Source organism: Neisseria sp. HMSC070A01 (assembly GCF_001810165.1).
Lineage (GTDB): Bacteria > Pseudomonadota > Gammaproteobacteria > Burkholderiales > Neisseriaceae > Neisseria.
The window spans coordinates 49437-103555 of sequence record NZ_KV800126.1 but is presented as its reverse complement, the minus strand read 5'-3'; the positions used below and the strand labels follow the sequence as shown (position 1 = coordinate 103555).

General features: G+C 50.6%; 46 protein-coding genes. 25 read left to right on the top strand and 21 right to left on the bottom strand.

Annotation, left to right across the window (positions count from 1 at the left end; translation table 11 throughout):
* Positions 1 to 43: 43 nt before the first annotated feature.
* A complete protein-coding gene (gene serC / locus HMPREF2711_RS09010; protein ID WP_036493527.1) occupies positions 44 to 1150 on the bottom strand; it encodes a phosphoserine transaminase in 1107 nt (368 codons plus the stop codon).
* Positions 1151 to 1493: 343 nt separating this feature from the next.
* Here serC and rimP point away from each other — a divergent pair, with 343 nt between their 5' ends.
* The 5 genes from rimP to HMPREF2711_RS08985 all read left to right on the top strand — a co-directional run bounded on the left by rimP (position 1494) and on the right by HMPREF2711_RS08985 (position 10136).
* The gene (gene rimP / locus HMPREF2711_RS09005) at positions 1494 to 1925 is read left to right on the top strand and encodes a ribosome maturation factor RimP (protein ID WP_003745685.1); all 432 of its coding nucleotides are present in this window, start codon (positions 1494 to 1496) and stop codon (positions 1923 to 1925) included.
* Between the two features lie 27 nt (positions 1926 to 1952).
* Positions 1953 to 3458: a transcription termination factor NusA gene (nusA, locus tag HMPREF2711_RS09000; RefSeq protein WP_036493524.1), complete on the top strand. Its 1506-nt coding sequence runs from the start codon at positions 1953 to 1955 to the stop codon at positions 3456 to 3458.
* Between the two features lie 11 nt (positions 3459 to 3469).
* Positions 3470 to 6379 (top strand): translation initiation factor IF-2, encoded by a 2910-nt coding sequence (infB, locus tag HMPREF2711_RS08995; protein ID WP_070616010.1) that lies wholly within the window; start codon positions 3470 to 3472, stop codon positions 6377 to 6379.
* Positions 6380 to 6728: 349 nt separating this feature from the next.
* Positions 6729 to 9467, top strand: a complete 2739-nt coding sequence (locus HMPREF2711_RS08990; RefSeq protein ID WP_070616007.1) for a calcium-binding protein — start codon at positions 6729 to 6731, stop codon at positions 9465 to 9467.
* Between the two features lie 111 nt (positions 9468 to 9578).
* Positions 9579 to 10136, top strand: a complete 558-nt coding sequence (locus HMPREF2711_RS08985) for a nitroreductase family protein (RefSeq protein WP_003745677.1) — start codon at positions 9579 to 9581, stop codon at positions 10134 to 10136.
* A gap of 78 nt (positions 10137 to 10214) precedes the next feature.
* On the opposite strand, the gene HMPREF2711_RS08980 is transcribed toward HMPREF2711_RS08985, so the two are convergent.
* From HMPREF2711_RS08980 to yajC, 4 genes are all read right to left on the bottom strand, one after another.
* A complete protein-coding gene (locus HMPREF2711_RS08980; protein ID WP_003745675.1) occupies positions 10215 to 11096 on the bottom strand; it encodes a carbohydrate kinase family protein in 882 nt (293 codons plus the stop codon).
* A 323-nt stretch (positions 11097 to 11419) separates the two neighbouring features.
* Positions 11420 to 12355, bottom strand: a complete 936-nt coding sequence (gene secF, locus HMPREF2711_RS08975) for a protein translocase subunit SecF (protein ID WP_003686183.1) — start codon at positions 12353 to 12355, stop codon at positions 11420 to 11422.
* Positions 12356 to 12358: 3 nt separating this feature from the next.
* Positions 12359 to 14212 carry a protein translocase subunit SecD gene (gene secD / locus HMPREF2711_RS08970; RefSeq protein ID WP_003745673.1) on the bottom strand — a complete coding sequence of 618 codons (1854 nt, stop codon included), beginning with the start codon at positions 14210 to 14212 and terminating at the stop codon, positions 12359 to 12361.
* A 75-nt stretch (positions 14213 to 14287) separates the two neighbouring features.
* Positions 14288 to 14554, bottom strand: coding sequence for a preprotein translocase subunit YajC (gene yajC, locus HMPREF2711_RS08965; protein ID WP_003675720.1), 267 nt, complete (start codon positions 14552 to 14554; stop codon positions 14288 to 14290).
* Positions 14555 to 14731: 177 nt separating this feature from the next.
* On the opposite strand from yajC, the gene HMPREF2711_RS08960 reads away from it, so the two are divergent.
* The 4 genes from HMPREF2711_RS08960 to HMPREF2711_RS08945 all read left to right on the top strand — a co-directional run bounded on the left by HMPREF2711_RS08960 (position 14732) and on the right by HMPREF2711_RS08945 (position 20159).
* Positions 14732 to 15790: a histone deacetylase family protein gene (locus tag HMPREF2711_RS08960; RefSeq protein ID WP_003745671.1), complete on the top strand. Its 1059-nt coding sequence runs from the start codon at positions 14732 to 14734 to the stop codon at positions 15788 to 15790.
* Positions 15791 to 16024: 234 nt separating this feature from the next.
* Positions 16025 to 17089: a 2,3-butanediol dehydrogenase gene (locus HMPREF2711_RS08955; protein ID WP_003745670.1), complete on the top strand. Its 1065-nt coding sequence runs from the start codon at positions 16025 to 16027 to the stop codon at positions 17087 to 17089.
* 118 nt (positions 17090 to 17207) lie between these two features.
* Positions 17208 to 18350: an NADH-dependent flavin oxidoreductase gene (locus HMPREF2711_RS08950; protein WP_003745664.1), complete on the top strand. Its 1143-nt coding sequence runs from the start codon at positions 17208 to 17210 to the stop codon at positions 18348 to 18350.
* 213 nt (positions 18351 to 18563) lie between these two features.
* A complete protein-coding gene (locus HMPREF2711_RS08945) occupies positions 18564 to 20159 on the top strand; it encodes a peptide chain release factor 3 (RefSeq protein WP_003745662.1) in 1596 nt (531 codons plus the stop codon).
* A gap of 49 nt (positions 20160 to 20208) precedes the next feature.
* On the opposite strand, the gene HMPREF2711_RS08940 is transcribed toward HMPREF2711_RS08945, so the two are convergent.
* Positions 20209 to 20979 (bottom strand): sulfite exporter TauE/SafE family protein, encoded by a 771-nt coding sequence (locus HMPREF2711_RS08940; protein ID WP_003745661.1) that lies wholly within the window; start codon positions 20977 to 20979, stop codon positions 20209 to 20211.
* A gap of 197 nt (positions 20980 to 21176) precedes the next feature.
* Between HMPREF2711_RS08940 and HMPREF2711_RS08935 the strand changes: the two genes are divergently transcribed.
* A complete protein-coding gene (locus tag HMPREF2711_RS08935) occupies positions 21177 to 21722 on the top strand; it encodes a TIGR00645 family protein (protein ID WP_003745659.1) in 546 nt (181 codons plus the stop codon).
* Positions 21723 to 21794: 72 nt separating this feature from the next.
* Here the strand turns inward: HMPREF2711_RS08935 and HMPREF2711_RS08930 are convergent, their stop codons facing one another.
* On the bottom strand, positions 21795 to 22745 hold the full coding sequence (locus tag HMPREF2711_RS08930) for a bile acid:sodium symporter family protein (RefSeq protein ID WP_003745657.1): 951 nt from the start codon (positions 22743 to 22745) through the stop codon (positions 21795 to 21797).
* 277 nt (positions 22746 to 23022) lie between these two features.
* On the opposite strand from HMPREF2711_RS08930, the gene HMPREF2711_RS08925 reads away from it, so the two are divergent.
* Positions 23023 to 23460, top strand: a complete 438-nt coding sequence (locus tag HMPREF2711_RS08925) for a hypothetical protein (protein WP_003745654.1) — start codon at positions 23023 to 23025, stop codon at positions 23458 to 23460.
* Between the two features lie 191 nt (positions 23461 to 23651).
* Here HMPREF2711_RS08925 and HMPREF2711_RS08920 read toward each other — a convergent pair whose 3' ends face one another.
* Entirely contained in the window at positions 23652 to 24539 is an 888-nt protein-coding gene (locus HMPREF2711_RS08920) for a YicC/YloC family endoribonuclease (RefSeq protein ID WP_283118249.1), read from the bottom strand.
* Between the two features lie 137 nt (positions 24540 to 24676).
* Between HMPREF2711_RS08920 and rph the strand changes: the two genes are divergently transcribed.
* The 7 genes from rph to HMPREF2711_RS11060 all read left to right on the top strand — a co-directional run bounded on the left by rph (position 24677) and on the right by HMPREF2711_RS11060 (position 29680).
* Complete coding sequence (gene rph, locus HMPREF2711_RS08915) at positions 24677 to 25405, top strand: ribonuclease PH (RefSeq protein ID WP_003745651.1); 729 nt, start codon at positions 24677 to 24679, stop codon at positions 25403 to 25405.
* 171 nt (positions 25406 to 25576) lie between these two features.
* Entirely contained in the window at positions 25577 to 26797 is a 1221-nt protein-coding gene (locus HMPREF2711_RS08910) for an aspartate kinase (RefSeq protein ID WP_003745649.1), read from the top strand.
* Between the two features lie 328 nt (positions 26798 to 27125).
* On the top strand, positions 27126 to 27776 hold the full coding sequence (locus HMPREF2711_RS08905; RefSeq protein WP_003745647.1) for a hypothetical protein: 651 nt from the start codon (positions 27126 to 27128) through the stop codon (positions 27774 to 27776).
* Positions 27777 to 27855: 79 nt separating this feature from the next.
* The gene (locus tag HMPREF2711_RS08900) at positions 27856 to 28182 is read left to right on the top strand and encodes a purine permease (RefSeq protein ID WP_231288058.1); all 327 of its coding nucleotides are present in this window, start codon (positions 27856 to 27858) and stop codon (positions 28180 to 28182) included.
* A gap of 69 nt (positions 28183 to 28251) precedes the next feature.
* A complete protein-coding gene (locus HMPREF2711_RS08895; protein ID WP_003745643.1) occupies positions 28252 to 28575 on the top strand; it encodes a hypothetical protein in 324 nt (107 codons plus the stop codon).
* Positions 28576 to 28669: 94 nt separating this feature from the next.
* Positions 28670 to 29080: a hypothetical protein gene (locus HMPREF2711_RS08890; RefSeq protein WP_003745642.1), complete on the top strand. Its 411-nt coding sequence runs from the start codon at positions 28670 to 28672 to the stop codon at positions 29078 to 29080.
* Positions 29081 to 29245: 165 nt separating this feature from the next.
* Positions 29246 to 29680, top strand: coding sequence for a hypothetical protein (locus HMPREF2711_RS11060; protein ID WP_036493519.1), 435 nt, complete (start codon positions 29246 to 29248; stop codon positions 29678 to 29680).
* A 76-nt stretch (positions 29681 to 29756) separates the two neighbouring features.
* Here HMPREF2711_RS11060 and HMPREF2711_RS08885 read toward each other — a convergent pair whose 3' ends face one another.
* The gene (locus HMPREF2711_RS08885; RefSeq protein WP_003745639.1) at positions 29757 to 30197 is read right to left on the bottom strand and encodes a DNA polymerase III subunit chi; all 441 of its coding nucleotides are present in this window, start codon (positions 30195 to 30197) and stop codon (positions 29757 to 29759) included.
* Between the two features lie 37 nt (positions 30198 to 30234).
* Complete coding sequence (locus HMPREF2711_RS08880; protein ID WP_003745637.1) at positions 30235 to 32721, bottom strand: heavy metal translocating P-type ATPase; 2487 nt, start codon at positions 32719 to 32721, stop codon at positions 30235 to 30237.
* Between the two features lie 361 nt (positions 32722 to 33082).
* Between HMPREF2711_RS08880 and HMPREF2711_RS11330 the strand changes: the two genes are divergently transcribed.
* Positions 33083 to 33208: a hypothetical protein gene (locus HMPREF2711_RS11330; RefSeq protein WP_269208294.1), complete on the top strand. Its 126-nt coding sequence runs from the start codon at positions 33083 to 33085 to the stop codon at positions 33206 to 33208.
* Between the two features lie 66 nt (positions 33209 to 33274).
* Here HMPREF2711_RS11330 and hflX read toward each other — a convergent pair whose 3' ends face one another.
* The 4 genes from hflX to lptF form a co-directional block, all read right to left on the bottom strand.
* The gene (gene hflX / locus HMPREF2711_RS08875) at positions 33275 to 34435 is read right to left on the bottom strand and encodes a GTPase HflX (RefSeq protein ID WP_003745635.1); all 1161 of its coding nucleotides are present in this window, start codon (positions 34433 to 34435) and stop codon (positions 33275 to 33277) included.
* Positions 34436 to 34479: 44 nt separating this feature from the next.
* Positions 34480 to 35700 carry a glycosyltransferase gene (locus HMPREF2711_RS08870; protein ID WP_231288056.1) on the bottom strand — a complete coding sequence of 407 codons (1221 nt, stop codon included), beginning with the start codon at positions 35698 to 35700 and terminating at the stop codon, positions 34480 to 34482.
* 119 nt (positions 35701 to 35819) lie between these two features.
* On the bottom strand, positions 35820 to 36890 hold the full coding sequence (gene lptG / locus HMPREF2711_RS08865; RefSeq protein WP_003745632.1) for an LPS export ABC transporter permease LptG: 1071 nt from the start codon (positions 36888 to 36890) through the stop codon (positions 35820 to 35822).
* A complete protein-coding gene (gene lptF / locus HMPREF2711_RS08860) occupies positions 36887 to 38002 on the bottom strand; it encodes an LPS export ABC transporter permease LptF (protein WP_070616005.1) in 1116 nt (371 codons plus the stop codon). Before lptF ends, lptG begins: the two co-directional genes overlap by 4 nt.
* Before the next feature lie 158 nt (positions 38003 to 38160).
* Between lptF and HMPREF2711_RS08855 the strand changes: the two genes are divergently transcribed.
* The 3 genes from HMPREF2711_RS08855 (at position 38161) to znuD (ending at position 42660) form a co-directional block, all read left to right on the top strand.
* A complete protein-coding gene (locus HMPREF2711_RS08855) occupies positions 38161 to 39570 on the top strand; it encodes a leucyl aminopeptidase (RefSeq protein ID WP_003745630.1) in 1410 nt (469 codons plus the stop codon).
* Between the two features lie 100 nt (positions 39571 to 39670).
* On the top strand, positions 39671 to 40153 hold the full coding sequence (locus HMPREF2711_RS08850) for a cupin domain-containing protein (RefSeq protein WP_003745628.1): 483 nt from the start codon (positions 39671 to 39673) through the stop codon (positions 40151 to 40153).
* A 218-nt stretch (positions 40154 to 40371) separates the two neighbouring features.
* Positions 40372 to 42660 (top strand): TonB-dependent zinc receptor ZnuD, encoded by a 2289-nt coding sequence (gene znuD / locus HMPREF2711_RS08845; protein WP_003745626.1) that lies wholly within the window; start codon positions 40372 to 40374, stop codon positions 42658 to 42660.
* Positions 42661 to 42743: 83 nt separating this feature from the next.
* Here znuD and HMPREF2711_RS08840 read toward each other — a convergent pair whose 3' ends face one another.
* The 4 genes from HMPREF2711_RS08840 to HMPREF2711_RS08825 form a co-directional block, all read right to left on the bottom strand.
* Complete coding sequence (locus tag HMPREF2711_RS08840) at positions 42744 to 43538, bottom strand: phosphatidylserine decarboxylase (protein WP_003745623.1); 795 nt, start codon at positions 43536 to 43538, stop codon at positions 42744 to 42746.
* Between the two features lie 225 nt (positions 43539 to 43763).
* The gene (locus HMPREF2711_RS08835) at positions 43764 to 44030 is read right to left on the bottom strand and encodes a hypothetical protein (protein WP_003745621.1); all 267 of its coding nucleotides are present in this window, start codon (positions 44028 to 44030) and stop codon (positions 43764 to 43766) included.
* Positions 44011 to 44418, bottom strand: a complete 408-nt coding sequence (locus HMPREF2711_RS08830; protein WP_003745620.1) for a phage holin family protein — start codon at positions 44416 to 44418, stop codon at positions 44011 to 44013. Before HMPREF2711_RS08830 ends, HMPREF2711_RS08835 begins: the two co-directional genes overlap by 20 nt.
* A gap of 109 nt (positions 44419 to 44527) precedes the next feature.
* A complete protein-coding gene (locus HMPREF2711_RS08825; protein WP_003745618.1) occupies positions 44528 to 44962 on the bottom strand; it encodes an ElaB/YgaM/YqjD family protein in 435 nt (144 codons plus the stop codon).
* Between the two features lie 264 nt (positions 44963 to 45226).
* On the opposite strand from HMPREF2711_RS08825, the gene HMPREF2711_RS08820 reads away from it, so the two are divergent.
* Genes HMPREF2711_RS08820 through HMPREF2711_RS08810 form a run of 3 tightly spaced genes read left to right on the top strand, consistent with a single transcriptional unit; the run spans position 45227 to position 51412 of the window.
* Positions 45227 to 47986: a DNA methyltransferase gene (locus tag HMPREF2711_RS08820; protein WP_003745615.1), complete on the top strand. Its 2760-nt coding sequence runs from the start codon at positions 45227 to 45229 to the stop codon at positions 47984 to 47986.
* Between the two features lie 46 nt (positions 47987 to 48032).
* Positions 48033 to 50171, top strand: a complete 2139-nt coding sequence (locus HMPREF2711_RS08815; RefSeq protein WP_196794541.1) for a helicase-related protein — start codon at positions 48033 to 48035, stop codon at positions 50169 to 50171.
* Between the two features lie 2 nt (positions 50172 to 50173).
* Positions 50174 to 51412, top strand: coding sequence for a GIY-YIG nuclease family protein (locus tag HMPREF2711_RS08810; protein ID WP_003745610.1), 1239 nt, complete (start codon positions 50174 to 50176; stop codon positions 51410 to 51412).
* A 162-nt stretch (positions 51413 to 51574) separates the two neighbouring features.
* Here HMPREF2711_RS08810 and sucD read toward each other — a convergent pair whose 3' ends face one another.
* Genes sucD through HMPREF2711_RS08795 form a run of 3 tightly spaced genes read right to left on the bottom strand, consistent with a single transcriptional unit; the run spans position 51575 to position 54001 of the window.
* The gene (gene sucD, locus HMPREF2711_RS08805) at positions 51575 to 52465 is read right to left on the bottom strand and encodes a succinate--CoA ligase subunit alpha (RefSeq protein WP_003745608.1); all 891 of its coding nucleotides are present in this window, start codon (positions 52463 to 52465) and stop codon (positions 51575 to 51577) included.
* 10 nt (positions 52466 to 52475) lie between these two features.
* Positions 52476 to 53696, bottom strand: a complete 1221-nt coding sequence (gene sucC, locus HMPREF2711_RS08800) for an ADP-forming succinate--CoA ligase subunit beta (protein WP_346714617.1) — start codon at positions 53694 to 53696, stop codon at positions 52476 to 52478.
* A 17-nt stretch (positions 53697 to 53713) separates the two neighbouring features.
* Positions 53714 to 54001 (bottom strand): hypothetical protein, encoded by a 288-nt coding sequence (locus tag HMPREF2711_RS08795; RefSeq protein ID WP_002242554.1) that lies wholly within the window; start codon positions 53999 to 54001, stop codon positions 53714 to 53716.
* Between the last annotated feature and the right edge of the window lie 118 nt (positions 54002 to 54119).

Here is a 54119-nt window from a genome sequence, read left to right as displayed (position 1 = left end):
GCCGTCTGAAACCCAGTTTCAGACGGCCTTTTTATCTTAAGTCTTAACCGTAACGTCGTTGGAAATCTTTCATAAAGTCGGCCAACGCGTTCACACCTTCAAGCGGCATCGCATTATAAATGCTGGCGCGCATACCGCCGACGGTTTTGTAGCCCTTGAGCAGGCACAGGCCCTGCAACTCAGCTTCCAACACAAAGCGGCGATCCAAATCCTCACTTGCGGTTTTGAAGACCACGTTCATTTTGGAACGCGCATCAGGATGAATATCGTTGATGTAAAAACCGCCGCTGCCGTCTATCGCCTCATACAAGGTTTGTGCCTTCATTCGATTGACCGCTTCAATTTTTTTCACACCGCCCTGCGTTTGCAGCCAGCGGAACACCAAGCCCGACATATAAATCGCATAGGTGGAAGGCGTGTTGTACATACCGTCGCGGTTGATGTGCGAACGGTAGTTGAACACATCGGGAATATCGTTCGGACAACGCTCCAGCAAATCCTCGCGGATAATGACCACGGTCGCACCGGCGGGGCCGATATTTTTTTGTGCGCCGGCATAAATCAGGCCGTAATCGGATACATCAAACTCACGCGACAAAATCTCGCTCGACATATCGCACACCAGCGGCGGCAGGCCGTCTGAAAGTTTGGGGACGTTTTGATACTGCAAGCCGTTTACGGTTTCATTAATCGCAAAATGAACAAACGCGGAATTCGGGTTGACATCCCAATCCTCCACCGCAGGCAGGTTTTTATAGGCATATTGCTCGCCGCCATGCGCGGCCAAACGGATTTCGGCATTGCTCAAACGGCTCATCTGTTCATAGGCAATACGGCTCCAGTTGCCCGTTACCACCGCGTCGGCAGTCGCAAAACCGTGCGCCAAATTCATGGCCACCATATTGAATTGCGTGGTCGCACCGCCCTGTAAAAACAGGATTTTATAGTTGGACGGAATATTCAAAAGCTGGCGCAAGTCTTGTTCGGCATGATGAAGAATGCTCAAAAACATATCCGAACGGTGGCTCATCGCCATCACGGGGAAACCCGTACCGTTGTAGTCGAGCATTTCCTGTTGCGCGGTACGCAATACGGCTTCCGGCAATACGGCAGGACCTGCGGAAAAATTATAAATCGGGTGTGCGGACATAGCGGCCATCTTTCTTCTTCGGAGGGTATGAAGAAATTGTAGAACCGCCTTGCACATTGTGCAAGCACGAAAAATCAGGAAATCCAAGGCCGTCTGAAAACAAAGCACCACCAATTATTTGTTTTCCAAAAAAATTCCAGAAAAGCCACATCAAAACTTGTCAACAATTCCCTTTTCAGACGGCCTCATCCCCACCCCTTCCATTTAAGCAATTACTTCAAAAAATCCACGCCAAATCAACGCTTTTCTTTTATCTGGAAAACAGTTATAATAGGCCAATTTTTCAAATCACACGAAAAATGGCCGCGCGGCCATTTTTTTGTTTATGTACTTCTGGAGAAGCATGGATATTCAAAGCATTCTTGATAAAACCCTGCCCGGCTTGGGCTACGAGCTGGTCGATTTCGAACTGACCGCGCAAGGCGATTTGCGCATTTTCATCGATAAAGAAGGCGGCATCACCGTCGAAGACTGCGCCACTGTCAGCAACCATCTGAGCCGCGTGTTCATGGTTGAAGACATCGACTACAAACGCTTGGAAATCTCCAGCCCGGGCCTTGACCGACCGTTGAAAAAAGCCGCCGACTTCGTGCGCTTTGCCGGCCAGAACGCCAAAATCAAAACACGCCTGCCGATTGATGGTCAGAAAAACTTCATCGGCCGCATCGAATCTTGCGAAAACGACATTGTTACCGTCTCTTTCGACGGCAAAACCGCCCAAATCGAATTGAGCAACATCGACAAAGCCCGTTTGCGCCCCGAATTTAAATTTTAAAAACCGATTACTTGGAGATTCTAGAAAATGAGTCGCGAAATGTTACAGCTGGCCGAAGCGCTGGCAAGTGAAAAAAACGTTGAAACGGAAGTCGTATTCAAAGCCCTTGAATTCGCCCTCTCTACTGCCGCCAAGAAAAAAGCCGACCGCGAGCACATGGACGTGCGCGTCGAAATCGACCGCGATACCGGCGAATACCAAACCTTCCGCCGCTGGCTGATTGTTGCCGATGAAGACTACACCTACCCCGACGTAGAAAAAACCATCGAGGAAATCCAAGAAGAAATCCCCGGCACCACCATCCAAATCGGCGAATACTACGAAGAGCAGCTGCCAAACGAAGGCTTCGGCCGCCAAGCAGCGCAAACCGCCAAACAAATCATCCTGCAACGCATCCGTGATGCGGAGCGCGAGCAAAACCTGAACGAGTTCCTTGCTTCTAAAGAAGACATCGTTTCCGGCACCGTAAAACGCGTTGAGCGCCACGGCATCATCGTTGAAGTCGTCGCGGGCAAACTTGATGCACTGATTCCACGCGAAGAAATGATTCCGCGCGAAAACTTCCGCAGCGGCGACCGCATCCGCGCCCTCTTCCTGCGTGTGGACGAAATCGGCAATACCGGCCGCAAACAAGTTATTTTGAGCCGTACCAGCGGCGACTTCTTGGCCAAACTCTACGCCAACGAAGTGCCTGAAATTGCAGACGGCCTGTTGGAAATCCGCGAAGTAGCACGCGATCCAGGCCAACGCGCCAAAGTTGCCGTTAAAGCCAACGACCAACGCATCGATCCACAGGGTACTTGTATCGGCGTGCGCGGTTCCCGTGTCAACGCCGTGAGCAACGAATTGTCCGGCGAACGCATCGACATCGTTTTGTGGTCTCCCGAGCCTGCCCAATTCGTGATGAACGCGCTGTCTCCTGCCGAAGTGAGCCGCATCGTGATTGACGAAGACAAACACGCCGTTGACGTGATTGTTGATGAAAACCAACTGGCGCTGGCCATCGGCCGCGGCGGTCAAAACGTCCGCCTGGCTTCCATCCTGACCGGCTGGCAGCTGAACATCATGACCGTTGAAGAAGCCGACGAGCGCAATGCCGCCGAAGACGCCGTTATCCGCAACCTCTTCACTACCCACTTGAACATCGACGATGAAACCGCCGATATTTTGGTTGAAGAAGGTTTTGCCACATTGGAAGAAGTGGCTTACGTTCCGGCGGCAGAATTGCTCGCCATCGAAGGCTTTGACGAAGAAATCGTTGAAACCCTGCGCAACCGCGCACGCGACGCCATCCTGACCATGACCATCGCGGCAGAAGAAAAACTGGGCGAAGTGTCTGAAGACATGCGCAATCTGGACGGCGTAGATTCCGATATGTTGCGCAAGCTTGCCGAAGCAGGCGTGACCCAACGCGACGATCTGGCCGAATTGTCTGTTGACGAATTGGTCGAAATTACCGGTGTTGACGAAGAAGAAGCCAAAAAAGTGATTTTGGCTGCACGCGAACACTGGTTTACTGAAGAAAACAACTAAGGGGGTACTGAATGAGTAATACAACCGTAGCACAATTTGCCGCCGAACTAAACCGCCCCGTCGATGATTTGCTTAAACAATTGAAAGAAGCCGGCGTCAACAAAAACAGCGGTAATGACAGCCTGACCACTGACGACAAACAACTGCTGACCGCTTACCTGCAAAAGAAAAATGGCAGCAACAGCGGCACCATCAGCATCCGCCGCAAAAAAACCGAAGTCAGCACCGTTGACGGCGTAAAAGTGGAAACACGCCGCCGCAGCCGTGCCGTTACCATTCCTTCTTCCGAAGAATTGGCCGCGGAGGCCAAAGCCAAAGTAGCGGCTGAAAACCAAAAAGCCGAAGCAGAAAAAGCAGCCGCCAAAGCTGCCGAAGAAAAAGCCAAAGCTGCCGAAGAAAAAGCCAAAGCTGAAGCAGAAGCAGCCGCAAAAGCCGAAGCCCGCGCCAAAGCAGAGGCCGAAGCAGCCAGACTGAAAGCAGCCAAAGCCGCACCAAAAGCAGAAAGCAAGCCTGCCGAAGCCAAAAAAGAAGAAGCTAAACCGGTTGAAGCCGTAGAAGCTAAAGTAGAAGCCAAAGCAGACACCAAGCCGTCTGAAAAATCCGTTGAAGCTGAAAAACCGGCCGAAGCCAAAAAACCTGCTAAAGCCAAACAAGACAAAGGCGGTAAAGGCAAAGAAGCGAAAAAGGCAGCCAAACCTGCCGCGCCTGCCGTACCTCAACCTGTCGTCAGCGAGGAAGAACAGGCTCAACGCGATGAAGAAGCCCGTCGTGCCGCTGCCCTGCGTGCGCATCAAGAAGCCTTGTTGAAAGAAAAACAAGAGCGTCAAGCACGCCGCGAAGCCATGAAACAACAGGCCGAGCAAGAAGCAAAATCTGCCAAAGAAGCCAAATCCAAATCAGGCGAACGCAACAAATCTGCCGAGAAAACCAAATCCTCAGCCGGCGAAGGCAAATCCGAACACAACGCGCGCAATAAAAAAGACGACCGCCGCGATCGTGACGAAGAGAACCAAGGACGCAACGCCAAAGGCAAAGGCGGCAAAGGCGGCCGTGACCGCAACAATGCACGCAACGGCGACGACGAGCGCGTACGCAGCGGCAAAAAAGGCAAGAAACTCAAACTCGAGCCGAACCAACACGCCTTCCAAGCACCGACCGAACCTGTCGTACACGAAGTTTTGGTTCCCGAAACCATTACCGTTGCCGATTTGGCGCACAAAATGGCCGTTAAAGGCGTCGAAGTGGTCAAAGCCCTGATGAAAATGGGCATGATGGTCACCATCAACCAATCCATCGACCAAGACACTGCCCTGATTGTGGTGGAAGAACTCGGCCACATCGGCAAACCTGCTGCTGCCGACGATCCAGAGGCATTCTTGGATGAAGGCGTGGAAGCCGTGGAAGCCGAAGCATTGCCGCGTCCTCCGGTGGTTACCGTCATGGGTCACGTCGACCACGGTAAAACCTCCCTGCTGGACTACATCCGCCGCGCCAAAGTGGTACAAGGCGAAGCAGGCGGCATTACCCAACACATCGGTGCATACCACGTTGAAACCCCGCGCGGCGTGATTACCTTCTTGGATACTCCGGGTCACGAAGCGTTTACCGCCATGCGTGCGCGCGGTGCGAAAGCAACCGACATCGTGATTCTCGTGGTTGCAGCCGACGATGGCGTGATGCCGCAAACCATCGAGGCGATTGCCCATGCTAAAGCCGCAGGCGTGCCGATGGTGGTTGCCGTCAACAAAATCGATAAAGAAGCCGCCAATCCCGAGCGTATCCGCCAAGAGCTGACCGCGCACGAAGTCGTGCCGGACGAATGGGGCGGCGATGTACAATTTATCGACGTTTCCGCCAAAAAAGGCATCAATATCGACGCCTTGCTCGAAGCCGTCTTGCTCGAAGCCGAAGTTTTGGAACTGACCGCCCCTGTCGATGCACCAGCCAAAGGTATCATCGTTGAGGCACGTTTGGACAAAGGCCGCGGCGCGGTTGCTACCCTCTTGGTGCAAAGCGGTACGCTGAAAAAAGGCGATATGCTGCTGGCCGGTACTGCATTCGGTAAAATTCGTGCAATGGTTGACGAAAACGGCAAAGCCATCAATGAAGCCGGACCGTCTATCCCTGTCGAAATCCTCGGCTTGTCCGACGTACCGAACGCAGGCGAAGATGCAATGGTGTTGGCCGACGAGAAAAAAGCGCGCGAAATCGCCCTCTTCCGTCAAGGCAAATACCGCGACGTGCGCTTGGCCAAACAACAGGCCGCAAAACTGGAAAACATGTTCAACAACATGGGCGAAAACCAAGCCCAATCCTTGTCTGTCATCATCAAAGCAGACGTACAAGGTTCTTACGAAGCTTTGGCGGGCAGCCTGAAAAAACTGTCCACCGACGAAGTGAAAGTGAACGTGTTGCACAGCGGCGTGGGCGGCATTACCGAATCGGATGTCAACTTGGCCATCGCTTCCGGCGCGTTCATCATCGGCTTTAACGTCCGTGCAGATGCTTCCGCACGCAAACTGGCCGAAAATGAAAATGTGGAAATCCGTTACTACAACATCATTTACGATGCCATCGACGATGTGAAAGCCGCCATGAGCGGCATGCTCTCTCCGGAAGAGAAAGAACAAGTCACCGGTACGGTCGAAATCCGTCAGGTTATCTCCGTTTCCAAAGTTGGCAATATTGCAGGCTGTATGGTTACCGACGGCGTGGTCAAACGCGATTCCCATGTCCGCCTCATCCGCAACAACGTGGTCATCCATACCGGCGAACTGTCTTCTTTGAAACGCTACAAAGACGACGTCAAAGAAGTCCGCATGGGCTTCGAATGTGGTCTGATGATCAAAGGCTACAACGAGATTATGGAAGGCGACCAACTCGAATGTTTCGACATCGTCGAAGTTGCCCGTACGCTGTAATCAGACAGGCCGTCTGAAAAATCAGAAGCAGGTTTTGCAATGCGAAACCTGCTTCTTTTTTTCAGACGGCCTTTTTACACTCTTCATAGTTTGAAACTATAAAAATCAATGTGTGGTATAGAAGGCACAAAACAATCAAACAAGGCAAAACCATTTAGTAAAAGAAGGGACGGCAAACACGGCCCGACAAGGCTCTCTAATTATTGTCATATCTTAATGTTTTTGTTGTTTTTATCAAATTTCGGCACTAGTATATATAGCCTAAACACAATACAAATTAAGCAATACCGGCCATATGCCGGATACGTTTACTTCCTTGTTACTCTCATCAATATCTAAAGAAAATATCATGACAACCGAAAAAGCAACCCGCATCCGCAATGCGCAATTTGAATTACGACATGCAGAGCAATTACAACCTCCCCCCCTTGCCCAAACAACCACAGGCACGCCCGGGGATGACGTTTATTATGTCACCCGCAGCGACGATACAATCATTGAAGACCCAAACGGCGGCGATGATACGGTTTACAGCAGCGTCAGCTATACCCTCCCCAACTACGTTGAAAACCTTGTTTTGACCGGTACGGCCAACATCTTCGGCGCAGGCAACAACAGCAACAACATCCTCATCGGCAATGAAGGCCGCAACCGACTCAACAGCGGCCGCGGCGACGACATCGTTCACGGCGGCGGCGGCAACGATTTCATCAACGGCGGCGAAGGCAACGACCGTCTTTTCGGCGAAACAGGCAATGACACCCTCAACGGCGAAGCAGGCAACGATATGCTTGAAGGTGGCGAAGGCGACGACACCTACCTTTTCTCTGCCAAAAGCGAACAAGACACCATCATCGACGACCAAGGCCACAACAGCATCCGCTTCCATACCGACCTGAGCCTTAACGATTTAACCGTCGAAGTCCGAAACAACGAAACCGGCGGTCAAGACTGGCTGATTGCTGTGAAAAACAGCAATGCCGTTTTAACCATCAAAAACCAATACACGCAAAACGGCACAACGCCGGCAGTCTCCCAATTCATCATCGGCACACAAAAACTGGATGTAAACAGCTTTGCCAAATATTTCAATATTTCCCTGACTGAGCATACCGAAAGCGGCCGGACCATCGATGGCAGCGATGGTAATGACCACCTGATCGGCACATCCGGCGATGATATTATCGACGGCAAAGCCGGTGCCGACATTATGGAAGGCGGAGACGGCAATGACACTTACTATGTTGATAACGCAAAAGACGTAGTGATTGAACAAGCTGGCGGCGGCGAAGACACCGTATTCAGCAGCATTTCATATACTGCCGCCACCCACGTCGAAAATGTTACCTTGACCGGCACAGCCAATATTTTTGCCGCCGGCAACAACAGCAATAACATCCTGACCGGCAACGAAGGCCGCAACCGTCTCAATAGCGGACGCGGTGATGATACCATTTACGGCATGGGTGGCAACGACAACCTCAACGGCGGCGACGGCAACGATTATCTGGATGGCGGCGATGGCAACGATGCCATCAATGGCGATGCTGGCGACGATGTTTTAGTGGGCGGCAACGGCAAAGACATTCTGAAAGGCGGCGCCGGAAACGATACCTATATCTACGGCGACAACGATACCATTATCGACAACCAAGGCATCAATACCCTCAAGTTTTCAGACGGCCTGAACAATACCAAGCTCAACTTGAAGACCATTCATAATGACGACGGCAGCCAAAGCTGGGAAATTACTTCGGAGCAAGGTTCAGCCCTGATTCAAAACCAAATCGGCGCAGATGGCAGCATTTCCATCGACCGTTTCCAGTTCAGCGACCAAACCTACACTGCCGCGCAGTTCCAACAAGCCTTCCAAGCCCTGAAAGCCGAAACCATCAAATTTGTCGGTACAAACGGCGACGATACCTTGCATGGCGATGCAGGCAACAATGAAATCGACGGCGGCAATGACGGCCGCGACATCCTCTATGGCCACGACGGCGATGACATCTTGCGCGAACACAGCGAAACCTATTACGGCAACGAACCCGCTTCCGACGATAAACTCTACGGCGGCAACGGTAACGACAAACTCTATGCCCATGTAGGCGCAGACTTACTCGACGGCGGCGCAGGCAATGATTATCTGGAAGGCGGCGAACACAACGACACCTATATTTTCGGAAAAGGTTACGGACACGACACCATTTTCGACTACAACTTCGGTTTCGACAACGAGGCCGGCCTGCATACGCTCAACGCCAACACCGTGAAATTTAGCAGCGGCATTACCCTTGACGACCTTGAAATTACCGTTGAAAAAGGTTACGACAAAACCGGGATTGCCGACCTGCCCGACAGCAACCAATTTGTATCTCCCCCCCTGCTGGATGGCGACACTTGGCATATCCGTATCAAAGGCACAGACGATGTTTTGACCATCAAAAACCAAAGCGGTATTTATGGGGCGATTTCCGAGTTTCAGTTTGACGGCAATGCCTCATACAGCACGGGCGAACTGATCAACCACTTCAAACTGTCTATCCCGCACATGATCGGCAACAAAAACATCGTCCAATACACCGGCCAACCCGTTGAAGAACTCAACCGGGATGTGTACAACAACTTCAACCACACCATCCATGCCGATAGCGACAACAGCGATTTAGATTTGTCGCGTTACACTTCTGTTGTCGAATACAGGGGCAACCGCAGTGATGAAACCATTACTTTGGGCCGCGGCATCAACATCGTCGATACAGCCGGCGGCAACGACACCATTACCGATCCGGGTGCCGACAACACCATCATCATGTTTGGCAGAAACAGCGGCAACGACACCTTTAATCCGTATGGTGGCAGCGATACCCAAGTCCTTTTCAAAGAAGGGCTGACGCTGAAAGATTTACAGTTGAAAACCGGCGATGATTGGGTCTTAACCATCAAAGATACAGGCGACACCCTGACCATCCATGATATTGCCAACAATAATATCGACAGCTTTGTATTTGAAAGCGGTAAGAGTTACACCGCCGACGAAATCAGCAAAGCACTGATTACTGAAAATACGCAAAACAACGGTATCCTGTAAAACCCAAAGGCCGTCTGAAACCTGAATTCAGACGGCCTCAGTCTTTTGCTGATTTATTTATCTTTCCGCTATATAATTATTCTCATTCAAGTTCACAAGAAAGAATAAAACATGGATGCCTTAAATCTCCTGACCACACGTCGCTCTTCCAAAAAACTGGCTGCTCCGGCACCCAATGCCAAGCAACTGGAACAAATGCTGCAAGCGGCAACACAAGTGCCCGATCACGGCAATATGCGCCCCTACCGCTTTACCGTTATTCAAAGCGAGACCGGCTTGCAACGTTTCCGCGAGCTGTTGAGCAAGACCGTTACCGAACTCAACTTCGGTGATGATGCCATGAAAAAGGCCGAACGTGTCGGCAACATGGCGCCTATGATTATCGGCGTTACATTTGCGCCGAACCGTGAAGTGGCAAAACCCAAACCTGAATGGGAACAAATGCTGACTGCCGGCTGTGCCGCCTATGCTTTACAACTGGCTGCTTCTGCTCAAGGCTTCGACAATGTTTGGATTACGGGCATGTGGGTCAACAGCCCATTGTTGCGCGAAGCATTTGAGTGTACCGACAAAGACAAAATCATCGGCCTGATGATGATTGGCTCGCCGACCGAAGAAGGCGGCGGCCCGAAAAATACCAACCTGGAATGCTTTACCACTTATTGGTAAAGCCTGAAAATACTCAGGCCGTCTGAAAACCTGATTTAATGGTTTTCAGACGGCCTTTTTACGTCTCTTGTCAAAATATCAAGCAGGATTCATAAACGCTTCAACTTCTTCCAAAGAAATATCCGCCGTTGCACCATGACGCGAAGCAACCAACGCGCCCAACGCACAAGCAAAAGTAATGGCTTCTTGAGGAGGCGCATTATTGAGCAGCTTGTAAGTCAAACCACCAAGAAAGCTGTCGCCCGAGCCGACAGTATCCACCACTTTAACTCGGAAACCGCAATGACGGTACATCTCGCCGTCCTTATACAAAACCGCGCCATGGCTGCCCAAAGTCACACACAAGATTTTGACACCGGTCAGCTTAACAAGATAGCTGATATTTTGTTCGATACTGTGATAAGGAGAGCCGTAAGCCGCAGCCAACTCATACAGCTCATCATCATTGAGTTTGACCATATCGGACTGTTTCATGGTCTCCAACAAGCGGTCAATATCGTAATGCGGCTTGCGCAGATTAACGTCAAAAATTTTAAACTTGGCTTCTTTCAATAAAACATCCAGGCTTTTACGCGAAATCTCGTCACGGGTTGCCAAGCTGCCAAAAACAAAAGCATCGGATTCCGCCACTCGTTTGATTGCCGCATTATCATTCGAAATCCTGTCCCACGCGCAAGGATAAACAATCTCATAAGACGCACTGCCAGACTTGTCCAAGTGTACTTTTACCAAACTGGTCGCGCATTCTTGGCAAACCTGCAAATAATCAGTATTGACGTTTTTGCTTTGGACCTGGCGCAGCAATTCCTCGCCATCGGCATCATCGCCGCGACGGCTGATGATGGCAGCATCGATACCCAAAGACTGCAAACGGACAGCAACATTCAAAGGCGCGCCACCCAATACTTTTCCGTTTGGAAAATCGTCCCACAGCACTTCGCCGAAACTGGTTACTTTCATTCTTAACCTTCCTTATTTGAGGTTGATTGGCAGGGTCTGCACACCCGACAGATTTTTTTAAATCATGTACTTGTAGTAAAACTCCAGCATCGGGGGCAAAAGTATTATGTTTTAAAATATTGGGACTGACAAGCAATTAAGGGCATATCAGACAATAAACTTGATTCATCACAAAATTATATTATTCCTATTTTTTCTTTTTCTTTCACATTTATCCCCTCTGATTTCATCAAAATAAAATATTCTGAAATTTAAATACAAAAGGCCGTCTGAAAACTGATTCAATCAATTTTCAGACGGCCTTTATCGAAGTATTGCAACGATTAAACTACCACTTCTTCTTTTTTCTTCACTTCTTTGGCAATGTTCTCACGGCTCAAGCCAAACATCAGCAAGAGCGGGCTGGCAACCAATACGGAAGAGTAAATACCGAACACGATACCGATGGTCAGCGCCATAGAGAAGCCGTGCAAGGCCGCTCCGCCGAACACCAGCATAGAAACAACCATTGCCTCGGTCGAGCCGTGGGTAATGATAGTACGGCTCATGGTCGCGGTAATCGCGTTGTCGATGACTTCCGGCACAGTGTGGCCGCGCATATGCGGCTTACGGAAGTTTTCACGAATACGGTCAAACACAACCACAGATTCGTTCACGGAATAACCCAAAACTGCCAAAATACCTGCCAAGACAGTCAATGAGAATTCCCATTGGAAGAAGGCGAAACAGCCGAGAATAATCACGATATCGTGCATATTCGCAATAATCGCGGACACTGCAAAACGCCACTCAAAACGCATGGACAAGTAAATAATAATACCTGCCACCACGAAGCCTAATGCCATCAAACCATTGGTGACCAATTCTTCGCCGACTTGAGGGCCGATGAATTCGACTTGGCGTAAGGTAACGTCAGGATTGTCTTTTTTCAGCAAATCCATCACTTGGTTGGACAATTGGGCGGAGGTTACGCCTTCTTTGTTCGGCAGGCGGATCATGATGTGCTTGTTCGTACCCAAGGCCTGAACCTGTACATCACCCATTTTCAGCGTATCGAGGCGTTCGCGTGTTTTATTCACATCAACGCCCTGCTGATATTGGACTTCCATCACCGTACCGCCGGTAAATTCGACGGAGAAATTCAGGCCTTTGGTTACCAAAAAGAACACGGCGGCGATAAACGTAACCAACGAAATAAAAGTCGTCAGTTTGCCGTAGCTCATAAACGGAATATCGCGTTTGATTTTAAATAATTCCATGTTTTACTCCTTGCCTTCTGCCATTTCAGCTTTCGGCTTCCATACCGAACCGATGGAAATATTTTGCAATTTGCGACGGCGGCCGTACCACAAGTTGACCAAAGCACGGAACACGACCACGGATGAATACATCGAAGTCAGAATACCGATACAGTGTACAACCGCAAAACCGCGTACCGGGCCGGAACCGAATACCAACAAAGCGATACCGGCAATCAGAGAGGTCAAGTTGGAGTCGACAATGGTTGCCCAAGCGTGTTGGAAACCGAGGTTGATGGCCTGCTGCGGTGCGACACCGGCACGCAATTCCTCACGGATACGTTCATTAATCAACACGTTGGAGTCAATCGCCATACCCAAGGTCAAGGCCAAGGCGGCAATACCCGGCAAGGTCAGCGTTGCCTGCATGGCAGACAAAATACCCACCAAAAACAAGATATTGGTACTCAAGGCAATGGTAGAGAAGAAACCCATCAAGCGGTAGTAAATCACCATGAATGCAGCAACAGCGGCAAAGCCCCACAAGGTAGAGTGGAAACCTTTTTCAATGTTTTCTTTACCCAAAGACGGGCCGATGGTACGTTCTTCAACAATCTGCATCGGTGCGGCCAGCGAACCGGCACGCAGCAACAATGAAGTATCGTTGGCTTCGGCTGTCGTCATGCTGCCGGAAATCTCCACGCGGCCGCCGGTAATGGCGGCACGGATGACAGGTGCGGTAACGACTTCGGATTTACCTTGGTCGATCAACACCATAGCCATACGTTTACCCACATTGGCCGAAGTCAATTCGCCAAAAATGCTGCCGCCCGCACTATCCAGGCTCAGGCTCACGGCAGGCGCGCCCATTTGGTCAAAGCTAGGTTGCGCGTCGTTGATGTTGTCGCCGGTCAGTTCAACTTGTTTGTTGACCAAAATAGTTTCCGGATGATCGCCACCACTTGACAGCAATTCGTAACCGGTCGGCACATTGCCGTTCAAAGCTTCTTGCAGTTTGATCGGATCGTCTTCCACCATGCGCACTTCCAAAGTCGCGGTACGGCCGATAATGTCTTTGGCTTTGGCAGTATCTTGCACGCCCGGCAGCTGTACGACAATGCGGTCAAGGCCGGATTGTTGGATAACCGGTTCGGCTACGCCCAATTCGTTCACACGGTTGTGCAACGTATTGATGTTTTGTTTAACCGCATCAGAACGTACTTTATTGATTGCCTCTTCAGACAAAGTCAGCACGATATTGTTGCCGTCCGGCAGCAGCGTGGCTTCAGGGAACAATTTTTGCAACTGAGGCAAGGCTTTTTGTACATCGGCAGCATCTTGCAAAGGCACGGTCAGACCGTTTTCAGTCTGATGCACCGTGCCGGTACGGATTTTTTCGCGGCGCAATTCGCGGCGGATGTCGCCGGAATAACGTTCAAACGTTTTCTGCATCGCGGCTTTCATGTCCACCTGCATGGTGAAATGCACGCCGCCGCGCAAGTCCAGACCCAAGAACATCGGATTGGCTTTAATTTTCGCCATCCACTCAGGGCTGTCTGCCAACAGGTTGAGCGCGGTAATATAACCTTCGCCCAAAGTATTTTCGATGACGTCGCGCGCTTTCAATTGCGTTTCGGTATCTTTGAAACGCACTTTCAGCGAGTTGTCGACGATGAACATACCATCAGTCTGAATACCCGCCTGTTTCAGCGCGGCATCCACTTTAGACTGGGTTTGATCGTTGATCACGATGGCTTGTCGGTTGGTCGATACCTGTACGGCAGGCGTTTCACCGAAAAGGTTGGGCAGCGAGTAAACAGCCGCAACCACAATCGTGAACGCAATCAGCAGGTATTTCCATAAAGGATAACGGTTCATGGTAAACCTTTGCTTTATTTATAAAGGCAAACAGCCGCGCTCGGAAAATGAGGCGGCTTTTTGCAAAAAAACGGATTATTCGGCTTTCGCGGCAATCGCGTTGCGCTCAACTTCCACTTCGATTTTCGCACCTTGGCCGATGTCGACAGTGTAGAATTGCTCGCCGACTTTGGTCACGCGGCCTTTGAAACCTGCCGCCAAAACGACTTTATCGCCGACTTTCAAAGCGGCCAACATCGCTTGGTGCGCTTTGAATTTCTTTTGTTGAGGACGCATAATCAGGAAGTAAAACACCACCATGATCAGCACTAAAGGGGCAAATTGAGCCACTGCTTGATTCATAATATATCCGTTCTTTCAAGTTTTAGATTAAGTAAAAAACTGCACACTGCAATCAAACACATTGGTTGGACTGCAAAATTGAGCTATTCTAAAGGCCGTCTGAAAAATTTCCAAGTATTTCCGTATTTATTAACCATATTTAGCAGTCTTTACGACTTGTCCGACACATACTGTTCCATGTTCAAAAAAATCCTTTGGCGCATCAGCACCCGCCTGCGCCGTTTGTTTGGCAAAAACGCCCGCACCGTATGGATTTCGCATCCGATATTCCTACAGCACCAGCCGGGGCCCAACCATCCCGACAGGCCCGAACGCATCAGCGCCATTCAAACCGCCTTAAAACAAGAAGGCATTTGGCGTCGCCTGCAAACCGCCGAAGCACCGGAAATCAAAGATGCGCAACTGGCATTGGTCCACTCGCGCAACTATCTACACGAGTTGGAAGCCGCCCAGCCGCTCCCCGGTAAAATCCACCGTATCGACGACGATACCGTCATCTGCCACGACTCCCTTCAAGCCGCCCGTTTTGCGGCCGGTGCCGTCGTCAAGGCAGTCGATATGGTGATGAACAAAAAGGCCTGGCATGCTTTTTGCGCCATCCGCCCGCCAGGCCACCATGCCCACAGCAACAGCGCCGGCGGCTTTTGCCTGATCAACAACGTTGCCGCCGGCGTGATGCATGCCATTGCCCAATACCGCTTGCAACGCATCGCCGTCATCGATTTCGACGTTCACTTCGGCGACGGTACGGCGGAGATTCTCCAAGACGATCCGCGCGTGATGTTTTTCAACCTGTTTGAAACCGACATCTTCCCCTTCCCTCAGGCAGAACAATACGCCGGCAATAAGAATATGCTGCATACGCCCCTCAAACCGGGCACAGGCAGCCGTATCTTCCGCACGACCATCCGCGAACAATGGCTGCCCAAGCTCACGGCCTTCCGCCCCGAGTTGGTGTTGCTTTCGGCAGGTTTTGACGGGCACAAACAAGACGAAACAGGCCGTCTGAACCTGCATGAAGCCGACTTTGCCTGGCTGACGCACAAAATCGTCCAAGCAACGGCAAGCTGTCAGGGACGTGTCGTTTCCGTACTGGAGGGCGGCTATACCTTGGAATCCATGTCCAAATCCGCCGCCGCCCACATCCGCGTATTGGCGGGCTTGAGCAAGGCCGATTACGTCGTCGCCTACCAAAAACATTTGAAGCGAGGCAAAAGTAACAATCCTACACCATAATGCATTCAAACTATTGACCCCAGGCCGTCTGAAAACAGATTATCTATTTCAGACGGCCTTTTTTTTCATTTACAAACTTTAATTTGAGCAAAGACAAACCATTTCCATATTATCAGTAGTAAAATAACAAATATAAAACATACCAATAAAAATACTTCACACGCCACACTGCTTCCCTTTCCCTAATTGACCGTCTTTTTCAGACGGCCTCCACTTTAAAAAAGGAGCGTTACAATGAAAGCAGCACGTTTTTACAACAAAGGTGACATCCGCATCGAAGACATTCCCGAGCCAACCGTCGCTCCGGGTACTGTCGGCATCAATGTTGCTTGGTGCGGTATCTGTGGTACCGACCTGCACGAATTCATGGAAGGCCCGATTTTCATTCCGCCTTGCGGCCATCCACACCCAATCTCCGGCGAGTCAGCGCCAGTCACCATGGGTCACGAGTTCTCCGGCGTGGTTTATGCCGTAGGCGAAGGCGTGGACGACATCAAAGTCGGCCAACACGTTGTCGTTGAGCCCTACATCATCCGCGACGACGTACCGACCGGCGAAGGCAGCAACTACCACCTCTCCAAAGACATGAACTTCATCGGCTTGGGCGGCTGCGGTGGCGGCTTGTCTGAAAAAATTGCCGTCAAACGCCGTTGGGTACACCCTATTTCCGACAAAATCCCATTGGACCAAGCTGCTTTGATTGAGCCTCTGTCTGTCGGCCACCATGCTTATGTACGCAGTGGCGCGAAAGAAGGCGACGTCGCATTGGTCGGCGGTGCAGGCCCAATCGGTTTGCTGTTGGCTGCCGTACTGAAAGCCAAAGGCATCAAAGTCATCATCACCGAATTGAGCAAAGCGCGTAAAGACAAAGCACGCGAAGCCGGTGTGGCCGACTACATCCTCGACCCGTCCGAAGTCGATGTCGTTGAAGAAGTGAAAAAACTGACCAACGGCGAAGGCGTAGACGTCGCATTCGAATGCACCAGCGTCAACAAAGTGCTGGACACCATGGTCGAAGCCTGCCGTCCGACTGCGAAAGTCGTCATCGTATCCATTTGGAGCCACCCCGCCACCATCAACGTCCACAGCGTCGTGATGAAAGAGCTGGACGTGCGCGGCACCATCGCCTACTGCAACGACCACGCCGAAACCATCAAATTGGTTGAAGAAGGCAAAATCAACCTTGAGCCTTTCATCACCCAACGCATCAAACTGGACGAATTGATTTCCGAAGGCTTCGAACGCTTGATCCACAACAACGAATCCGCAGTAAAAATCATTGTCAATCCTAATCTTTAATCCTAAGGCTTAAAGAATAAACAGGCCGTCTGAAACCTTTCAGACGGCCTGTGTACTTGATAAATTCCCGAATGGCCCAATCCTCTGCCAACCATTCACTTATCAAAAGCAAAATCTCATGAATCCAAAATACGCCCCACTCTTTCAAACATACACCCTCAATAACGGCGTAACCATCAAAAACCGCCTTGCCGTCGCCCCCATGACCCATTTCGGCTCACAAGCCGACGGTTTAATCAGCGACCAAGAGCGCACCTTCCTCAGCAACCGCGCAGGCGATATGGGCCTGTTTATCACGGCCGCCACTTTGGTTCAAAAAGACGGCAAAGCCTTTCACGGCCAACCTGAAGCCACAGGCGAACACTGCCTCGACAGCCTGAAAGAAACCGCACAAATCCTGCAACAACAAGGCGCAAAAGCGATTTTGCAAATCCATCACGGCGGTTCCAAAGCCATTGATGACCTTTTGGACGGTCTCGACAAAATCAGCGCTTCCGCCAGCGAAGCCGAACACGCACGCGAAGCGACCGCAGAAGAAGTCGAAGCACTCATCGCCTCTTATGCGCAAGCCGCCGATTTGGCGCTTCGTGCCGGTTTTGACGGCGTGGAAATCCACGGCGCAAACGGCTATTTAATCCAACAGTTTTACTCTGCCCAAAGCAACCGCCGCAACGACCAATGGGGCGGCAGCTTGGAAAACAGAATGCGCTTCCCGCTGGCCGTTGTCGATGCCGTGGTTGCCGTCCGCGAAAAACACCAGCGCGACGACTTCATTATCGGCTACCGCTTCTCCCCTGAAGAGCCGGGAGATGACGGCTTAACCATGACCGAAACCGGCGCACTGATTGACGCATTGGTACAAAAACCGCTGCAATATCTGCACGTTTCCCTGTGGGAATTTGATAAAAAGATCCGTCGCGGCGGCGATACCGCGCAAACCCGCATGCAGTTTATCCACGAACGCATCAACGGCAAACTGCCGCTTATCGGCGTGGGCAACCTGTTTACCGCCGACCAAATTTTGGCCGCCTATGAAACCGGTTGGGCAGAATTTATCGCCTTGGGCAAAACCGTGATGATCAATCCGCACATCGCCACGCAAATCCGTGAAGGCCGCGAAGATGAAATCGAAACGCAACTCGACCCGACGCGCGCCGACCATTACGGCCTCCCCGACACCTTGTGGGGATTTGCCTCCAGCGGTACGCAATCATGGCTGCCGCCGGTAAAAGGCGCGGAATGGAAACCGATGGATATTTAATCATCGATTCATAATCGAAGGCCGTCTGAAACTTTTCAGACGGCCTTGTGTTTGGTACAAACATTGAATTATCAAGCATTTTTTTGTACAATTCCGCATCTTTCAATCTATTGCAGGGCGTGTCGCACACGCCCTTATTTTAGCCTGTTTCCCAACACCCATATCCTTCAGGCCGTCTGAAAAAGCGGCCTGAAACTTTTTGCAAAGAAAACCATGTCCCAAGAAATCCTCGACCAAGTGCGCCGCCGCCGCACGTTTGCCATCATCTCCCACCCTGACGCAGGTAAAACCACGCTGACCGAAAAACTGTTGCTGTTTTCAGGTGCGATTCAAAGCGCGGGTACGGTAAAAGGCAAGAAAACCGGCAAATTTGCTACTTCCGACTGGATGGAAATCGAGAAGCAGCGCGGCATTTCCGTGGCTTCGTCCGTAATGCAGTTCGACTACAAAGACCACACCGTCAACCTCTTGGACACGCCGGGACACCAAGACTTCTCCGAAGACACCTACCGCGTTTTGACCGCCGTGGACAGCGCCTTGATGGTCATCGACGCGGCAAAAGGCGTGGAAGCGCAAACCATCAAACTCTTGAACGTCTGCCGCCTGCGCAATACGCCGATTGTGACGTTCATGAACAAATACGACCGCGAAGTGCGCGATTCTTTGGAATTACTGGACGAAGTGGAAAACATCCTGCAAATCCGCTGCGCGCCCGTAACCTGGCCGATCGGCATGGGCAAAAACTTCAAAGGCGTGTACCACATCCTGAACGATGAAATCTATCTCTTTGAAGCGGGCGGCGAACGCCTGCCGCACGAGTTCGACATCATCAAAGGCATCGACAATCCCGAATTGGAACAACGCTTTCCGTTGGAAATCCAACAGTTGCGCGACGAAATCGAATTGGTGCAGGCCGCTTCCAACGAGTTCAATCTCGACGAATTCCTCGCCGGCGAACTCACGCCCGTATTCTTCGGCTCTGCGATTAACAACTTCGGTATTCAGGAAATCCTCAATTCATTGATTGAATGGGCGCCCGCGCCGAAACCGCGCGATGCGACCGTACGCATGGTCGAGCCGGACGAGCCGAAGTTTTCCGGATTTATCTTTAAAATCCAAGCCAATATGGACCCGAAACACCGCGACCGCATCGCCTTCTTGCGCGTCTGCTCCGGCAAATTCGAGCGCGGCATGAAAATGAAACACCTGCGCATCAACCGCGAAATCGCCGCCTCCAGCGTGGTAACCTTCATGTCGCACGACCGCGAGCTGGTGGAAGAAGCCTACGCCGGCGACATCATCGGTATCCCGAACCACGGCAACATCCAAATCGGCGACAGTTTCTCCGAAGGCGAACAACTGGCGTTCACCGGCATCCCTTTCTTCGCGCCCGAACTGTTCCGCAGCGTCCGCATCAAAAACCCTCTAAAAATCAAGCAACTGCAAAAAGGCTTGCAACAGCTCGGCGAAGAAGGCGCGGTGCAGGTCTTCAAACCGATGAGCGGCGCGGATTTGATTTTGGGCGCGGTCGGCGTGTTGCAGTTTGAAGTCGTTACCTCGCGGCTGGCCAACGAATACGGCGTAGAAGCCGTGTTCGACAACGCATCCATCTGGTCGGCGCGCTGGGTATCGTGCGAAGACAAGAAAAAGCTGGCGGAATTTGAAAAAGCCAACGCAGGCAATCTGGCGATAGACGCTGGCGGCAACCTCGCCTACCTCGCGCCTAACCGCGTCAACTTAAATCTGACGCAGGAACGCTGGCCGGACATCGTATTCCACGAAACGCGCGAGCATTCGGTTAAACTGTAAAACGCAAAGGCCGTCTGAAAATTTCAGACGGCCTTTTTTTCATTCGATATCAACCCAATAAATCCCAGGCAAACTTTCCAATGGTCAGGCACAGCAGCAACATAAACCCGTAACGCAGTAATTTAGTTCCGCCGCGTATTGCCAAGCGCGCGCCGACCACGCCGCCGCACAAATTCGCCACCGCCAACGGTATTGCCCATGCCCACACGACATGGCCTTGCGGAATAAAAAACGTCAGTGTGGCAAGATTGGTGGTCGAATTGATGACCTTTGCCGAGGCGTTAGCCGCTAAAAAATCATAGCCGTAAAAGCGGACGAACACAAAAGCCAGCAGGCTGCCCGTCCCCGGCCCGAACACGCCGTCGTAAAACCCGATTAATGCGCCGAAAAACAAGCCCCATAAAGTTTCGCGGCGCGTCAGCTTTTCAGTGCGCGCCGTCTGCCCCAAGTCTTTTTTCAAAAAAGTGTACAGGCACATGGCAATCATGATGACCAGCATTGCCGGTTTCATGTATTGCACGGGGAAATACACCACCGTTTTCGCGCCCAAATATGAAGCGGCAAACGCCAACGCCGCGGCAGGCAGCAGCATTTTCCACGGCACGGGGATTCGGCGCAGGTATTGCCCCATCGCAGTCAGCGTGCCGCAACAGGAAGCGAATTTATTGATGCCCATCACTGAAGCTACAGGCGTAGCGTTTGGCAATAGGTTGAACAATCCGGGAATCTGCAACAGCCCGCCGCCGCCAACCGCCGCATCCATCAGCCCGGCGGCAAAGCCGACCAACACCAGATAATAAAAAAACGAATCTGCAAGCATAATGTCCATCTCTAAAAAGCAAAGCGATTTTGCGCGTGTTTGCCCGACCTGACAACCTACAAGGCCGTCTGAAAACAAAAAGCCGACATCCTGTTTTCAGACGGCCTTTCTTTTTAAATTCAGCCACTAATAAGATTGCGGCTTGAAAATTTTTCCATTAAAATGCCGCCCCCTATCTTTCCCGAACACAACATATTATGGAACATTCTACCCCGACCAAACACACGCCCCGCGACCGAATGGGCATCTTCGCGCATTTCATTTTCGCCAGCCGCTGGCTGCAACTGCCGATTTATCTGGGCTTGATTGTCGCCCAAGGCATTTACGCCTACAAATTCCTCAAATCCTTATGGCATTTGGTCACCAATCTCGGCATCATGGATGAAAACACCATCATGATGGCCGTGTTAAACCTGATTGACGTTGTGATGATTGCCAATCTGCTGACCATGGTCATTATCGGCGGCTACGAAACCTTCGTTTCCCGCCTCCACGTTAACGAACACCCCGACCAGCCCGAATGGCTCAGCCATGTTAACGCATCGGTTTTGAAGGTTAAGCTGTCGATGTCCATCATCAGCATTTCCTCCATCCATCTGCTGCAAACCTTCCTCAACGCCGCCAACCTGACCGAAAAACAAATGATGTGGCAGTGCATTACCCACATCTGTTTCCTGATTTCCGCCCTTGCCATGGCGTTAACGGACAAAATCGTGTACGGCACGACACATAAAGCGCATTGATTTCAAAAACAATCAAAAGGCCGTCTGAAACCTTTTCAGACGGCCTTTTATTATTTGGCAATGTTTACCGGCTTATTGCTGACGCTTGTCCCACCAGGCAAACAAATTGCCCAAAATCGTTCCCGATACAGAGTGCCAAACGCAGGCAACGGCGGCGGCAACGGCAGACTCGGCATTGCCGGGGAAAAATTTGGCGCTCAAACCGGTGGCAAGTCCGGCATTTTGTACGCCGACTTCGATGGCAAGGGTGCGTTTTTTAGCAGTATTCATGCCGGTTAACGCGCCGCTGTAATAGCCGAGGATATAGCCGCCGATATTGTGGGCAGCGATGGCGAGTACCATAACGAAGGCGGATTCGGCGAAACGGTGGCCGTGGACGGCCGCAACGCCGCCGACAATACACGCGAATGCGGCAACGGCAACAGCCGGCATAATCGCGCGCACGTCTTCAAACCAGTGTTTTTTGTGCAGCAAAATATTGGCCACCGAACCAATGACAACAGGCAAAAGCGTTACAAGCAGCATAAATTTGAACATACCCCAGCCGTCCATTTCGACGGTTTGTCCGACCAAATAAGTCATCCACAGCGGCGTTATCACAGGCGCGAGGACGGTGGAAACCGTGGTCATGCCGACTGAAAAAGCAACATCGCCTTTAGCCAAAAAACTCATGATATTGGACGAAACGCCACCCGGACAGGTACCGACCAAAACCAGACCCAGCGTCAATCCGGGTGAAAGATTGAAGGCTTTGGCAATGCCGATGGCGAGCAGGGGCATAATCGTGTATTGGGCGATTGCGCCGATAAAAATATCGAGCGGACGTTGCGCCAGAATTTGATAATCTTCCTTACCCAAAGTCATGCCCATGCCGAGCATGATGATGCCGAGTACAACGACTTGCGTATCGCCTTTTACCCATGAAAACGTAGCAGGTTCGATAAAGGCGATAATAGAGGCAAGAATGATGATCAGGGCGGTGAAGCGGGTCATTTGCCGACTGACTGCGGTCAGAAAGTTCATGTTTTTACTCCTTTGTATGTTCTTATCATGACAATAATTGCCATAAGTTAACAGATATTAACTTATTCATATAACTCTGACAATGAAAATAGAAAAACTGTCATTTCATCAAATTAAACATAAAATATAACGACAATCGTAGCTTATAAGTATCAAGTAGTCTTTGCAGCCAGAAAAATAGTGATGTCTTATGTTTTAAATGCCTCCAATTTAATTTTGCAAAAGACCAAAGCGATACAGGGAAGTTAAATTACAACAACTTAAAAGGAAATAAAAAATGAATTTAAAAGAGCAGGTTGAGTTGTTATTATCTCAGCAGAAACATCCTGAAATAATAAAGAAAAATTTAGATGACCAAAAACTTACCCATGATGTTTTATTATCTTTGGGCGTAAGACCTGATAGTGAATTTTATGAGCTTTATACCAAATATTTTTTAGGATCACTAATTGGTAGCTATAGTGAACTTGTTGATCCATGTTCACCTGACAGCTTTGATGGAGCAATCATGGCTCATGAGTATTGGGATATCCCAAAAAATTATATTCTCTTTACAACCGGGGAAGGAGAAGGGGGTTATTTTTACAATACTGAAGATAATAGCGTTTGGGATTGTGGCTTGGGTGAGCAACACTTGCTAGGTACAGATCAGCTAAGGCATTGGAGTAGCTTTTACAAATTTATGGTTTGGTATTTGACGCCCGATGAATCATAATGGCACTTTGAAAGACTATTAAGTCCTGTCCAGCTTTTTTCAAATTCAAAGATATTTGTTAGATTTTCCACTCAATCTACACCTGTTTTAATACAGATTTGGGATTTGCAACAAATTTCAAAAGCAAAACAGTAGCATTAAGGCCGTCTGAAACTTTTCAGACGGCCTTGTTTTATCCGTTCGTTATCGATTTATTCGATATTTTGAACCTGTTCGCGCATTTGTTCGATTAAGACTTTCAGTTCAACCGACGCTTGCGTGCATTCGGCGGCGATGGCTTTGCTGCCCAAGGTATTGGCTTCGCGGTTCAACTCTTGCATCAGGAAATCCAAACGTTTGCCTACGCTGCCCTTGCCTTCGGTAACGATGCGGCGCACTTCGGCGATATGGGTGCGCAAACGGCTGAATTCCTCATCTACATCGGATTTTTGGATGAATAAAGCAAATTCTTGTTGCAAGCGGTCGTTGTCGATATTGCCGACGGCTTCTGCCAAACGGGCTTTGACTTTGTCCATATGCGCCTGCAGAAGGCTGGGGAACAATTCGTTCAAAGCGTCCACAATCTCTTCCATGCCGTCCAGACGTTGCAGCAGGTGTTCGCCCAGTTTTTTGCCTTCGCGTTTGCGGGCTGCTGCAAACTCTTTCAAAGCGCTGGTCAATAAATCTTTAACACCTTTGGCCAAAGCCTCGGCATCTTCGCCCTGACCCGCCAAAACGCCGGGAAAACGCAAAATATCGGCCACGCTCAATTTGGCAAAATCATGCTCCTTGCGCCAAGTTTTGTTCAAATGCGCCAGTTGGGCAACCAAATCCTGATTGACCTCCAAAGTCTGTCCGCCCGAGGAGGCATCCTGCAGCTGGATGCGGCATTCCAATTTACCGCGCGCCACGGCCGCGGCAATCTGCTCGCGCAACGCGCCTTCTAAATAGCGCAACTCTTCCGGCATACGGAATTGGACATCCAAATAACGATGGTTGACCGCGCGGATTTCCAAATTAATCCGCTTGCCGCCGCATTCGCCTGCGGCATTGGCAAAGCCGGTCATGCTGTGGATTTGAATATTTCGTCTTGTAGCCATGGTTTTACTCCGTTTTCAAATACGAGTGAAAGTACGGATACTATAACACACCCGACCGCCGATTTTCAGACGGCCTTTGCCGCCAAATTCCTCTATAATTCAAGGCAACCTGTTTTTTATTCCCCCAAAGGACCATCATGAGCGACTACACACGCACCGGCCGCGCCGCCGACAGCCTGCGCAACATCAAAATTACCCCAAACTTCCTCCCCCACGCCGACGGCTCCTGCCTTATCGAGTGTGGCAACACCAAAGTGATTTGCACCGCCTCCATCGACGAAAATGTCCCACCGTTCCTGCGCGGTAAAGAACAAGGCTGGGTAACGGCCGAATACGGTATGCTGCCGGCTTCCACCGCCTCCCGTATGCGCCGCGAGGCCGCCGCAGGCAAACAGTCCGGCCGCACACAAGAAATCCAACGCCTGATCGGCCGCTCGCTGCGCGCCGTCGTCGATATGGAAAAACTCGGCGAACGCCAAATCCTGATTGACTGCGACGTCATCCAAGCCGACGGCGGCACGCGTACCGCCTCCATTACCGGCGCCTACGTTGCCCTGCAAATCGCCGTGGACAAACTCCTTTCAGACGGCCTCATCAGCGAAAACCCCATCCGCGAAGCCGTTGCCGCCGTTTCCGCCGGCGTGGTGGGCGGCGTACCGCTTTTGGACTTGGACTATCCCGAAGACTCAGGCTGCGACAGCGACGTCAACATTATCATGACCGCATCCGGCAAAATCATCGAAATCCAAGGTACGGCCGAAGGCGCACCGTTCAGCATCGAAGAATTGGGCAAACTCATTGCCCTCGCGCATAAAGGCATTGCCGAATTGGTCCAACACCAAAAGGCCGCCCTTTTGTCCCGATAAGCAGCAAGGCCGTCTGAAAGATTTCAGACGGCCTTTTTTAACCCCGCCCATTTATGCGCATTTACTCAAAAAAGCGCGTCCCATCCTTGAATTTCATGTAAAAAATAGTAATAATAACCCTTTTTCCAGCAAACCAAGCTGCCCGACAAACCCCACAAGAAAGCACGAAACATGGCGTTAATCGTACATAAATACGGCGGCACATCAGTAGGCTCGCCCGAACGCATCAAAAACGTAGCCAAACGTGTCGCCAAAGCCCGCGCCGAAGGACACGACATCGTAGTCGTCGTATCCGCCATGAGCGGCGAAACCAATCGACTGGTCGCCCTGGCGCACGAAATGCAAGAACATCCCGATCCGCGCGAGCTGGACGTCGTCCTTGCCACCGGCGAACAAGTGACCATCGGCCTGCTGGCCATGGCCCTGAAAGACATCGGCGTTGACGCCAAAAGCTACACCGGCTGGCAGGTTGCCCTCAAAACCGACACTTCCCACACCAAAGCCCGCATCGAAAGCATCGATGACGAAAAAATGCGTGCCGACCTCGCCGAGGGCAAAGTCGTTATCGTAGCCGGTTTCCAAGGCATCAGCAGCGAAGGCAATATCTCAACCCTCGGCCGCGGCGGCTCCGATACCTCCGCCGTTGCACTTGCCGCAGCCCTCAAAGCCGATGAATGCCAAATTTATACCGACGTAGACGGCGTTTACACCACCGACCCGCGCGTCGTACCCGAAGCACGCCGCATGGACACGATCACATTCGAAGAAATGATCGAATTGGCCAGCCTCGGCTCAAAAGTTTTACAAATCCGCTCCGTAGAATTCGCCGGAAAATACAAAGTGCGCCTGCGCGTACTCAGCAGCCTGCAAGAAGGCGGCGACGGCACCCTGATTACCTTTGAAGAGGACGACAACATGGAAAGAGCAGCCGTAACCGGTATCGCATTCGACAAAAACCAAGCCCGCATCAACGTACGCGGCGTACCCGACAAACCCGGCGTTGCCTACCAAATCCTCGGCGCAGTTGCCGATGCCAACATCGAAGTCGACATGATCATCCAAAATGTCGGTAGCGAAGGCACAACCGACTTCTCCTTCACCGTACCGCGCAGCGACTACAAGCAAACCATCGAAATCCTGCAGCAACGTCAAGACAGCATCGGCGCAGCCTACATCGACGGCGACGACACCGTATGCAAAGTCTCCGCAGTCGGCTTGGGCATGCGTTCACACGTCGGCGTAGCCGCCAAAATCTTCCGCACCCTCGCAGAAGAAGGCATCAACATCCAAATGATTTCAACTTCCGAAATCAAAGTATCCGTCCTGATTGACGAAAAATACATGGAACTGGCCACCCGCGTTCTGCATAAAGCATTCGACTTGGGCAACTAATTCCTGCCAATCAAAAGGCCGTCTGAAACTTTATTGTTTCAGACGGCCTTTTTATTCCTATTGCATCAACCAACAATATCTTAATAAAAAAATCTACTTTAGTTCAAAACAGCATAGCCAACCTTATTACCCTTGTTAATTTCATTATGCATTCAAAAATTTATAACCATCCATCTTTGCCGTTTAATTCCAAAAACATACCACTTAACCTAATTTATGAAAAATAAACAAATTTGTAATAAAATAGAACAAAAGTACAAATAATTGTCTACGCTCATCAATAAAAACAAATTTCCCCGTTTCCCCTAACTTAAGAAGGAATCCTAATATGAACGTATTAAACAAATTCGGTATGCTAATCTTGTCCGCTTCCCTACTGGCAGCCTGCGGCGACTCCGGCAATAAAGGCAGCAGCGACAAACCGGCAGAACAAGTTGCCCAAAGCGAATCTAGCCCGGCCAACAAATACGAAAAAGCCCTGAGTGAATTCCCGGAAGCAGATCCTAAACTGGCCGAACCTATCGTCATTTCCGATAAAAAATCTCCAGACGGTCTTGCCGAATTGCAAAAATTCAATAACTTCATTACTGGTGAGGAAGCTCAAAAAATTGGTCGAATAGGTCAAGAATTGCAACAGTTGGCTAGACAGAATAAAGAAGCCGAGACTATCGAGCAGATAAAAAAACTGACTGCCGCACTGGAACAATTCCATCAAAGTGCAGCTGCTATTGATATCAAAGATCCAGAAATCAAAGCAGTTTTAGATCGAACTGTGCAAGTCAACAGTACAATTAATGAGTTTATGATTTATGGAAGCAAGTATGCTACTGAACTGACTATCGATAGTAAAGATAAAGAAGCAGTCAAATTTGCCAAAGATTTCCAAGACAAATCTCAAAAATTGCAAGAAACCCTGCGTACAGCCAATCAAGAATTACAAAAAGCAGCCGAAGCTTTAGGTAAAAAATATTCCCAATAAGCCTATTGTTTCCGATAAATAGCGGTGGTATCGGCAATATCGATACCACCTTTCCAAACCCTAAGTCAGATTGAATACAATGAATAATCTTAATCCTTCTCTCCCCTGCCCTCACTGCCATGCTCCGATCCAAGGCGGATTGGTTAAAGGTTTGGCCGCAGTCAAAGAATGCCCTTCCTGCCATAAAAAAGTCAAATTCAAAAAGCCGCCTGTCGGCGAATATTTCAAAGCTTTGCTGAAACCTTTCGCTATTTTTGTAGTCGTTGTCTGCATCGTAGCGGCAATAATGATCAGCCTGTTTGGTACATTCCCCCCATATATCAGTACGGTATTAGTTATCGGCTTTCTCGTCTACTACATTATCCCGATTCAAAACAAACTTTCATCTTTTGAAAAAGACGAATAAACATATACGTTGCCCATCCAACCCGCTTTTCCGGATGGGCAATGCCTTATCCAGCCCGATAAAAAAATAATGAAACCGTCCCCATTCTCTTGCCCGCATTGTTCCAATCCGATTCGAGGTAGTGCATTCAAAGGATTAAAAAGTATTAAAGAATGTCCAACCTGCCACAAAAAAGTCCGCTATAAGCAACCGACTGCAAAAGAAATCCGCCAAGCGACATGGAAAAAAAGCGTTATTTTCCTTGCCCTGCTGACATTATACCTTGCCTTTCTAATTGCACTATTGCGCGCAGATATTCCTTTTACGTATCTCATCCTTCCTATCATGCTCTATTTGGTTACAGTCTTCCAGTCTGCCATCATCAAGCTTTCTTCATTTGAGAAAGACGAATAGCCTGCTTTCAGACGGCCATTGCCTTCAATGACAAGGTTTGGCCGATACCGATTTTAATCCTTATCCCCGATATCCCCTCCAAGGCTTTTATTACATGAAACGTCCAATCCCTGTTACCATCGCCACCGTTCTCTATTTCATCCTAACTGCCCTTACTTGCTTTATCACTGTTGCTCTGGCGATTTATTCGGGCGATGTACTGATAGAGGTTGCAGCCTTGGCATTCCCTTTCCTGCCTTGGTGGCTGTCTATGCCCCTATACTTCATACTCCTTTCCTTGCCGGTATTTATTGCCGTCGGCCTGCTTTCAGGCAAGCGTTCTGCCCGTTGGCTGGCTGTTGTGCTGGCGGCCGCTTCGTTGATCATGGTGTATAGCGATATGGCGAGCTATAGTTCCCAACAAATCATTATTCAATCCATACTCCACCCTGTTTTGCTGCTCCTCATCTTCAATCCGGTATCCAACCGCTATTTCGCCAACGCGGCCTCAAAAACCGAATCCTAAACCATCATTTTTTGACTTCAAAAAACTTAAGGCCGTCTGAAATCCTTGCCCTTACGCAAATCTTTTTCAGACGGCCATAAAATAGAATGGCAGACGGCCTTTCATACAATCAATAATGCGTTTCCCTTAGCAGCTTTAAATACCAAACTGTAAGCAAACAAACCCATGAAATCAGTTTTTCCTATTTTCTTTATCCTGCTCAACTTATTCTTTATCCTTTATTTGCCACGCAAACTATCCATATGGGCCCGGTTTGCGCTTTACCTGTCTATCGGTGGGCTGTTTTATTTATGGATGTCCAACAAATCTGCCCTGACCTCCCTATTTGCACACACCATTTCATTGCAACCATTCGACGTATTTCATGAGACAATCGGTTTTTCATTATTGGTTACAGTCTTCCTCAATCTGTTTGACTTGCTTGCCGTACCTTCGATTGCCCGTTTCCCTATCTTAATCCTCAAAAATCCCCAACACCACCATCAGTCTGTCCAATGGTATCTTGCCAATACTTCCTTTTTCGAACGCTTTTTCCACTATTTCTACGCTTTCTGCTGTTGCCTCATATTTTATGGCATATGGCATGAAGCCTTCCGATAATCAATCTAAAAAACAAAGGGACATCATCAAAATGTCCCTTTGTTTATATTCAGACGGCCTTGAATATCTTCAAAACTCAATCCTTTCCTTCTCTCGAAAAATGCTCAATCTCAAATCCGCTCTGACGATAAGCTCGGAAACGGTCTCGGGCTTCGGCCAAATCTTCTAAGCTGTTGCCCACAATTTCAAGGATACGGTTTGGAATGGCCGGGGCTTGGCTCCAGAAATCGGCAGACAGGTTTAAAACCGTGCAATCTTTCGGAATATTCGGCAGTGCATTTCCAAACGCAAGCAATACCGGCGTTTCAGACGGCATGAGGTCGGTAGGCAGCCAGACTTCATGCGGAATAAAGCTTTCGGGAATTTGCTGCCACAAATCAATGTCGAGTTGCTGCACTGCCGCAGCGGAATCCGACCACACCAAGATCTGCCCGCCATCGCGTATGGCGCGCGCAATCAGGCGGCAGGCAAAGGCAGCCGGTCGGGCGACGTGTGTATAAAAAGTGACTTTAGGCATGACGTATTCTTTCGTTTGAGCAATGGATTGGCCGTTTTCAGACGGCCTTTTTGGTTTTCAACAATCTCAAGGCATTGCCCAACACCAGCAGCGAGCTGAAACTCATGCCGAGCGCGGCGATCCACGGGGTCACGTAACCAAATACGGCCAGCGGAACGGCAACCAGATTGTATGCGCTCGCCCAAGTCAGGTTTTGGCGGATGATTTGATGGGTGCGGCGTGCCTGTTCCATCATCACGGGCAAAACGTTCAAATCATCATTGAGCAAAACCACATCGGCACCGTCTCGCGCCACATCGGCACTCGTGGCTACGGCTGCCGACACGTCGGCTTGGGCAAGGACGGGGGCGTCGTTGATCCCGTCGCCGATCATCATGACTTTACGTCCTTGTTTTTGCAGATTTTCTACATAAGCCAGCTTGTCTTCCGGCGTGGCTTCGGCACGATAGGCATCCAAACCCAGCTCTTGCGCAACTTGGGCGACGGCAGCCTGACGGTCGCCGCTTAAAAGGTGCAGACGGATGCCGTGTTGTTTCAGGTTTTGCAACATTTCAGCTGCGCTGTCTTTGATTTGGTCTTCCAGCAAAAAGGCCGTCTGAAAACCGCTTTGATTGCCCAAGAAAATAATGCTGCCTGTGTGGTCGATATGGGTAAAGGCTTCGGGCAGATTACCGGCAATTTCCGCAACAAACGCCGCTTTGCCCAAAGCCCAAACTTGGGTTTCGCCATCCAATTCGATTTGTGCGCTGACACCGTGTCCGATACGGTTGACCCGTTGCTGCACTTTCACATCAAGCGCGGATACAGGGTCGTCTGAAAGCGTATGGTTTAAAATGGCACGGGCGATGGGGTGTTCCGATTGCTGTTCCAATGCTTGGGCAACGGCAAGGGCTTGGGCTTCGTTCAGACGGCCTGCGGACAACATCCGGCTGACGGAAAGCTGCCCTTTGGTCAGCGTACCGGTTTTGTCGAACACGACATCGTCAATTTGGGCAAGCGTTTCCAGGCTTTGTTTGCCGCTGATGAGAATGCCGTCTTTGGCCAGCGCACCGGTAGAAGCAGCCAGCGCGGTCGGAGTCGCGAGCGACAAGGCACACGGGCAGGTAATGACCAGCAGGGCGACGGTAATCCATAAGGCGGTGTGCGCGTCGGCATACCAAGCCCAGCCGATAAAAACGGGAATAGCAAGCAAGAGTTCGCCAAACACAAAACTGGACGCGTATTTTTCAGCCAACTCGGCGGCACGCGGTTTTTGCGCCAGCGCGCGGTCGAGCAGTTTGACGATATGGGACAGGCGCGTGTTGCTGCCGGTATGGTCGGTGCGGATGATTAAAGGGCTACTGGTGTTGAGCGTGCCGGCGGTTACTTTTTCAGACGGCCTTTTCACAATGGGCAGGCTTTCGCCGGTCAACATGGCTTCGTTGACTTCGCTCTCGCCGGACAAAACCGTACCGTCCACCGGAATGACTTCGCCAGGCTTCACAACAATCGTATCGCCTATATTGAGGCGGACGACTGCGGCTTCCTCGATGGCTTCGCTTTCCGGATAAGCCGGCAAACGGTGGCAAAATGCCGGAACCAGTTTGACCAACCGCTCCGCCGCATCGCCTGCTTTGCGTCGGGCAATCTGTTCCATAAAACGCCCGCCCAACAGGAAAAACAGCAGCATGGCGATGGATTCAAAATACATGCCCTGCCCTGCGTTGGTGGCCAGGCTGTAAATACCCGCGATAAAGGTCATCACAATGGCAATGGCAATCGGCGTATCCATGCCGACACGGCGGTTTTTCCAGTCGCGCCATGCGCCGCGGTAAAACGGCAACGCGCTGTAAAACACAACGGGCAACACCATCAAAAAGCCGCCCCAATGCAGGATTTCCAAATAAAGCGGCTCGATGTCGCCGCCGTAAAAATAAGTCGGCAGGGCAAACATCATCGTCTGCATCATGCCCAGACCGGCCACGGCCAATCTGACGATAAACTGCTTGCGCTCTTTCTGCGCCTGCGCTTCGATTTTTTGCGCATCATAAGGCGCGGCGGTATAACCGGTTTGGCGGATTTTCAGCAAAATATCCGACAATTCGATGTGGGCGCTGTCCCACACCACGCGGCAGCGGTGGGTGCTGTAATTCAAATCCACACGCACCACGCCCTTCATACGCAGCAACTGCTGCTCAATCAGCCACACACACGCGGCGCAGGTAATGCCGCCCAGCATCAATACCGCCTCGCGTTCATCCCCTACGCCGACCTCGACAAAGTCCGCCTGCACTTCGGGCAAATCGTACAACTTTAATTGCGACAACACTTCCGGCGGCGGCAATTCGGATTTTTCCGCGTCGGCGGTACGCTGTTTGTAATAATTGCCCAAACCTGCATCGATAATACTCTGCGCCACCGCTTGGCAGCCGGCGCAGCAGGTTTCATGTTCTTCGTCTTCAAAACGAACCGTCAGATGCAGATGCTCAGGGACTTCCAGTCCGCAATGGAAACAGTTTTTTTGGGGATGTGTGGGAGATGTCATCATGTGTTCGATTTATTTTTCAGACGGCCTGAAACAACCGTCCCAGGGTGTTACATTTTAGCAAAAAGCGTTTTTCCGCCTCTTTTCATTCAATTTTGAATTACCAGGCTATCGGATTTTGTAAAAAATATGGAAAACAAAGTATTGACCGTTCATCAAACGATGAACGGTAATATATAAATACCGTTTATCTTTAAAAACTTCCGATTATTTTAATGTAAAAATGGAACTTTTTTAAAAATCCCGATACATTCTTTGTTGACCTCAATCCATTTAAGCAGCATACTTTAGGCATTCCGCGAAGACGGAAATCAAAAAACACACATTTACTTATAAAACTAACTTATTGGGAAACCTCACCATGATTGATCGCCTTATGCCTATTTTTGCCGTTATCGGCATTTTGTCCAGCACCATATACCTGAGCCTCGCCGCTTGGATGCTTTACGAAAGCGTGTTCAAAAAGAAAAGCCCTCTGTCGGCATAATCCTCAGATTTAAAATTTTACGGTAAGGCCGTCTGAAGATTCAGACGGCCTTGTTTCATTTAAACATCAAGCATTCGGCTGTACGGCCAATTCAATCATTGCTTCGCGCAAACCGTCCAAGCCCAAACTTTCGGCAACGGAAATATTCACGCCGACTGCCTGCCCGGAATTGTCGCGCAAAATGCCTGCTTCACGCATACCCGACGGCAGCAAATCGATTTTGTTGTACACCACCAATTGCGGAATTTCATGCGCGCCGATTTCTTCCAAGACCTCGTTGACATCGTCCATCTGCCGTTCAAAATCGGGATTGGACGCATCAACGACGTGCAGTAGCACATCCGCCATCGCTGTCTCTTCCAAAGTAGCGGAAAACGCCGACACCAGCTTGTGCGGCAAATCGCGGACGAAGCCGACGGTATCGGTCAAAATCACGCTCGCCTCATGCGACAGAAAAAGCCGGCGCGCAGTGGTATCCAAAGTGGCGAACAACTGGTCTTTCGCCAATACGTCCGCTTTGGTCAAGCGGTTGAACAGGCTGGATTTTCCGGCATTGGTATAGCCGACAATGGCAAAAGTTTTCAGACGGCCGCTCATGCGCGATTTACGGCGCGTAGCGCGTTGTTTGCGGACATCGGCAAGCTGTTTTTTCAATGCCGTAATTTTTTGTCCGATTAAACGGCGGTCGGTTTCCAGCTGGGTTTCGCCCGGCCCTTTCAAGCCGATGCCGCCCTTCTGACTTTGCAAATGTCCATAACCGCGCACCAGCCGTCCGCTCAAGTGGTTCAGCTGGGCCAGTTCCACCTGCAACTTACCTTCCTGCGACTGGGCGCGTTTGGCAAAAATCGCCAAAATCAAACCCACTCTGTCAAGGACGCGGCATTGAAGCTCTTTTTCCAGATTACGCTCTTGTGTCGGCGTGAGTTCGTGGTTGAACACAACCAGCCCGACATCATGCTGCTTGACCACTGCCGCCAACTCTTCCGCCTTGCCAGTACCGACAAACAAAGCTGGATGCGGCTTATCGCGGCGTGAAGTTTCGATAGAAACCAAATCGCCGCCGGCCGCGCCCACCAATTCTGCCGCTTCGGCCAAGGCCGTCTGAAAGCCGCGCTCGCGCGTTTCGTTTGCGCCGGAATAGTCCGCCGTCAGCATCACGCCGACCAAGAGGACGCGTTCGGACTTTTCCAAAGATTTATCGACGGAAAACAGATTGCGCTTGCTCAAAAAATTTCCTTTCAGACGGCCTTATAGCTGGGTCAAAGTCCTGATTAACGGTTTTTCAAAATATCGGCAAAATATTCGGTCACTTCTGCCAAACGTCCGCCCTGCGCGGCATAAGGCTGCATGACGGCCACCAGCTGCTCCAACACTTCGCGCGTTTCAGTTTGCGCGTGTTCGCGGTAGAGCCACATATTTTGCATGGTCACCGTGGTCAATGCCTCGCGTACATTCAGCAAGAGCAAGTGGCGGCAAGACTCATAGCCTTGGCGCAAATCGCCGGCCGCATAGGCGGTAACCGACAATTCATAGTCGATGTCCAACTGATAAACATTGTTTTGGACAAAAAGAATATCGTCTTTCGGGAACGGAATGCGTTTCGCCATCAGGCCGATTGCATGGGAAATGCGGTATTTTCCCTCCTGACGCAGCATGGTTTGCGCAAGGTAGAGGCACTCGGCTCGGCGCGGGTTGTAATCGTAGCCTGCCAGCCAAGTCGCCAAAGCTTCATCGCGTTTGCCCATTAATTTGTAGCACTCGCCCAGCTGTTGGTAAGAAACCGTTACTTCTTCGACCCAACCGCCCAACTCGATGCGTTTTTTAAACCATTCGCTCGCACGCTCGGGCATATCGGAATCCCAATAAGAGCGCGCCGCATAAAAGGCGTAACGCGGTTTCAGGTCTTCATCTTCGGGGCTGTAAAACGCTTTTTCCAAAGAAACGGCGTCAAGCAGGTATTTGTTCGCCATGTTGCTGCGCGCGCCGAAACGGCCGCTGAGAACCGTATAGTCGCCATGAAGCGTGGCTTCGCTGGTATCTTGTTTGTCGGTTTCGATAAACTCGTGCAACACGCCGCGCCAGTAGAATGTGCCGTCATTGCGCAACAACAGCGGACGGTAATAAATCACGCTGCCCGCAGCATTTCTCATGCGGAGGCGGTAGCGGTCGGCAGTCAGCTCGGGTAATTCCAATTTGCCTTCAAAGCGGTCGTCCGCATCAAAAATCAACACGTAATCGGTTTTACCTTTTGCGTGTTTCAAAGCCTGATTGCGGTTGTATGCAAAATTTTGCCAACCATCATGATGAATCTCGCCCGCGATGCCCTTTGCCTCGAAAAAGCGGCGGATCACGTCGACGGTATCATCGGTCGAGCCGGTATCGCTGATGACGTAGTAGTCAAGTTTGATGTGGTCGGTGATGTTGGCCAGTGTTTCTTCGATGATTGCCGCTTCGTTTTTGACAATCATATTCAAGCAGATGGTTTGGGACATTTTCAATAGCCGTATTGGTTTGGAAAGGTATTATTTTACTTTAGCATTTTGTTTTTTGCACACAAAATACTCAGGCCGTCTGAAGATTGCCTTTCAGACGGCCTGAAGTTTATTTTGCCTTATCTTTTTTCCTGACGACGTATCAGATACACCGCCAACAGTGCAAACAAAACCGTCGGCAATGCGCCGGCCAAAAACGGCGGCACGCCGTATAACTGGCTGGTAAAGCCGAAGAGCCGTCCGGCAAAGTGGAACAGTAAACCGAGGCAGATACCGCCGAAGAGTTTCAAGCCCATATTGCCGTGGCGCGTGGTTTGCGGCGTAAAGGCGAAGGCAACAAGCGCCATCACCCATGCGGCAACGGGATACACCAGCTTGCGCCACCATGCGATGGCATAGACTTGGGTATTTTGGTTGTTTTTTTCCAGATGGTCGATATAAGTGGTCAATTCGCCGACAGACATTTGGTCGGGCTTGACGAGCAATACGTCCATCAGGTTGCGTTTGACGGAAATCGGCCAGTTTTCTTCGGCGGCGGTAGAAACCTCGACTTTATCTTCGCCCAATATGCTGCGGCGGATATTTTTCAGCTGCCAGCTTCCGTCTGGATTCAAAACGGCGGATTCGGCTTCCGCCGCTTGGGTCAGTTCATTTTTATCGTTGCGCTGCCAAATCTTGATGCCCAGAAGCGTATGGTCGGGCAGCATTTCGCGCACGTTGATGATGCTGTTTTTTTCTTTCAGCCAAAGGCCGGTATTGCCGGTACTGATTTTGCCGTTGATGGCGGCGGCTTTGATGTTTTCGGCTTTTTGGCTCAGCGTGGGTGCAACCCATTCGCCAAGTGCAACGGTGGCAATGGCGAAAATCAAACCGAACTGCGACAGAATCAACAGCAGCTTTTTGGTGCTCATGCCGCTGGCTTTGATGACGGTCAGTTCGCTGCCGGAAGCCAGTTGGCTGAGGGAAATCAGGCCGCCGATCAAAACGGCAAGCGGCATCAGTTCATATGCGCGCGCAGGCATCTGCATTAAAACATACTGCCCCAATTTTGCGCCGTTATAGCTGCCTTTTCCAAGATCGCCGACTTCGTTGATGATTTCAAAAAAGCTGTACAAAGCGAGGAAGGCAAGAAGGGCGTAAACCGCCATAACCGCCATTTGACGGATGATGTAACGTGAAATCAGGTTCATTTTCCGCCTTTCAATGTCAGACTTTTGGCAACCGCCTGCCAGAAGGGTTGGCTAGGCATACTGCGCACGCGCAGCAGGACGACGGCAATCACAAACATGATGATGTGCATGGGCAGCAGTCCGAGCCAGAAATGGATTTTGCCGTCTTCCACAGCATTGCGCAGGAAGGTCAGCCCGTTTTGGTAAACCAAAAACAAACCGATGGCAATCAGGATATTGTAGGTGTGGCCGCTGCGCGGATTGAAATAGGAAAGCGGCACGGCAAGCAGGCACAGCAACAAAACGCTGACGGTCAGCGAGATGCGCCACATCAATTCCGCCTGGTGTTGGGGATTGCTGCTGCCAATCAGTTGGGCGGTCGGAATGGTGCGGCGGTGTGAAACAGGGTCGATAAGTTTGGGCGTGGTGCTGATAATCAGGCTGAGGTGTTGGAAAGAAACGCGGTTGTAATCGGCTTTACCGGGCGTACCGCTGTAACGGTAGCCGTCGCACAATTCAAGCGTGCGTTTGTTGTCGGTCAGCGAAAAATTGCCCTCTTTGGCAAAAACGATGTTGTCGTTGCCGTTTTTGTCCTGTTCGCGCAGGAACAGGTTTTTCATGATGCCGGATTCGGTATCGAAGGTTTCGACAAAATAAACCCTGCCGTTGCGCTTGCCCAAGTTATTGAACTCGCCGGCTTCCACCAAAGACAATTCCTGCTTCTGCTTCAAGATTTCGGCATATTCGCGGCTGCGCAACTCTGCCCACGGCATCACCCAAAGCTGCATGACGGCAATCAAAATGGCAAACGGCACGGCAAACTGCATGACCGGGCGTATCCATTGTTTCAATGCCAATCCGCAGGAGAGCCAAACCGACATTTCGCTGTCGCGCCAGTAGCGGGTCAATACGGTCAACGTACTGATAAATGCGGTCAACACCAGCAAAAGCGGGGTCATGCCGATGACCCAGAAGCCGACCAAGGCCAACACGGCATCGATGGCGACACGCCCGTCGGCTGCGCGGCCAAGCAGGTTGATGGCCTGCGTCGACACCAATACCGCCAAGAGGACGACGAAAATGCCGACGGCGGTAAAGGAAAGTTCTTTAATAAAGTTTCTTTGGTAAATCATAAGATTGAGCGTGGTATACGGTTTATGGGAAACCCATATTTATTCATAAGGCTTCAGACGGCATGACACAAATGGAGTACAATGATTTTCATCTGTTCGGACGGTTAGTCAACAGGCCGTCTGAATAACCGACAACCGTTCCAATCAGGAGAATAAACGTGAAATTTAGCACAAAAGCCGAAACTTTGCAGGCTCAACAGGCAGGTGCGCAATTATTTGTCTGCGCCGAAGCATCGCAACTGAGCAACCCGACTGCCCTCGCCCTCTTCGCTTCCCTTGAAGAAGGTCAAAATTTCGCCGACACCAAAATCCCGACGGACAACGGTTTGCAAGCCATTGCCGTCGCCCGCCTCGAAAAAACCGACCGCGCCGCATTGAACAAAGCTGCCGCCGAAGCCGCCAAATGGGCGCAAAACCAAGAAACGGTCAATGTGGACGTTCATGCCTTTGAAGAAGCGCAAGCCACCGCCATTGCCGAAGCCTTCGCCATCGCGTTCGGCAATGCCGCCTACCGTTTCGACCGCTACAAAAAAGAAGCCAAGCCCGCCAAATTTACAGAAGCTGTGTTCCACAGCGCACACGAAGCCGCCGTCAAAGAAGCCCTGCGCGTAGCCGAAGCGCAAGTTTACGGACAAAGCCTCTGCCGTGACTTGGGTAATGCCGCGCCGAACGAGTGCACACCCGAATTTTTAGCGCGTACCGCTAAAGCCGAAGCCGAAAAACTGGGCGCACACGCCAAAATCATTGAAAAAGACTACATCAAAGAAAACATGGGTTCGTTCTGGTCTGTTGCCAAAGGCAGCGTTGAGGATCCATATTTAGTCGAACTGAGCTATTTCGGCGCGGCCGACAAAGAAGCCGCACCTGTGGTATTGGTCGGCAAAGGCATTACCTTCGACACCGGCGGCATTTCCCTCAAACCCGGCCTGAACATGGATGAAATGAAGTTCGACATGTGCGGCGCGGCAACCGTCATCAGCACCTTTTGCGCCGCCGTCAAACTGCAACTGCCGATCAACCTGATTGCCATCGTCGCCACTTGTGAAAACATGCCTTCCGGCGCAGCCAACAAACCGGGCGACGTCGTGAAAAGCATGAAAGGCCTGACGATTGAAGTGTTGAACACCGATGCCGAAGGCCGTCTGATTTTGTGCGACGCGCTCACTTACGCCGAACAATTCAAACCTAAAGCCGTTATCGACGTTGCCACTCTGACCGGCGCGTGCATCATCGCCTTGGGTCATGACGTCAGCGGCGTGATGGGCAACAATCAAGATTTGGTCGACAGCCTGCTGGCCGCTTCCCGCAACGTGGACGACAAAGCATGGCAACTGCCGCTCTTTGAGACCTACAAAGACCAACTCAAATCCAACTTTGCCGACATTCCCAACATCGGCACGCCCGGAGCAGGCACGATTACCGCCGCCACCTTCCTGTCTTATTTCACCGAAGACTACCCGTGGGCACACCTCGACATCGCGGGTACCGCATGGAAATCCGGCGGCGAAAAAGGCGCAACCGGCCGCCCTGTTCCATTATTGTTGAACTATCTGCGCAATGTGAAATAAATCTTGGGGGAAGCCTGCGGGGTTAATCGTTTCAACCCCGCAGGCCGTCTGAAAACGGAATCCGCATTATCTGACTTAACCTGACAAACGGAGAACCGCCATGAAACCACTATTTGCCGCATTATCTGTCGCCCTTCTGCTCGGCACATCTTTAAGCGCTCAAGCTGCCGAACAAACCACCCCCACCGACCGCAGCATCCAAGTGTACAAAAAAACCGACTTAGCAGAATGGAACCGCGAAAACGCAGCCGGAGGCCAAGGCCCGTTGCTCGGCAGCTTTGCCTTCACGCGCCATCAAACCGCCGACCAAGACGCATTCAAAGAAATCGGCTGGCTCACATTGCCGCCGGGCGCTTCTATCGGTCAGCACAAACATACCGGCAATGAAGACGTTTACATCATCGTATCCGGCAAAGGCCTGTTTACCGACAGCGAAGGCAAACAAACCGAAGTCGGCGCAGGGGACATTACCATCGCCCGCCCCGGCCAGTCCCATGCACTCAAAAATATCGGCAAAAAGCCGTTGGTATTCTTGGATTTGATTGCAGAGACCGCTGGCGCTAAAGCCGCTGAAACCAAGTAATGCTTTCAATGAAAGCAAACAATCTGCCATGACTTTCTGCCTTACCCAAACCAGGCAGCAGAACGATTGTTCCGTTTTCATTTAAATCTGCATACAAGCCAAAGGCCGTCTGAAAACCACGCTTCGTTTTCAGACGGCCTTTTTTCTCAAAAATCTTATCATATTAATAATGAAATGTTATATAATAACAGCCTTTCGAAATATGATGAGAAACTAAAATGACACAAACCACACTCAAACCCATTGTTTTATCTATTCTTTTAATCAGCACCCCCATCCTCTCCCAAGCGCATGAAACCGAGCAGTCGGTTGACTTGGAAGAGGTTACTGTCGTCGGTAAAAGCCGTCCGCGTGCAACGTCGGGGCTGCTGCACGCTTCGACCGCCTCCGACAAAATCATCTCCGGCGATACTTTGCGGCAAAAAGCCGTCAACTTGGGCGATGCTTTGGACGGCGTACCGGGCATTCATGCCTCGCAATACGGCGGCGGCGCGTCCGCGCCTGTGATACGCGGTCAAACAGGCAGACGGATTAAAGTGTTGAACCATCACGGCGAAACAGGCGACATGGCGGACTTCTCGCCCGACCATGCCTTGATGGTGGACAGCGCCTTGTCGCAGCAGGTCGAAATCCTGCGCGGCCCGGTTACGCTGTTGTACAGCTCGGGCAATGTAGCCGGTTTGGTCGATGTTGCCGATGGCAAAATCCCCGAAAAAATGCCTGAAAACGGCGTATCGGGCGAAGCCGGATTGCGTTTGAGCAGCGGCAATTTGGAAAAACTGACATCCGCAGGCATCAATATCGGTTTGGGCAACCACTTCGTGCTGCATACCGAAGGCTTGTACCGCAAATCGGGCGATTACGCCGTACCTCGCTATCAAAAAGAAGAAGGCCGTCTGAAACGACTGCCCGACAGCCATGCCGATTCAAAAACCGGCAGCATCGGGCTGTCTTGGGTTGGGGATAAAGGTTTCCTCGGCGTGGCGTACAGCGACCGTCGCGACCGCTACGGCCTGCCTGCGCACAGCCACGAATACGATGATTGCCACGCCGACATCATCTGGCAGAAGAGTTTGATTAACAAACGCTATTTGCAGCTTTATCCGCACCTGCTGACCGAAGAAGACATCGATTACGACAACCCGGGCTTGAGCTGCGGCTTTCATGACGACGATAATGCACACGCCCATGCCCACAACGGCAAACCGTGGATAGACCTGCGCAACAAACGCTACGAACTCCGCGCCGAATGGAAGCAGCCTCTGCCCGGTTTTGAAGCCCTGCGCGTACATCTGAACCGCAATGACTACCACCACGACGAAAAAGCAGGCGATGCAGTAGAGAACTTCTTCAACAACAAAACACACAACGCCCGTATCGAGTTGCGCCACCAACCCATAGGCCGTCTGAAAGGCAGCTGGGGCGTGCAATATTTGGGACAAAAATCCAGCGCGCTTTCCACCATTCCCGAAACTGTCCAACAACCGATGTTGATTGACAACAATGTGCGCCATTACAGCTTTTTCGGTGTAGAACAGGCAAACTGGGACAACTTCACGCTTGAAGGCGGCGTACGCGTGGAAAAACAAAAAGCCTCCATCCAGTACGATAAAGCATTGATTGATCGGGAAAACTACTACAACCAGCCCCTACCCGACCTCGGTGCGCACCGTCAAACCGCCCGCTCGTTCGCACTTTCGGGCAACTGGTATTTCACGCCACACCACAAACTCAGCCTGACCGCCTCCCATCAAGAACGCCTGCCGTCAACGCAAGAACTGTACGCACACGGCAAACACGTTGCCACCAACACCTTTGAAGTCGGCAACAAACACCTCAACAAAGAGCGTTCCAACAACATCGAACTCGCACTGGGCTACGAAGGCGACCGCTGGCAATACAATCTGGCACTCTACCGCAACCGCTTCGGCAACTACATCTACGCCCAAACCTTAAACGATGGACGCGGCCCCAAATCCATCGAAGACGACAGCGAAATGAAGCTCGTGCGCTACAACCAATCCGGCGCCGACTTCTACGGCGCGGAAGGCGAAATCTACTTCAAACCGACACCGCGCTACCGCATCGGCGTTTCCGGCGACTATGTACGAGGCCGTCTGAAAAACCTGCCTTCCCTACCCGGCAGGGAAGATGCCTACGGCAACCGTCCTTTCATCGCGCAGGACGACCAAAACGCGCCCCGTGTTCCGGCTGCGCGCCTCGGCGTCCACCTGAAAGCCTCGCTGACCGACCGTATCGATGCCAATTTGGACTACTACCGCGTGTTCGCCCAAAACAAACTTGCCCGCTACGAAACGCGCACGCCCGGACACCACATGCTCAACCTCGGCGCAAACTACCGCCGCAATACGCGCTATGGCGAGTGGAATTGGTACGTTAAAGCCGACAACCTGCTCAATCAGTCCGTTTACGCCCACAGCAGCTTCCTCTCTGATACGCCGCAAATGGGCCGCAGCTTTACCGGCGGTGTGAACGTGAAGTTTTAAAATCAGATAGATAAACAAAAAAGGTTTTCAGACAGCCGTCTGAAAACCTTTTTCTTACTTTAAACCAATTTTAAAACCAGCCATTAATCTTTCAAAACATCGCGTGCAGCCGCTTGAATCTTGGCCGCCGCTGCTTCGATTTGCTGCTGTTCGGTAGATGGGTTTGCCACTGTTTCAGCCTGGGCAGCTTGTGAAGCTGCGGTTTTAGGCTCAGATTCAGTTTGCGGCGCAGTCAGCGGCAAACGCGCCAATACAGTGCTGACGCCGGTTACTTTATCGCCAATCGCCACTTGCGCCTGCGCATCGACAGGCAGATACATATCCACGCGCGAACCAAAGCGGATAAAGCCATAGCGTTCACCGCGGGACAGTTTCGCACCGGCTTGGGTGTAACACAAAATACGGCGCGCCACCAAACCGGCCACTTGAACAAAAGTAATTTCACGACCAGAAGCCGTAGTCGCCAACACCGCGTTACGTTCGTTTTCCGTGCTGGCTTTGTCCAAATCCGCATTCACGAATTTGCCTTTGTTATAAACCACTTTCGTTACCGTACAATCGGCAGGCGATTTTTGCGAATGCACGTTGAACACGTTCATAAAAATACTGATTTTCAAAGCATCGACATCACGATACGGATCGCGTGCGCGCTCGACCACCACGATACGGCCGTCAACCGGGCTCAACACCGCTTCAGGATTTTGCGGAATTTCACGCGCAGGGTCGCGGAAAAACTGCAGAGCAAATACGGTAAACACCCAAAACGGCAAAGACCACCAGCCGCAGCACATCGACACCAGCAGGCTCAAAGCCAAACCGCCGCCGATAATCGGCCAGCCCTCACGGGCGATAATCGGGTGGGGATACAAACGGTTCATCACTTATCCTTCATTTAACAATTTCAAAATTGCCGCCATTATATCTGAAACTCCAAACATTGAGGCCGTCTGAAATGTTCAGACGGCCGGTGTCTTTTGTAAAAAATACTCAACATAGATAAAGTTTAAATCTCGGCAACGCAATGACGCAGCGTCCTCAACAAGCGGCTCACACAATCCAACACAGCGCCGCAGACAATGTTTAGACTACCCCTCCGCTCCCGATTATCTCGACAAGCCCAACATGACCGCCAATACCAGCCAAATCCAATGCCGCCGGCGTGATGTAGAAAACAAAGCGCGTTGAGACAGCAAACGCGTTTGGCTCAACTGAAACGCCACATCGGCCAACATCATCAAACGATCGGACTGCCGCGCCTCCCGTTCTTCCACTTTACGCAGTTTCAAATTTTCCGCCTCAATCCGCAGCCGCACCAGTTTGGCTTCCAAAAGCAGCAGCTCGCGCGCTTCTTCATACTCCTGTTGCTTCATCGTCCGTATCCTTGTCTATCTCACCGCGCAAATACGCAATATCCGATCGAATATCCTGCAAGGTCTCAGCCACACGGCTGCCCTGCTCTCGATAATCTGCCGATACTTTGCGGAACAATACGGCAATAATCAGCAAGCTCACGAAGAAAATGCCGAAAAACACCCACAACGCCGCCACATCCGACAACACGCGGTTCAAGCCGAACAGCAAACCGACCAAGCCCACCATCAACAGCGCGCCGGACAACACCAACCAAACCGCCAAACGGAACACATTCTCCGCCTGACGCGTCAAATCCAAGCTCAATACCTGCAAACGCAGCAGCAGCAAATCCGCGCCCTGATTCAACAAAGCCTTGCCATGTTCAAAACGCTGGCGAATTCCCATCTCGATTATCCTTTTTCCCAGGAAAAATAAGGCTAAGGCCGTCTGCACGGCGCAATGAAATCCATGATTTCATGTACACGCCTGTTCAGACGGCCTTAACATATTCACATTAACGGCGGTTCAACAACACACCGACAACCAAACCGGCCAATGCGGCAAAACCCATCGCATAATATGGTTTCTCATGCACCACTTCATCAGCGTGTTTGGCACCGCGTTTCAAACGCTCGCCCGCATCGGCTTCAAATTCGGCAAAACGCTCTTTGCCTTCTTTAAAACGTTCCTGAGCCGCTTCTTCAAACTGCTCGTATTTTTCACGCGCACGCTCGGCATGATGGCGCAAACGTTCGCCGGCCTCTTCTTCAAAACGGCTCAAACGTTCTTTGGCCGCGGCCAATTTCTCTTCCAATTTGGCCCGGGCTTTGCCGCCCTCTTCCGAACCGGCTTCCACACCGTCGCGGTACAACTCTTCCACATCATCCATCACTTCTCGGATGTCTTTCAGCAAAGCCTCGCGACGCGCTTCAAAATTGTGTTTTTTCATGCTTCTCTCCTTGATATAGGTTGATATGGTTACAGAATATTTATCTGTTAATAAATTATAACCGTTTATTCTAAAATAAACGTTAATTTAAATAAAATTAAGTGCTTATTATGAAAACAACCCGATGAAATTTAAAAAAGGCCGTCTGAAAACTTCAGACGGCCTTTTTTAATACCTTTTACACAGCCTATTCCAATATTCTTTTTTGATAAAAAAAGATATAATTTCATATCATTACAATTTCTTAACAAAGGTATCGCAACCATGGCAGTCAATCCTACCAAACTTTTTGACGGGCTGGCCAAGCTCGTGCAGTCGGAAGACAAAGCAAACTTCATCTACGGCTTCCTGCGCCTGTTCGATACCCCGAAAGCCACCATTACCAAACTGCAAAACCAAACCCCCGGCACCAACGTTGCCGATATGCCCCTGCATGGCGAAATTGCCCTCAGCCGCAAACTCTATTTCAAACCCGTCACCCCCGATACAGACATATACGACGTCCTGCAAGACCTGAAACAATCCGCCACAGCCGACAAAAACAAAATCCGCTTCTTTATCGTAACCGATTTTCAAAACATCGCCGCCTACGATAGCCAAGCCGACGACTACCTCGAATGCGCCTACACCGACTTGGCGCAAAACTACGGCTTTTTCCTTCCCCTTGCAGGCTTGGAAAAAAGCAGCGGATTTGAAGAAAATCCCGCCGACACCAAAGCCGCCGAAAAAATGGGGCGCCTTTTCGACCATATCCGCCGCACCAACCATCTTGAAAAATCCGAAGACATCCATGCCCTCAATGTCTTCCTGACCCGCCTGCTCTTCTGCTTTTTTGCCGAAGACACCAAAATCTTCCCCAAAGACAGCTTTACCAAACTCATCGAAAGCCATACGCACAAAACCGGCGAAAATGCAGACGAAGTCCTGACTGCACTTTTCCAAACCCTCGACACGCCCCCTGAAAAACGTTCCGAATCCCTGCCTGCCCATCTCGCAAGCTTCCCCTACGTCAACGGCGGGCTTTTCCAAGCAGACGAGCCTGTCCCCGATTTCGACGACCGCACCCGCCGCCTTTTGCTCGAATGCGGCAAACTCGACTGGTCCGAAATTAATCCCGATATCTTCGGCTCCATGTTCCAAAGCGTCATCAATCCCGCCCAACGTAGCCGCCTCGGACAGCACTACACCTCCGTCCCCAACATCATGAAAGCCATCAAGCCGCTCTTTCTTGACGACTTTCAGGCGGCGTTTCAAGACATCTTCAAACGCTATCCCAGCAATGAAGGCCGTCTGAAAGCCCTATACAGCCTCTCCATGCGGCTGGGCAACATCAAAATCTTCGACCCTGCCTGCGGCAGCGGCAATTTCCTGATTATCGCCTACAAAGAACTGCGCCGCCTCGAAATCGAAATCTTCAAAGCTGTCAAAGAAATCGACAGCAACGCCATTTTCAGCAGCCAAATCCGCCTCGACCAATTTTACGGCATCGAGCTGGACGACTTCGCCCACGAAATCGCTATGCTCTCGCTTTGGCTGGCCGAACACCAAATGAACCTTGCCCATGAAAACGAGCTGGGCAACAGCCTGCCCACACTGCCCCTCAAAAGCGGCGGCAACATTAAGGCCGCCAACAGCCTGCGCGAAGACTGGGAAGCCTTCTGCCCCCGTGGCAAGCGCGCAGAAGACGAAGTCTATATCGTCGGCAATCCCCCATTTGGCGGCAAACAATATCGTAATGCCGAACAAAATATAGACATGGACACTGTCTTTAACGGCTGGAAAAAATACGGCGTCTTGGATTACGTTGCCTGTTGGTTTTGGAAAGGCGCACAATATATCCGCGCCAGCCGCGCCAGGCTCGCCCTTGTCGCCACCAATTCCATCAGCCAAGGCGACCAGGTCGCCACCCTCTGGCCCCCTATTTTCTCATTGGGCAACCGCATCGCCTTTGCCTACCAAACCTTCCCGTGGGCAAACAATGCCAAAGACAAAGCCGCCGTCCATGTCGTCATCATCGGCCTGGAAGCAGCATATCTTTCAGACGGCCTCAGCCCCAATAGCGTGCAGCCCAAACTCTACAAACTTCTCGATAAAGAATGGCACAGCCAAAGCGTTGCCAACATCAGCCCCTATCTGATTCCAGGGAGTAATCTTGCTATTGAAGCTAGACGTACCCCTATTTGCAACATACCCGAAATGGTTTTCGGCAATATGCCCAATGATGGCGGACATTTAATTCTAACCACATATGAAAAAGATGCGCTTTTAGAAAAAGACCCTACAGCAGAAAAATGGATTAAACGGCTGTTAGGCTCCGAAGAATTCCTCAATGGCAAAGAGCGTTGGTGTATCTGGCTAAACGGCATTTCCGAACAAGAGTTAGCAGATATGCCGTCAAAACATCCTGAAATCCATCAGCGTATTGAAAAAGTACGCGCTATTCGTTCTGAAAGCAGACGCAAAGAAACTCAAATATTGGCAGAAACCCCTCACTTATTCGGAGAAATCCGCCACCCTACTTCCGGAAACTACATCCTCGTTCCCCGTGTATCCTCCGAACGCCGCGAATACGTCCCTATGGCATTTTTTGATAGTGAAATCATCAGTACCGACAGCAACCAAACTATCCCCAACGCAACCCTCTACGAATTCGGCATCCTCACTTCAGCCATGCACAACGACTGGATGCGCACTGTCGCAGGCCGTCTGGAAAGCCGTTATCGCTATTCCGGCACGATTGTGTACAACAATTTTCCTTGGCCCGAAGCCGGCGAAGCTGAAAAAGCCCGCATAGCCGCGCTTGCCGAAGACATCCTGCTTATCCGCGCCGACTATCCCGATCAAACCCTCGCGCAGCTCTACGATCCAGACAAAATGCCGCCGCCGCTTAAAGAAGCCCATCTCAGCCTCGATGCCGCCGTTGACCGCCTCTACCGCGCAAAACCCTTTTCAGACGGCATGGAGCGCGTAGAATTTTTGTTTGATTTATACGAAAAAGCCGTCAACGGCCAAACCACGCCGTAAAACGGCATCTTTGCCCCGACATTACCGTCTTTAAAAGGAAAATATCTTGACTATCCCCCTGCTCCACGTCGAATACGGACAAACCGGCAACAGCACCAAACCAAACAATATGGGCATGCGCGAAATGCAGGCCAAAGCGTTTGCCAAACGCGACGCGCAATATCTGCTGCTCAAAGCGCCGCCCGCCTCAGGCAAATCCCGCGCGCTGATGTTTTTAGCTTTAGACAAGCTGGCCCATCAAGGCATCAAAAAAGCGATTATCGCCGTACCCGAAATGTCCATCGGCGGCTCGTTTGCCGATACCGAATTGGCGAAACACGGCTTTTTTGCCGATTGGCGCGTCAAACCGGAAAACAATCTCTGCACGGGTAGCGGCGACGATAAAGACCAAGGCAAAGTGGATGCTTTTATCCGCTTTATGCGCGGCAACGACCCAGTTTTGGTCTGCACCCATGCGACGTTCCGCTTTGCTTTCGACAAACTCGCAGATGTCGGGGCATTTAATGACACGCTGGTGGCGATTGACGAGTTCCATCATGTTTCTGCGGAAGAAAACAACCGTTTGGGCGCAGTCTTGGACGAAATCATGCGCAACTCCTCGGCCCATATTATCGCCATGACCGGCTCGTACTTCCGAGGCGATGCCGTGCCGATTTTGAGCGAAGAAGACGAAGCCAAGTTTGAAAAAGTAACCTACACCTACTACGAACAACTCAACGGCTACCGATATTTGAAATCTCTGGGATTGGGCTACCATTTCTACCAAGGCCGCTATCTTGATGCTTTGGGTGAAGTGCTCGATCCGTCGAAAAAGACAATTATCCATATTCCCAACGTCAATTCGGGCGAAGCGGCGGTCGATAAGTATTCGGCAGTCGACCACATCATCGACACATTGGGCGAATTTGTGGAAAAAGACCGTGAAACAGGCATCATCACGGTCAAAGCGCATGACGGCAGGCTGCTGAAACTGGCGGATTTGGTGGACGACCGTAAAACATCCGACCGTTCTTTAATCCAGGCATATTTACGCAATATCAAATCGCGCGATGATATGGATATTATTGTTGCGCTGGGTATGGCGAAGGAGGGTTTCGACTGGCCTTATTGCGAACATGTACTGACCATAGGCTACCGCAGCTCGATGACGGAAGTCGTCCAAATTATCGGTCGCGCCACCCGGGATTGCGAGGGCAAAACCCATGCTCAATTTACCAATCTGATCGCGCAGCCCGATGCGGCAGATGAGGATGTCAAAGTGTCGGTCAATAATCTTTTGAAGGCGATTACGCTGTCGCTGCTGATGGAACAGGTATTGGCACCCAATATCACGTTCCGCCGCCGCTCGGATATGAGGCCGGATGAGCAGCCCAATCCGGGCGATGTGATTATCGACGATACGACGCTGCCTGCTTCTAAAAAAGTCGTCGATATTCTGAATAAGGATTCAGACGACCTTATCGCTGCGTTGGTACAGGATACGCAAAATGCCAAACGCTATATTCAAGAAGACACGCCAGCCTCTGCCGTCAATGAAACCGCGCTGCCGAAAATTGTTGCCTGCCGTTATCCCGAGCTGTCGGTAGAAGAGCAAGACCAAATCGTGCAAGGGACGCTGACTAAAATAGCGGTAACCCAGGGTGGAGGTATCAAAGACGGCAAGGATTTGCCCGATAATGCGCTTATCGAAGGCGAAAAAACCTATGTCAGACAAGGAGATTTTTTTGTCGATACGGTTAAGTTGCAAGAAGCCGGGCAGAGTTATTCCGTCGAAGAAACCGTCAGGGAACGTGATTTGCCTGACAATGCGCAAATCAAAAATCTGCAAACAGGCGAAGTCAAAACTGCTGACAACCGTTTTATCAAAGTCGGCGAAAAATTTATCAATGTGGATAGGTTGAATGTGGATTTAATCCGCGAAGTCAATCCTTTCAGGGACGCATATGAAGTTTTGTCCAAAAATGTGGACGCGCCGCTGTTGAAAGCGATTCAGGATTATGTGCAGGCAGACCGTATCCAAATGACGGAAGATGAGGCCGCTATGCTGTGGCCGCGTATCAATGATTTTTTCCGCAACAACAATCGGATACCTGACAAAGATTCAGACGACCCCTTGGAAAAACGCATGGGGGAGGCCTTAATCTATATCCGCAACAAAAAAGCGGAACGCATGGCAAGGGGCTGAATATGTTGCTAAAAGGTATGCGCGTTGATTCTAAAATCAACAGCTTGGACGATATTTTCAATCATGACGATTTAGGCCTGCTTGCCGATGTCAAACCGATTGCCGCCAAAGCCGATGCCGATGCAATGGTTTTGCAAACATTCGGCGAAGTCGAAGCGTTTTTCAGACGGCATGGACGTTTACCGAATAAAGACGGTAATTTGGATGAGAAAATTTTAGATAGGAAATGGCAAGCCTTGCTGAACAACAAACAGCATTGCGAAACCCTCCAGCAACACGATACGCTCAATTTGCTGAGGCCGTCTGAAAAAACGGAACGCTCTAAAGCAGAAAATGTGGTTACGCTGGAAGATATCTTCAACAATGATGATTTAAACCTGCTCGACATGGGCAATACGGATATTTTCAGGATAGAACACATCCAACAGCGGACGATAAATGGTGCTCCCTATACGGACGAAGACAATGCGGTACGGCAACCCTGTGCGGACTTTTGGCGGTTTGAAGCTTGGTTCAAACAAATCCACCATATGCTCAAACACAGTAAAGCCCATTTTGAACGCCTCAAAACTGAAACCTTCCTTCAGCCGGGCGATGTGTTCCTATTGCACGGGGCTTTGTGTTACGTCGCTGATTTTGCGGAGACAGAAGATAGGAAAAGTACAAGGGGAAACAGACGGTTACGCGTTATTTATGAAAACGGGACGGAATCTAACATCTTGACCCGTTCGCTCGCCCGCGCTGTCTATAAAGATGAAAACGGTAAAAAAGTCATGCTGTCCGATACTGAAGCCCTGCCGGATATTTTGACTGCCGATAATCAACCGGATTTAGTAACAGGACATCTTTACATCGTCAAACTGCTTCAACCCACACCGCAGCTTGCCGCCTATAAAAATCTCTATAAAATAGGCTTCACTACGGATACGGTGGAAAACAGAATCGCTAATGCGGAAAACGATACTGCTTTCTTGGAAAGCAAAGTTGTCCCTGTATTGTCTTTTGAATGCCGCAATATCAATCCGCATACGTTCGAGCGTTTATTGCATGCCTTCTTTGCTGCGCAAAAACTGAATATCCGCTTAATGGGAAAAGATGGGAAAAGTTACATTCCCAACGAATGGTTTGATGTCGGATTGGATGTCATTGAAAAAGCCGCCGAATATATTGTCAACGGTACAATTAACCAATACCGAATGGACAACACAACTGGGAAAATTGTTCAAAAACTGACGAAGTAAAACAGTTTAACAATTAGGGGATTCTATCCTTATGCCCTTTCGGCATTGTCCTTACCAATATTGGTTTAATTTGCAGCAATTCTTATTGCCATTTATCCCTCAAATTAAAGGCCGTCTGAAAACTTCAGACGGCCTTTTCAATTCAGCTTAAAGACTTAAGTCTTATGCCAAACCTTTTGCTTTCAACACTTCCAGCATGGTGCTGCCCAATTCGGCAGGGCTGCGGGTGTAGGCGATGCCGGCTTTTTCGAAAGCGGCAAATTTTTCTTCGGCAGTACCTTTACCGCCGGAGATAATCGCACCGGCGTGGCCCATGCGTTTGCCTTTAGGAGCGGTCACACCTGCGATGTAGCCGACAACGGGTTTGGTTACGTTGGATTGGATGTATTCGGCTGCTTCTTCCTCCGCAGTACCGCCGATTTCACCGATCATGATGATGGCGTCGGTATCGGGGTCTTCTTGGAAGAGTTTCAGCGCGTCGATTTGGTTCATGCCCGGAATCGGGTCTCCGCCGATACCGATACAGGTTGATTGACCCAAGCCCAGTTTGGTGGTTTGTGCCACGGCTTCGTAAGTCAGTGTACCGGAACGGGAAATGATGCCGATGCGGCCGGGAGTGTGGATGTGGCCCGGCATAATGCCGATTTTGCACTCACCCGGAGTAATCACGCCCGGGCAGTTAGGGCCGACCAAGCGGGTACCGTTGCCGTTGGTTTCCAAGTAGCGTTTGGCTTTGAGCATGTCCAGAGTCGGTACGCCTTCGGTAATCACAACCACCAAGCCTACGCCGGAATCAACCGCTTCAACGATAGAATCCAAAACAAACGGAGCGGGAACATAAATCACGGATGCGTCTGCGCCGGTTTCTTTAACGGCTTCTTTCATGGTGTTGAACACGGGCAGGTTCAGGTGGGTTTGACCGCCTTTGCCCGGAGTTACACCGCCGACGACTTTAGTGCCGTAAGCCAGAGCTTGTTCGGAGTGGAAAGTACCGTTTTTACCGGTGAAACCTTGAACCAATACTTTGGTGTCTTTATTAATCAATACGCTCATTCTTTTCTCCTTAGGCGTTTACGGCTGCGACAATTTTTTCGGCTGCGTCATTCAGGCCGTCGGCGGAAGTCAGTTTCAGACCTGATTCGTTCAGGATTTTCGCGCCGAGTTCGGCGTTATTGCCTTCCAGACGGACAACGACAGGCACGTCAACGTTGATTTCTTTAACGGCTGCCACGATGGCTTCCGCAATCATGTCGCAACGGACGATACCGCCGAAGATGTTGATCAATACGCCTTTGACGGATTTGTCTTCGAGAATCAGTTTGAACGCTTCAACTACGCGCTCTTTGGTCGCGCCGCCGCCTACGTCCAAGAAGTTGGCAGGTTGGCCGCCTTTGAGTTTGATGATGTCCATAGTTGCCATCGCCAAACCTGCGCCGTTCACCATACAACCGATGTTGCCTTCCAAAGCAACGTAATTCAGGTCGAATTCGGAGGCTTTCAGCTCACGTTCGTTTTCTTGGGATTTGTCGCGCAATTCGGCGATTTTCGGCAGGCGGTAGAGCGCGTTGCTGTCGATACCGATTTTGCCGTCCACGCAGGCCAGCGCGCCGTTTTCGCGGACTGCCAGCGGGTTCACTTCAAACAGGGCGAAGTCGTTTTCGACAAATGCTTTGTACGCGCCGGTCATCAGTTTGACGAACTCGTTGATTTGTTTGTCTTTCAAACCCAGTTGGAACGCCACTTCACGCGCTTGGCAGGGTTGCAGGCCGACCAGCGGATCAACGGTTACTTTGAAGATTTTTTCAGGAGTTTCGGCAGCAACTTTTTCGATTTCTACGCCGCCTTCGGTAGAAGCCATGAATGTAACGCGGCGGGTAGAACGGTCAACCACTGCGCCCAAGTACAGCTCGGTTTGAACCGGATACATGTCTTCGCAAACCAAAACGCTGTTGACAGGTTGGCCGTTGGCATCGGTTTGGTAAGTTACCAAGTTGGTGCCAATCAGGCTTTCAGCCACTTCTTTAGCTTCTTCGCGGCTTTTAACGACTTTTACGCCGCCCGCTTTACCGCGGCCGCCGGCATGTACTTGTGCTTTGACAACAGCGAATTTGCCGCCCAATTTGTCGTAAGCTGCAGCGGCTTCTTCGCCGTTGTGTGCCAAAATACCGCCTTGTACGGGCAAACCGTAGCTAGCCAGCAGTTCTTTAGCCTGATACTCGTGTAAATTCATGGATTTCTCCTTAAGGTGAGTGGGTTTTAGGAATCGCCCTGCGGCCAATCCCATATTTTCAGACGGCCCTACTATTTACTGAAGGGCAACCACATCCGCGCCAGCAGATACATGGTTGCGCCGCCTCCCCCGAGAATAAAAAAGACAATGCCTTTTTTACGCGAATTCGGGCAGAGCAGATAAACGGCAAGGCTGAAACTGATAAACAACAATGCCACGCGCCAAACCAATTCTTTATCTTTGAAACGGTTGAGCGTATAAGTTTCGGTCATCATCACATACATTTGCCACAATGCGGCCATACACATGCTGATGATGCCCGCCGGTATAAAGAAAATACCGACTATTTCTTTGTTCATAATGAATGTAAATGCTGTGTGTTTGTCTGACGGAATTATAAATCAGAAAACGAAGCTATCGAAACATTCAATTTGTCGAAGGCCTTAAGGCCGTCTGAAAAGTTTCAGACGGCCTTAA

Excerpts from the sequence above, each read along its gene's own strand:
- serC (WP_036493527.1), bottom strand. The coding sequence starts at position 1,150 with ATGTCCGCACACCCGATTTATAATTTTTCCGCAGGTCCTGCCGTATTG.
- rimP (WP_003745685.1), top strand. The coding sequence starts at position 1,494 with ATGGATATTCAAAGCATTCTTGATAAAACCCTGCCCGGCTTGGGCTAC.
- nusA (WP_036493524.1), top strand. The coding sequence starts at position 1,953 with ATGAGTCGCGAAATGTTACAGCTGGCCGAAGCGCTGGCAAGTGAAAAA.
- infB (WP_070616010.1), top strand. The coding sequence starts at position 3,470 with ATGAGTAATACAACCGTAGCACAATTTGCCGCCGAACTAAACCGCCCC.
- HMPREF2711_RS08990 (WP_070616007.1), top strand. The coding sequence starts at position 6,729 with ATGACAACCGAAAAAGCAACCCGCATCCGCAATGCGCAATTTGAATTA.
- HMPREF2711_RS08985 (WP_003745677.1), top strand. The coding sequence starts at position 9,579 with ATGGATGCCTTAAATCTCCTGACCACACGTCGCTCTTCCAAAAAACTG.
- HMPREF2711_RS08980 (WP_003745675.1), bottom strand. The coding sequence starts at position 11,096 with ATGAAAGTAACCAGTTTCGGCGAAGTGCTGTGGGACGATTTTCCAAAC.
- secF (WP_003686183.1), bottom strand. The coding sequence starts at position 12,355 with ATGGAATTATTTAAAATCAAACGCGATATTCCGTTTATGAGCTACGGC.
- secD (WP_003745673.1), bottom strand. The coding sequence starts at position 14,212 with ATGAACCGTTATCCTTTATGGAAATACCTGCTGATTGCGTTCACGATT.
- yajC (WP_003675720.1), bottom strand. The coding sequence starts at position 14,554 with ATGAATCAAGCAGTGGCTCAATTTGCCCCTTTAGTGCTGATCATGGTG.
- HMPREF2711_RS08960 (WP_003745671.1), top strand. The coding sequence starts at position 14,732 with ATGTTCAAAAAAATCCTTTGGCGCATCAGCACCCGCCTGCGCCGTTTG.
- HMPREF2711_RS08955 (WP_003745670.1), top strand. The coding sequence starts at position 16,025 with ATGAAAGCAGCACGTTTTTACAACAAAGGTGACATCCGCATCGAAGAC.
- HMPREF2711_RS08950 (WP_003745664.1), top strand. The coding sequence starts at position 17,208 with ATGAATCCAAAATACGCCCCACTCTTTCAAACATACACCCTCAATAAC.
- HMPREF2711_RS08945 (WP_003745662.1), top strand. The coding sequence starts at position 18,564 with ATGTCCCAAGAAATCCTCGACCAAGTGCGCCGCCGCCGCACGTTTGCC.
- HMPREF2711_RS08940 (WP_003745661.1), bottom strand. The coding sequence starts at position 20,979 with ATGCTTGCAGATTCGTTTTTTTATTATCTGGTGTTGGTCGGCTTTGCC.
- HMPREF2711_RS08935 (WP_003745659.1), top strand. The coding sequence starts at position 21,177 with ATGGAACATTCTACCCCGACCAAACACACGCCCCGCGACCGAATGGGC.
- HMPREF2711_RS08930 (WP_003745657.1), bottom strand. The coding sequence starts at position 22,745 with ATGAACTTTCTGACCGCAGTCAGTCGGCAAATGACCCGCTTCACCGCC.
- HMPREF2711_RS08925 (WP_003745654.1), top strand. The coding sequence starts at position 23,023 with ATGAATTTAAAAGAGCAGGTTGAGTTGTTATTATCTCAGCAGAAACAT.
- HMPREF2711_RS08920 (WP_283118249.1), bottom strand. The coding sequence starts at position 24,539 with ATGGCTACAAGACGAAATATTCAAATCCACAGCATGACCGGCTTTGCC.
- rph (WP_003745651.1), top strand. The coding sequence starts at position 24,677 with ATGAGCGACTACACACGCACCGGCCGCGCCGCCGACAGCCTGCGCAAC.
- HMPREF2711_RS08910 (WP_003745649.1), top strand. The coding sequence starts at position 25,577 with ATGGCGTTAATCGTACATAAATACGGCGGCACATCAGTAGGCTCGCCC.
- HMPREF2711_RS08905 (WP_003745647.1), top strand. The coding sequence starts at position 27,126 with ATGAACGTATTAAACAAATTCGGTATGCTAATCTTGTCCGCTTCCCTA.
- HMPREF2711_RS08900 (WP_231288058.1), top strand. The coding sequence starts at position 27,856 with ATGAATAATCTTAATCCTTCTCTCCCCTGCCCTCACTGCCATGCTCCG.
- HMPREF2711_RS08895 (WP_003745643.1), top strand. The coding sequence starts at position 28,252 with ATGAAACCGTCCCCATTCTCTTGCCCGCATTGTTCCAATCCGATTCGA.
- HMPREF2711_RS08890 (WP_003745642.1), top strand. The coding sequence starts at position 28,670 with ATGAAACGTCCAATCCCTGTTACCATCGCCACCGTTCTCTATTTCATC.
- HMPREF2711_RS11060 (WP_036493519.1), top strand. The coding sequence starts at position 29,246 with ATGAAATCAGTTTTTCCTATTTTCTTTATCCTGCTCAACTTATTCTTT.
- HMPREF2711_RS08885 (WP_003745639.1), bottom strand. The coding sequence starts at position 30,197 with ATGCCTAAAGTCACTTTTTATACACACGTCGCCCGACCGGCTGCCTTT.
- HMPREF2711_RS08880 (WP_003745637.1), bottom strand. The coding sequence starts at position 32,721 with ATGACATCTCCCACACATCCCCAAAAAAACTGTTTCCATTGCGGACTG.
- HMPREF2711_RS11330 (WP_269208294.1), top strand. The coding sequence starts at position 33,083 with ATGATTGATCGCCTTATGCCTATTTTTGCCGTTATCGGCATTTTGTCC.
- HMPREF2711_RS08870 (WP_231288056.1), bottom strand. The coding sequence starts at position 35,700 with ATGTCCCAAACCATCTGCTTGAATATGATTGTCAAAAACGAAGCGGCA.
- lptG (WP_003745632.1), bottom strand. The coding sequence starts at position 36,890 with ATGAACCTGATTTCACGTTACATCATCCGTCAAATGGCGGTTATGGCG.
- lptF (WP_070616005.1), bottom strand. The coding sequence starts at position 38,002 with ATGATTTACCAAAGAAACTTTATTAAAGAACTTTCCTTTACCGCCGTC.
- HMPREF2711_RS08850 (WP_003745628.1), top strand. The coding sequence starts at position 39,671 with ATGAAACCACTATTTGCCGCATTATCTGTCGCCCTTCTGCTCGGCACA.
- znuD (WP_003745626.1), top strand. The coding sequence starts at position 40,372 with ATGACACAAACCACACTCAAACCCATTGTTTTATCTATTCTTTTAATC.
- HMPREF2711_RS08840 (WP_003745623.1), bottom strand. The coding sequence starts at position 43,538 with ATGAACCGTTTGTATCCCCACCCGATTATCGCCCGTGAGGGCTGGCCG.
- HMPREF2711_RS08835 (WP_003745621.1), bottom strand. The coding sequence starts at position 44,030 with ATGAAGCAACAGGAGTATGAAGAAGCGCGCGAGCTGCTGCTTTTGGAA.
- HMPREF2711_RS08830 (WP_003745620.1), bottom strand. The coding sequence starts at position 44,418 with ATGGGAATTCGCCAGCGTTTTGAACATGGCAAGGCTTTGTTGAATCAG.
- HMPREF2711_RS08825 (WP_003745618.1), bottom strand. The coding sequence starts at position 44,962 with ATGAAAAAACACAATTTTGAAGCGCGTCGCGAGGCTTTGCTGAAAGAC.
- HMPREF2711_RS08820 (WP_003745615.1), top strand. The coding sequence starts at position 45,227 with ATGGCAGTCAATCCTACCAAACTTTTTGACGGGCTGGCCAAGCTCGTG.
- HMPREF2711_RS08810 (WP_003745610.1), top strand. The coding sequence starts at position 50,174 with ATGTTGCTAAAAGGTATGCGCGTTGATTCTAAAATCAACAGCTTGGAC.
- sucD (WP_003745608.1), bottom strand. The coding sequence starts at position 52,465 with ATGAGCGTATTGATTAATAAAGACACCAAAGTATTGGTTCAAGGTTTC.
- sucC (WP_346714617.1), bottom strand. The coding sequence starts at position 53,696 with ATGGGATTGGCCGCAGGGCGATTCCTAAAACCCACTCACCTTAAGGAG.
- HMPREF2711_RS08795 (WP_002242554.1), bottom strand. The coding sequence starts at position 54,001 with ATGAACAAAGAAATAGTCGGTATTTTCTTTATACCGGCGGGCATCATC.